Origin of the sequence: Roseimaritima sediminicola (genome assembly GCF_009618275.1) — a bacterium.
GTDB classification, from domain to species: Bacteria; Planctomycetota; Planctomycetia; order Pirellulales; family Pirellulaceae; genus Roseimaritima; species Roseimaritima sediminicola.
In genome coordinates this window covers 1-48,794 of the sequence record NZ_WIAD01000045.1, presented here as the reverse complement: position 1 = coordinate 48,794, position 48,794 = coordinate 1, and the positions used below count along the sequence as shown (strand labels likewise).

Genomic DNA, 48,794 nt, shown 5'->3' with positions numbered 1-48,794 from the left:
AAGCCAGCAAGCAGGAAAAAGGATTGGGGGTCATCCCATCAGCCGTTTGGGCGTTGGCCCCGGTTCCAGGCGGGCAACCGCGGAAAGCGCCAAAACGGCTGAACTGCCCAAAGCCTCCTGCCTAGCCGCCCGCTTGTCGCCGCTGGCGGTAATAACGGATCAGGCTGTTCGTGGAACTGTCGTGCTGCAGCGGTTGGTCGGCTTGCAATTCGGGGATGATGTTCTTGGCCAGCACCTTGCCCAGTTCCACGCCCCACTGGTCGAAGGCGTCGATCTGCCAGATGACGCTTTGAACAAATACGCTGTGTTCGTACAGCGCGACCAATTTGCCCAGCATGGCGGGCGACAGTTGTTCGCCGAACAGGGTGTTCGAGGGCCGGTTTCCCTGGAATACGCGGTGGGGCACCAGCGCTTCGGCCGTGCCTTCGGCGCGGACCTCGTCGGCCGTCTTGCCAAAGGCCAAGGCTTCGCTCTGGGCCAGCACGTTGGCGATCAGGATGTCCTGGTGGTCGCCGATCGGGTTCAGCGAACGGGCAAAAGCGATGAAGTCGCAGGGAATCAAACGCGTGCCCTGATGGATCAACTGGTAGAACGAGTGCTGGCCATTGGTGCCGGGTTCGCCCCAGTAGATCAAGCCCGTCGCGTAGTCCACTTCCTGGCCATCGACCGTCACATACTTGCCGTTGCTCTCCATCGTCAACTGCTGCAGGTACGCGGGAAAGCGTTTCAAATATTGCTCGTACGGCAGCACGGCCGTGGTTTCGACCTCGAAGAAGTTTGCGTACCAGACCGTCAACAGGGCCATCAACACGGGCAGGTTCTGATCCCAATCCGCGGTGCGGAAATGCTGGTCCATCTCGTGAAAGCCGTCCAGCATCTCACGGAACCGGTCCGGACCGATGGCCAGCATCGTCGACAGTCCGATCGCCGAATCCATCGAGTAACGGCCACCGACCCAATCCCAGAACTCGAACATGTTGGCGGTGTCGATCCCGAACTCGGACACCTTTTCGGCATTGGTCGAAAGGGCCACAAAATGTTTGGCGATCGCCGCGGTGTCTCCGTCGACCGCGCGGAGCAACCACTGACGAGCCGTACCGGCGTTGGTCATGGTTTCGATCGTGGTGAAGGTTTTGGACGCGACGATGAACAGCGTCTCGTCGGGATCGAGTCCCTCGGTGGCTTCGGCAAAATCGGTGGCATCGACGTTGCTGACAAAGCGGAAGGACAGCTCGCGCTGGCTGAAATGCCGGAGGGCTTCGTAGGCCATGACCGGGCCCAGGTCGGAGCCCCCGATGCCGATGTTGACGACGTTGCGAATCGGTTTGCCGCGATGCCCCTTCCACTGGCCGCTGCGCACCTGTTGGCAGAAGGCGGCCATTTTATCCAGCACCGCGTGCACGTCGGGGATCACGTTCTCGCCATCGACCACGACGCTGGCGCCCTGCGGGGCCCGCAGGGCGGTATGCAGCACCGCTCGGTCTTCGGTGACGTTGATCTTTTGACCGGTGAACATCGCCTCGATGCGTTCTTCCAGCCCCGCGGCACGGGCCAGATCGATCAACAAGGGCATCGTCTTGGACGTGATGCGGTTCTTGGAATAATCCAGGAACAACCCGGCGGCCGACGCGGTAAACGTTTCACCGCGCTGTGGATCCTCGGCAAACAACTCCCGCAAATGCACATTGCGGATCTCGGCAAAATGTTCCGCTAGAGCTTTCCACTGTGGGCTGGAGGTTAAATCGGCTGGCATTCGTGTACCTGCGTCTGAAAGTTCTTGGAGGGAAACGTGCATCCGCCGACAGGATAACCCTTTCACGCTCTCGTGTGTCCGGCCCGCGGCAGATATACTGGCTTGCCTTCCGAATTGTCCCACCTCTCAAGCGTTCTCTCCCGTGAGGAATCCATCCATGAATCTGTTGCTCCGTCGTTGCTTGTGCTTGGCTGCTGTCTTGACCATCCTGCCGCTGTCGGGCGTGGGAGCCGAGGAAGGCAAATGGAAGTCGCTGTTTGACGGCAAGACCTTGGACGGCTGGGAGAAGGTGGGTCGCGAGGACAGCCACTGGACCGTCGAAGACGGTGCCCTGGCCGGTTCCGGCGAAGCTTCGATGCTGGTCTGCACCGAGGGGCCTTACAAAAACTTCCGCTACCGCGCGGAAATCAAAATCAACGACGGCGGCAATTCCGGAATGTACTTCCGCTGCACCCGCAAACCCGGCTTCACCGACGGCTACGAAGCCCAGATCGATAGCACCCATCGCGACCCGATCCGTACCGGCTCGCTGTACGGTTTCTGTCACGTCTACAAGCAACTGGTCGAACCCGACACCTGGTTCACCTATGAAGTCGAAGTCCGCGAAGACGTCTGGCGCGGTCGCGACATCACGCGGATTAAGGTCACCGTCGACGGCAACGAGCTGTACGAGTACCTGGATTTCGAAAAGACTTACGATCCCGGCTACTTCGCCTTCCAACAACACGACCCCGGCAGCAAAGTGCACATCCGCAAGGTCGAGGTGATGCCCCTGGACGACTGACCGGGCGCTATCGCCTCAACGGCAAACAGTCATTCCCCCCCCTTCGCCAGTTATGGACTGTGCGACGCGAAACGGTTAACGGAACGTAGACATGAAGTTGGTTTCCTGGAACGTCAATGGCATTCGCGCTGCGATGGCCAAAGGGTTCCGCGAGTTTGTCGAAGAGGAACAGCCCGAGGTGCTGTGCATCCAAGAAACCAAAGCCCATCCCGACCAGGTTGACGTCGGCTGGGCCGAGGAATTGGGCTACCACCTACTGTGGAACGCGGCGGAAAAGAAGGGCTACAGCGGGACGGCAATTTGGAGCAAGACGCCCGCCATGGCTCATCATCTGGGGATGGGGATCAGCGACCACGACCGTGAAGGCCGCGTGATCACCGCCGAGTTCGATGCGTTCCAGCTGGTCAACGTCTACACCCCGAACTCCCAACGCGGGCTCACCCGACTGGACTATCGCCAGCGGTGGGATCGCGACTTTCTCGAGTACGTCCGCAGCTTGAACCGCAAGAAACCGGTGATCTTCTGCGGCGACGTCAACTGTGCGCATCAGGAAATCGATCTGGCGAATCCCAAAGCCAATCGCAAAAACGCCGGCTTCACGCCCGAGGAGCGGGCCGGCCTGGATGCCGTCGCGGCGGCCGGCTTCGTCGATTCCTTCCGAGCTCGCAATACTGAGGGTGGTCACTACAGTTGGTGGACCTACCGCAACCAGGCTCGCCAGCGGAACATCGGCTGGCGGCTGGATTATTTCTGGGTCGCCGATGCCCTGTGGCGCGACAACGCGGTGACCGACGCCGCGATCCGCCCCGAAATCCTGGGCTCCGATCACTGTCCGGTCGAATTGACCCTGGGCTGACAAGGAACGGTTATAATCGGGGGCATGAATTACCCGCCTTTTTTGCCCACCCGAGTCGTTCTGTTTGCCCTCTGTCCTCTGCTGTTCGCCCTGCCGGGTGATGCGCAGCAGATCGACTTCAACCATCAGGTCGTACCGATCCTGCGGCAGCACTGTCTGGAGTGCCACGGCGGCCAGGAAGCCAAAGGCGGGTTTTCGATCAATTCTCGAGCTCTGTTGATCGAATCGGGACACGTTCAACCGGGTTCGGTCGTCGATTCGTACTTGATCGAATTGGTGGAATCGGACGATCCCGATTTCCAGATGCCTCCGGCGGAACATGCGCGGCTTTCGCCCGAGCAGATCGCCACACTGAAACGCTGGATCCAACAGGACTTGCCCTGGCAAGCCGGATTCTCCTTTGCCCCGGCCGTCTACGAACCTCCCCTGCGTCCCCGGCGGCCGGAACTGCCCCAGGCCCGCGATGGGCGGACCCATCCCATCGATCGCATTCTCGATGCCGACCTGGCCGCTCGCGATCTGGCTCCCCCGGCCAGCGTTGACGACGAGACGTTCTTGCGGCGAGTGACGTTGGACCTGGTGGGCCTGCTGCCCGAACCCGACGTGCGGCGGGCGTTTCTGGAGGACACGCGGCCCGACAAACGAGCGCGTTACATCGACCGCCTATTGGAAGACCCCATCGACTATGCCGACCACTGGCTGACGTTCTTCAATGACCTGCTGAGGAACGACTACAGCGGCACCGGTTTCATTACGGGTGGCCGCAAACAGATCAGCGGATGGTTGTATCAGTCGCTGCTGGAGAACAAACCGTTCGACCAGATGACTCGCGAATTGGTCGCCCCGCCCTCCGACGCCAGCCGTGGTTACATCGACGGTATCCGCTGGCGAGGAACGGTCAGCGCGGGGCAGAGCAACGAAATTCAATTCGCCCAGAGCGTGGCTCAGTCCTTTCTGGGAATCAATTTGAAATGCGCCTCCTGCCACGATAGTTTTATCGATCGCTGGACGCTGGACGACGCCTACGCCCTGGCGGCCGTGTACGCCTCGGAGCCGCTGGAGCTGCACCGCTGTGACAAGCCCACCGGCCGGACGGCTCGGGCCGGTTGGTTGTTTCCGGAACTGGGGCAGATCGACGCCGAACTACCGCCGCAACAGCGGCTCGAGCAACTGGCCGGTCTGATGACCGATCCGGAAAACGGTCGCTTTGCACGCACCATCGTCAACCGCTTGTGGTATCGCTTGATGGGACAGGGCATCGTGCATCCTCTGGACGCCATGCAATCCCAGCCCGCCAACGAAGACCTGTTGGATTATCTGGGCACGGCATTGGTCGACCATGATTACGACCTCAAACAGGTGTTGCGTCTGATCGCCACGTCCCAGGCTTACCAATCCCAAACGCTGCCTCAGACGACGTCCGCCGAGGACCATCGGTATCGCGGTCCGGTCGCCCGGCGTTTGACCGCCGAACAGTTCTTGGATGCCGTTTGGCAGATTACCGGTGCGGCGCCGGCGAAGTTCGACGCACCGATCGAGCGGACCGCGGAACCGGCGCCGATGGTGCGAGCAGGGTTGCTGAAGAACACGGCGTTGATGCGTTCGCTGGGACGTCCGGGACGCGAACAAATCGTTTCGATGCGGCCCGACCAATTAAGTACGCTGGAAGCGATCAACTTGGCCAATCAGCAGTTGTTGGCCGACGCTTTTGCCAGCGGAGCACGCCGCTTGGTCGAGCAGCCCTGGGAGGATCCCCAGGAACTGATTCGACACGTTTACCATTTCACGCTCTCGCGACAGCCCGATACCGCGGAACTGGCCACCTTGACCGAGTACCTGGGCGCGGCACCCTCGGCCGACGACGTTCAGGACATGTTGTGGGCGGTGTGCATGTTGCCCGAATTCTGGCTGGTTCGGTAACCTTCGAAGGACCCCAAAATGTCTGAACAGTTGATCCGTCGCGATTTCGTCAAGCGTCTCTCGGCCGCGGCCCTGGCGGCGATGGCCAGCGGGCGTCCCCGTGCCCTGCGAGCCAGCGGCCAAGAGGTTCCGGTCGATCAACCGCCGGCCCGTGCCGACGCCTGCATCCTGTTGTGGTTGGCCGGCGGCATGGCGGCACCGGAGACGTTCGACCCCAAACGTTATGAACCGTTCGAGAAAGGACTGGACGTCGCCAAGATGCTCAGCACGTTTCCGGCGATCCCCACCTCCGTGGACGGACTGCAAATCTGCCAGGGCATGGAAAACATTGCCCAGGTGATGGATCGCGGCACCCTGATCCGCTCGGCCGTCCAGCCCGACCTGGGCAGCATCCTGCATTCTCGCCACCAGTACCACTGGCACACCGGTTACGTTCCCCCGCAGACCGTCGCGTGCCCGCACCTGGGCGCCTGGATGGCCAAGGTGCTGGGCCCCCGCAACCCCGTCATCCCGGCCTTTATTAATATCGGCCAACGTCTGGAAGGTGTCGGCGAGAGCGAAGAACTAAAGGCGTTTACGACGGCCGGTTTCTTCGGTTCGCAGTTCGGCCCGATGAACCTGCCCTATCCCGAACAAGCGGCCGCGGCGGTGCGGCCGCCCAAGGGCATGGACGCCCAGCGGTTTGCCGACCGCAACCGCTTGTTCCGGCGTCTGGTCGATCAAAGCCCCCAGCGACAGTACCTGAGCGATTATCAGCAGGAGTCGATGCTCAGGGCGATGGACGGGGCCTATCGCCTGTTGAGCGCGCCGGAGCGAGCGGCGTTTGACATCCATGCTGAAGCCCCCGAGACGATCGAGCGGTACGACACGGGACGCTTTGGACGCGGATGTTTACTGGCGCGACGCTTGGTCGAAGCCGGAGCCCGCTTCGTCGAAGTGACCACCGAGTACGTACCGTTTCTGCATTGGGATACGCACAAGGACGGGCACACCACGGTCGCTCGCATGCATCAGGAAATCGACCGCCCGATCGCCACCTTGGTCCGCGATTTGGAAGACCGCGGATTGCTGGATCGCACGCTGGTGATCGTGGCTTCGGAGTTCAGTCGCGACGCCCTGATGGAAGGCCAACCCGGTTCCCAGGCCCGCGACCAGGCCACGGTGAAAGTCGATCAGGTTACCGAGATGACGCACTACGGCCTGCATCGCCATTTCACCGGCGGCACCAGCGTCGCGATGTTTGGCGGCGGCGTCAAACGCGGGTTTGTTTATGGAGCGACCGCGCCGGAACGGCCGTTGATGGCGATCGAAAACCCGGTCAGTGTGGAAGACCTGCACGCCACGATCATGACCGCCATGGGCATCAGTCCGCAGACCGGTTACGAGATCGAAGGGCGCCCCTTCTACGTCACCCGTGACGGCACCGGCCGAGCGGTCGAAGACATCTTCGCGTAACCCGTAGCTGAAGTCGCCAGACTTTGGACGCCACCCGTAGCTGAAGTCGCCAGACTTTGGACAGGCGGGATCTATAAACAAAAAATCGTTTTCTCCCCTCTCCCCCGACAGCTTGGCGAGCCTAAGCGAGTCAGGCTGTCGGGGGAGAGGGGCTGGGGGAGAGGGGCTGGGGGTGAGGGGGATGGCGGCGCAGGATCGCCAGCCGTCCAGCGTAGCGTTTGCCGGGACTTTGCCAACAAGGTCTCGCTGTGCTGCTTCTCTGTACTGGAGGCGATGACCTTATCTGATGCAACGATTCTATTCCGGTTTGGATTCCCGCTCGCCTCAGGCGTCACCCAGCGTCGCTCTTTGGCCGAGGTCGCCCCGGCGGCTGCCAAGGCCACGCCGGCGGCGCCTTGCCGCAGCGTCCAAGGCAACGGCCAGCGGTTTCATTGGGCGTCTTTGGTGGGAAGGCGGTCCAGGATGTTTTGCAGGATTTGCAGATCCGAATCCGGCCGCTCCGGGCTGCCCGGATAGGTGCGTGAGGTTTGGATCCAGCCGCGGGCGTGCAGGAACTGGGCGGCGTTGTGTTTGTAGGCCGGCACCGGATCGCGGAAGGCCAAAAAGCCCAAGTACTGCAGCAGGTCGTTCAGCTCGTAAAACCCTGCATCGCCGGCGGCCCACAGGTGGTCGCGGTGGGCGAACGCTTCCGGTGCGAACGTGCTCAACCCCAGCAGGTAATCGCTGCCATACATCACCATGTCGATGGCCAGGTCGTTGCCGGTCAAGACGCGAAAATCCGGCCGCTGGGCATCGCGCAGCTGCAGACGTTGCCATTCCAGTTCCCGGCTCAACGACGAATGCTTCGCGCCGCGACAAGCCTCGATCTTCAGCAGTTCGGCATACAGTTCCAGGCTGTAGATCTTGCCGAACGGCGCGAACATCTGCCCGAGTTCGAAGGCCAGAAACTCGCCGGCGTGGCGGCCGATTTTGTCGTACGCCCCTGCGATGTCCTCATCGGCTTGTTCGGTCAACCCAAAGGACTGAAAGATGATCGGTGTCCCATCGACCTCTAGGATCTGGTCCAAGCCGCGACGGTGCGCATCCCAGTCAAAGGCCGCGCCGGGTTGGTCCCCTACGAACACGCCGGCGACGAATCGTCCCGCGCCCAGTTCGCGGCGCGTCTCGTCCAGCACCTGCTGCCGCTGCGAGTCGCTGATCAAGTTGGCGTAGCCGGTGTCCATGTTGACCGCCGGCACCAACCCCGCATCGGCCGTCCTTCGCACATGAGCCCGAAACCCTGGCCAGTCGATTTGGTCATCGTCCAGCAACGGTAACAGGATCGCGGACATGCCCTGGATGGTTCGGCCGGTCCGGACCGGTGGCAGCTGGGCAATCGGACGAGCGGCGGTGGCGTTCATGCTGTGTTCTCTGTTGGAGGACGGTCTACTGGACTTGAAAGCAACCAAAATCGTGCACCGCCATGGAGGCCAGCATTTTATCGGCCTGCGCGGCCAGCTGCGGATCCTGCGCTTTGGCTAGCTTGGCGTGCTTGGCGGCCAGCGCACCTTTTTGATGCTCCTGATAACATTTTGCCAACAACATATGGTGCGGTCCGGTGGGATAGCGCTGGACCAATTCCGAATAGGCCTGTTCCTCGGCCCGTTTCATTCCCAGTTGGCGGGAGGCAAAGGCGATTCCTTTTAATGCGCTGCTCAACCCCGCGACCTGCTGCGGTTGTTCGGGCTGGTCCTTCCAGTAATCGGCAGAGGCTTGATAGGCCTCGAGGCTTTCCGGGTACTGTTCCATCCGTTGATAACAAAGTCCCTGGTAATCCAAGGCAATCGGGTGAAAATGTTCGCCGTCCAGCAACGGCTGCAGCACCCGTAGCGCCTCCTCGGGCCGTTCCAACTGCAGCAGGACCGCCACCCGGCCACCGCGCTGCCCCGTCGGTGCCGCCGGACTCAACGGACGCCTCGCCTCGGCCAACAGTTGACCGGTCGCTTCCTCGAGATCGGTCTTCAGTCTGGCCAGCGGCACGCCGTGCACCTCCCAGTGCGGCTGCAACTGCATGAGCTGTTCGGCCTGGCCCAGTCCCCGCAAAATCCGCTGGTCCTGCAGCGAGCGATTCAGCTGTGTCTTCAGCCCGGTGGAAACGCTATCGACGTAGAGTGCGGGAAGACAAAACGCCATCACCAGGAAAGCGACATCCCAACCCCAACGGCGATCGCCAGATCCAGTTAGAAGCAAGGTTCGCCAGACGGCCGCCAAACCGACTGCCGCCATCGAAAACCAAGCCACCACCACGATCCAAGGCCAGGTCGCTCGCGAAGCGATCCCGGCTTCGATCTGAAACAGGACGCCTTGATAGACCACCCAAGCCACCACCGCGCAGACCAATACCAATAGCGCTCGCAGCGCAGCCGGAATCGTCGCCGCCCGCGCCACCAGCCGCAGCGCGCTGGGCAGGACCGCAAACAGCGCACACGCAACCACGTCCAGCCGCCCGAACAACCGCACGGCCGCCCCGGAACCGGAGCGCAGGCTGAGGATCGCGGCGAACACCAGCAGGACGCCCAGGACGAGCCCCAAGCCGGACAGCCAAACGCGAAGCCGGGAATACGGACCGTCCAACGTCGCCGCATTCCGTGCCGCCTCATTCCGTGCCGCCTCATTCCGTGCCGCCTCATTCCGTGCCGCCTCCTTTGGGGCCGCCTCCCGTGGTGCCGTTTTCGACGGCCGTTTTCGGTTACGGTTCATGCGGGCTCCACAGCGGCGGCGGCTTTGGGTTTTGGAGATTTCCAGATCATCCCGTCAAAACCGTAGTGCATGAATGCGACCATCAAATTGATAGTCACCCATAATTCGAACCAGCCCTTGGAAAGCAAGTAATTGCCCGCCCCAATCACCAGCACAAAGATGACCAGAAACAACAACCAGGTCCGCGCCATCGAAGCGAACAATTTGGTCGTCGACTTCGACTTCTGGACCGCCCAGGTCACGATGGACATGTATTCCAAAGAGTGAAAAACGGCCGACGCGAGGGCCAACTGAAGCACCAAAGAATTGTTCTCATAGCGGCACGCAGCCAACATCGCCACGAACAGAATCATCACACTGCTCAGGTAGGCCACCGAAGGGAAACCGGTCGAGGGCTGGCGCCACCAGCGCCCCCACTGCCTCAGGACAAAGAACAGCGGAACCAACAACACGGCTCCATCGAACCAAGTGGCGATCTGGTGACCGCCAAAGGCCCCGTCCCGCCATCCCCAGCCCGCGACGCGAGCGATGGTGTAAAGCATGAACAAGCGAAAGAAAATCTTCTCGATTCGCAGTCCCGCCGCGGCGCTAGAACAATTCGCCTTCCGCTCGTAGATGCGAAAAATACCGTGGTGCTGGGAGGAGAAATGCCACGCGTTCCAGATGTAATCGACCACTCCCAAACAGAGCAGCGAACCGGTCCCAAACTGCACGCACAAACAGATCCCGATCACGGCGATGGCGAACCCCACAAAGGTTCGACGCCGCCCCACATACTTGTCGTGCTCGGCGGCCACCAACAGCAGAGTGATCCAGCGATGCGGTGCGGTGATGAAATAGATCTGCCAGAACAACAGATTTTCGTGGGCGGTGATCCCCCCGGCAAAATCGACCAACAGCAGCAGCGGCCAAAACAGGTTGGCGATGAACAACAAATCGACCGCCGGCGAAAACAAGTACCCGTGCCGGTTCGCCGCGGTCAGCGATCGTGCGCTCGCCGCGGTTTGCGGTTGGGGACTCGCCGCGGACGGCGGCGGTGCGAGTTGAGCAGGACTATTCAGGGGACCGAATCCAATGATCGTGGAACTCGATTCCCGCCGTCCACGGCACGGCAGGCATGTGACACTCGATGCAATCGCCGGCGGGCGATTGGGGGCAGTCGCCGGGGCTGTTCGGTTGATGACATTGTTGGCAGCGGGCGATGTACGCGCTGCGGTCGGTGGCGACCGCATCATGGGGGTCGTGGCAGGTGGAACAACTCATCCGCCCGTCCGACTCGGTAAAGCATCGGCTCCGCTTTAAACCGTAGGGCTGAAACCGAACCAGCTCCTCGGCGGTGGCGGTCGGCGAAACCGAATCGGCATCGCGGTGGCACTGCACACAAACCTCCATGGCCGCCTGCGGATCGTCCAGCGGCACCAGCGGCTTTGCCTGTTCGGCCAACCCCTGCTCGGCCAGCACAACATGTTGTTTGCGTGGACCATGACAGCGTTCACAACCGACGTTGGGGACGATCAAATCCTCACCAATCGGCAGATTCGGCGGGGGCGTCACCGTGGCATGACAGCCCAAACAAGCACGGACGTCGGCATGATCGAGCGGTCGCCCATAACATTCGACCGACCCTTCGGGATAGTCATCAAAGCGGTCGTGGTCGGGGGTCAGACCAATGCCTTCGATGGGCGCCAAGTAGGACCAGCGCATTTCCACGCCGCGCTGTGAGGCTTCATCGACCCAGATCGGGGTCTGGGCATGAGCCCCCGAGCCGAGCAGCCAAGTGACGGGCATCGCCGGCGTCGCCGGTTGGCTGATGTCGCGAACCACGAACTGCTTGTCATCCCCCTGGAACTGAAACGTTTGCTTCCGTCGCGGGTCCTTGTAAACCGCCGATTCCAACAATGCTTTCGCCCACTGCGACTGGTGCATCGGGACCAAGGTATGGGAATGTCCACTGCGCCGGTGCGCCTCGGCCTGCTCGGCATGACAGCTGGCACAGGCGGCATCACCAGCAAAATTCTTTGCGACCAATGACTTCCAGGCTGCCACCTGGGGATCCTGGGGCGGTGCCGAGGCACGTCTTCGAGCCGACGGTTCTTCTCCGGTCGAGGCCTCGCCTTCGACCCCGCTCCAGCCACCGGTTCCATCCCAACCACCGGTCAAATAAATCATCGCCGCCGCCAACAAAATGACGACGGCGATGGGAATGGCAATACGAACCGGATTAATCAAGATTAACCCAACGGTGCGTCTTTGATCTTCCAGGTATCACCGACGCGCTGCAGGGTCCAGGTCTGCTCTACGGGGCCGGTGTCCTGCCCTTCTTTGGCACGATCCCCGCCGCCGGTTTCATGGACACCGCCAAAGATCTCGACCTGCAGCGTCGCGACCTCGCCATCGATCGCCGGATCGCCGACCACCTGGAAACCTCGAGCCGCATAATCGTCCCGGTTTTCCGGTGCCGCTCCCGACACAAAGGCGTCCTCGAACATCGCCGGATCGCCGGCGGCGTCGCCCAAGCCTTCGACTTGGGCATACGCGTCCTGTTCCAGGGTGGAGACCGCGGCACTTCCGCCACCGCAGCCTAGAACCATCCCCAACAACGGGATCGAAACGACCAGCAATCCGCTAACTTTCTTCAACATCGAAACTCCCATTACTCAGATACAACCTCTCCGCCTTGGGCCGTCGCCAAGGCTTGCCAGACGTTTACTCGGTCCACCGTTTCGGAAACAAAGTGCACGGACCCGTCCGCCCTCAACGTATTGACTCCCCCGGGATGTAGACTCCGGGCCGCCGCATAAACATCGGGGGTGCTCCGTTCCTCGGTACACACCATATTCGGTCCGGCCCCGGTAGAATAGTTCTCATCGCAAGCCGCAATCACGTCATTTTCGGGCGAATTCGGACCAAGGAAAGCCGAGAAAATGGTGCCGCCCATCGCCGGCGACATCCAGACTCCGCGAATATCGCGTCGGGTACTGGTCGACAGAATCTCGCTGAGCGCCATCGTGTTGCTCATCCCGTCGATGAAATCTTGAGCGCCCATGCCGTTTTTGTTCTGAAAGCGGTCCCCGCTGCCACCCAGACTTCGCACGATCTTGTTCTGATGGGTGTAATAGGTTCCGAAGGCGCCCAGGGTCTGATTGGATTCCCAGGACAGCATGTTCCCCGATCCCCAGCAGGCCGCATAGTTGTTGCCCTTGGCCAAAGCCTCCAGACCATAACTGCCGTCGCTGAACTGGACGTCCGTGTTCGTCGCCGTCGGACAACTCACAAACTCTCCCAACTGGTCGCGACCGGTATGATGAGGACCGTGGTACTCGCAGTCGTCGCAGGGGTTCTGGGTGTGACTGTTGGTCCGCCGCTGCTCGCACTCCTTGACGCGTTCCCACATGGCGCCTTGTTCCATGTACGGAAACAACAGTGCCAACCAGTGCCAGCCCAATTCATTCTGACCGTGCTGCCAACCACCGGTTTTGTAGCGATTTCCCGATTCGTCATAGCAAACGTATCCCGGCGGAAACGAACCATGGACATCCATGTGGTTCTGCATCGCCAAACCCAACTGCTTCATATTGTTCTGGCACTTCATCCGCCGAGCCGCCTCGCGAGCCGACTGGACCGCAGGCAGCAACAACCCTACCAGCACGCCGATGATCGCGATCACGACCAACAATTCCACCAGTGTGAAAGCAGACCGGCGGCCTGCCCCCCTGCACCGTGATTCTCTCTCCCGAAACATCATGACATCACCCATAAAAACACAAGAAGTAAACGACAAGCAGTGAACACCCCAGCAATCCATGCCGGCTAATAAGCGCATCCTGCAACGTCAAAGGGGCCATACGCCCCCCAAACGGTCGCATAGTAAGAGCTCCCGCAACCGATCGCAAGCAAATTTACTGTTAATTTTGTTCACCGCCGATCCGCGATCTTTTCGTGGACGCCGGGAGATCGTTCGTGGACGCCGGGACGGACTGCAAAGAAAAAGCAAGAGTTCGGGCGGCCAGCGGTCGGAATGGATCAAGACGCGAACCGCCAACTCTGGCGAGTTCCGCCACGCAATCCAAACTCTGGCGAGTTCCGCCACGCGATCCAAACTCTGGCGAGTTCCGCTACGGGAGGAAAGGGGGGGACGGAGTGGAGTTGAGGAGATTCGAACTCCCGACCTCTGCATTGCGAACGCAGCGCTCTCCCAGCTGAGCTACAACCCCATCGGTTGGTGCTCTCCAGGATAATCGACCGACGCCGCCGAGGAAAGCGGTTTAGGACCGCAGCACGCCCCGCTGGTCCGCTTGCCAAAGGACGCCGTTGCCGACATCCAAGGCCGTCAGCCACGCGCCGCCGTAGCAGTACGTGTCGATGCAGATAAGATGGCCCAGGTCCAGAATCTCGCCGTCCTTTTGGGCCGTGTGTCCGACCACGGCAATCTTGCCTGAGGGGTGCGGCGGCGGAACCGATTCCCGCAGCGAATGCCAACGCAGAACCTCCGGCGACTGCTGCTCCAGTGGATAACCCGGGTCGTAGGCCGCATGGGCAAAGAAATGCGTGGCCGTTTCGTAGCTGTCCTCGAGATTGTCGAAAAACTCGCGATGCGCCGCCGGGATCACGTCCAGATCGCCGGCGAACCCGTAGCTGTCGAGCGTTTCGACGCCGCCGTAGCGCAGCCACCCGCTGTAGGACATCGTGTTGTCCAGCACCGACAGCATCATTTCCTCGTGGTTGCCGCACAAGGCAACCACGCGGCAGTGCTCCGCCAGCCGCAACAAGGTGTCGACCACCCCCCGCGAATCGGGGCCGCGATCGATATAATCCCCCAACGCAACAATCGTATCCTCCGCAGCCGGAGCGATGGCATCCAGCAGAGCGTTCAGGGCAAGGGAACATCCGTGGATGTCGCCGATCGCGATCGTCCGTCCGGGCATAAGGTCCTACGGGGCAGGAGAACTGACAGGAGGGGAACAGCAACCAGCCAATTCCCGTGAACAAGCGTCCATCCATCTCGCCGCTGCCTCCCTGCAATCTTGGGTACAGAGCGATGTTTGAAGCGTTCAAACACCAGCGACTGGCGCAGCGGAACCGGGAAAGATTTGAAATTTAGAGGGTGATCGGCCACACTGTCTAGTTGGGGCCGGTCGTCATGGAACCGGTGGTCCGTTCCTGGGCCAGCCCACCCGGTGCACTGGGCAACCCCGGCGGGTGCACTGGGCAAACCCGGCGGGTGCACTGGGCCAGCCCGGCGGGTCCTTGGGCGAGCCTACCGGAACCCGCGCGCCAATCCCTTTTCCCTTGCTCACAATCGCCTCCGAGTCAATTGAATGTCCACAGATAGCATTCCGAATTCCGAAGCGATTTCCTCGGCGGTGGTTCCCTCGGAGCCCACCGCAACGGCGGCTCATGGTCCCGCTGCGGCCGAGCGAGCGGTGCCGGGTTCGGAGTTCGAAGCTATTGAACAGCAGTGGGAAGAAGCGGACGATTTCGAAGTCGAGGAGGAGGACTGGTTCAACGACGAATCGGTAGCGTTCGTTGCCAGCCTGGTCGCCCACATGGCGATCCTGCTGACCCTGGCGATGATGCCGGTACTGATCGAGGACAAGCCGCCGGCGGTGGTCCTGGTCAGCCCACCACCGGAGTACGAACAGGAGACGATCGAACGGATCGAGGACATCACCTACAGCGATGTTCCGCACGAGAAGGTCGGAGCGAACAGTGAGGCCGAGAGCGAGATGGCCGAGGCTTCGGCGGAGATGTTTGCGGAAGTCGCCGAGATCCCGCAGCCGGTCGAGCTGCAGACCAGCGAGATCAGCACGGTCAACATCAATGAGATGTTTCAACAGGCTGTCGCTCCGGTCGATCGGCTGAAAGAACAGCGGGGCAAGACCGGCGTGGGGGCGTTGGGCGCCGCCGGCGCCGTGGATCGGCTGACCTGGGAAATCCTGCAATCGATGGAGGAACGGCCCACGTTGGTCGTGTGGCTGTTCGACAAGAGCGGCTCCCTGCACCGCCAACGACAGGAAATCCGCGACCGCTTTGACCGCATCTACGAAGAACTGCAGATCGTCCAAAAGAGCGGCTCCGACGCGTTCCAGCGGAGCAACCCTCACGAAGAACAATTGCTGACCAGCATCATCGGGTTCGGCGAGTCGGTCGAGTTGTTGACCGAAGAACCGATCGCCGACCTGCAGGCCATCAAGGATACGGTCGACAACATCGAGGTCGATTCGTCGGGCGTCGAACAGGTGTTTTCCGCCGTGTACCTGGCCGCCAAAGAATACAAGGGCATGCGGCGACACCGCCTGGGTTTCGGTCCGCAGCGAAACGTGATGCTGGTCGTGGTCACCGACGAACGCGGCGATGATTACCAGACGGGCCTGGAGCCCACCGTGGAAATCTGTCGCCGGTACGGGATGCCGGTGTACGTGATCGGCGTTCCGGCCCCCTTCGGCCGGGAAACCACCTACGTCAAATACGTCGACCCCGACCCCAAGTACGACCAGTCTCCGCAGTGGGCAGAGGTTGACCAGGGTCCCGAGACGGTCATGCCCGAACGGGTACGCATCGGTTTCACCGGCGACTACGGGGCCGAACCGGTCCTCGACAGCGGCTTTGGTCCCTATGCCCTGACGCGATTGTGCTACGAAACCGGCGGCATCTATTTCACCGTCCATCCCAACCGAAACGTCAACCGGCGGGTTCGGCGCGGCGAAATCGAAGCCTTTTCGGCCAATCTGGAATACTTCTTCGACCCCGTCAAAATGGCCCCGTACCGGCCCGATTACGTCTCGCCCGAGGACTACATGCGAATGGTCAAGGCCAGCCCCCTGCGGCAGGCCCTGATCAAAGCGGCACAGATGCCAGGCGTGGAGGGGCTGGACCGGCCGCGAACGCGGTTTGTCAAACGCAGCGAGGCGGCCCTCGTCGGCGAACTGAGCAATGCCCAGCGCGACGCCGCACGGCTGGAGCCCCGCTTGGCCGCGATGGCCGAAGTCCTGCTGCAAGGCGAAGCGGCCCGCGAAGAGGAAACCAGCCCTCGCTGGCAAGCCGGCTACGACTTGGCACTCGGCCGCGTGCTGGCGTTGAAGGTGCGGACCGAAACCTACAATGCCATGCTGGCCAAAGCCAAACGCGGCATCGGCTTCGAAAATGAAAAGAACAACACCTGGAAACTGGAGCCCGCCGCGGAGATCAGCGTGGGCAGCAAATGGCAACGCGAAGCCGAAAAGGCGACCGAACTGCTCCGCCGCGTCGCCGACGAGCACGAGGGCACGCCCTGGGCCCTGCTGGCCAAGGAAGAACTGGCCACGCCGATCGGCTGGAAATGGGTCGAGCAGTACACGGACCTGGACCCGCCGCGGCCGGCCGGTAACAACAATAATAACAATAACAACAACCCACCCCAGGACGATCAAAAAAGAATGCTGAAACGGGCTCCCAAACGTCCGCTTCCTAAGCTATAGTTTCAGCATCGTCAGCCGACCGGCCCCCAACGGGTCGGGCCGAAGCCCGATTCGGGTTCGGCAGCGGCGGCGTTTTTTGTGAGGCCGCACCGCCAGTGGTGGTGCCCCGCCCGTGTTTGGCGAGTTTTCCGAGTTTACGATTAATCCTCCTGATGCCTCTTGCGGGCCTGTCGAGGGTTTCTATAATCTCGGCTCACAAGCACAATTCTTAGATGATCAGAGAACGTGCCGAGGGGTTAATGCTCTTAGCAGGCAAACGCTGGACACCGCTCCGGCGCGGCCACTAAGCGGCTGTAGCTCAGTTGGTAGAGCACAACGTTGCCAACGTTGTTGTCGTGGGTTCGAATCCCATCAGCCGCTCTTTCCGCCCCTCGGCAGACGTTCTCTTCTTTCTCTCACCTCCTTCACAGGCTACCCCCAGGATGTCCACCACGGATTTACCAGAAGGCTCTCCAACCGCCGACAGCGCTGCGGCTCCCCTGAAGTTGGATGTGCAGGTGGAAAGCCCTCAGACCTGCCTGCGACACGTGGTCGTCACGATCCCGCGTGAGGAGGTGGAGCGGTACCTGCAGAAGGAATACGACGGACTGGTTCCGGAAGCTCAGGTCCCGGGTTTCCGCGCCGGCCGAGCTCCCCGCAAGCTGGTCGAAAAGCAGTTCAAGGACCGGGTCCTGGAACGCGTCAAAGGCGCCCTGCTGATGGACAGCCTCAGCCAGGTCACCGATGATGCTGGCTTTTCGGCGATCAGCGAACCGGATTTCGATTACGAATCGATCGATCTGCCCGAAGACGGCGACTTCCGCTATGAATTCTCCGTCGAAGTGCGTCCCGAATTCGAAACGCCCTCGATCGATGGATTGAAACTCGAGCGGGCCGTCGAGGACATCTCCGACGAAGCCGTTACCGAATCGCTCAACGGCCTGCTGCGTCGCTACGGACGCACCGAAGCCACCGACCAACCGGCCCAGCAGGGCGATCGCCTCCTGATCACGGCTACCTTCAAGAAAGATGACAAAGTCGTTTCGGAGATGGACGAAGAACGCGTCGAACTGCGCGAACAGCTGACCTTCTCCGACGGCAAATGCCCCGATTTCGGCTCCCTGATGGCCGGCGTCAAAGAAGGCGAAACCCGTACCGGAAAAGTTGTGCTGGCCGATGGCATCGACGACGAAGAACTGCGTGGCAGCGAAGTCGAAGCGGCTTTCCACGTCGTCGAAGTCGAACGCTACAAGAAACCCGAATTGACCGAAACCTTCCTGGAAGAACTGGGCGATTTCGAATCCGAGGAAGAGCTGCGGGATTTCGTTCGCGGCTCGCTGCAGCGACAGAGCGAATACCGGCAGAACCAATCGCTGCGTGAACAGATCGTGGCCCAGCTGACCAGCTCGGTCGACTTCGAACTGCCGCCGGAACTGGTCAAACGCCAGACCCGCCGCGAACTGGAACGCAAGATCCTCGAATTGCGCCGCAGCGGGTTCCCCGAAGAGCAGATTCGCAACTATGTGAACATGGTGCGTCAGAACGCCCAGGCGTCGACCGAAGCCGCCCTGCGTGAACACTTTGTGCTGGAAAAGATCGCCGAAGAACGCGAAGTGGACGCCGAGGAATCGGACTTCGAAGAAGAGATCGAACTGATCGCCGAGCAGAGCAACATGTCGACCCGGCGTGTGCGAGCTCGCCTGGAGAAGTCCGGTCAGATCGACGCCCTGCGGAACCAGATCATCGAACGGAAGGTGATCGAAATGATCACTGAGAAATCCGAGATCAAGGACGTCCCAGCCGAAAAGCAGGACGGCGATTCCGACGATGCCGCCGCCGTCTACCACTACGTGCTGGGAACCAAAGACGACAGCGCCATCCCGGCCGCCAAGTACGACGAGTCGGGCAGCGACGAGGAATCGTCGAAGAAAGACGACTGAGCCGGCCGTCCGTGGCTGAAGCCCACGACCAAGAACACAAGAAAGTAAGAACGCCGCGTCCGCTGACGGACGCGGCGTTTTTTATTTCGTAGCGCCGTGCGGTGCCAGCCACCGGAGCATCACCGCGATCCCCGACGCTCGCGGGCGGTTGGTTCGCCAAAACGCATGGCTCATACGTGGCGGCGGCAACATCCGCCAGCCGACGGCGCGAGCCCTATGCCGCTTCCTTTGTAGCGGAACGGCGCGAGCCGTCCGGTTTTGCGGTGCGAACCTTCACACACCGGGCGGCTTGCGCCGCTCCGCTAACGCGTCAATCGCAAGCGATGGTGAAAGTAGATGGCATTGGGCCCGAGCCGCGGGTCTCACGCCTAGAAATACCGCCCGTCGCAAACCGTCGATTCGCGCCCCGCGCCGGCAGCGAGAGTCCGGGCTGTTGGTACCACCGCGACGCCGCAGCCCGCCCCGGGACGAGACCCGACGCTAGCGCGTTCGGCTCGGGGGGGCGGTCGGCTTTGGAGCGTCGGTGGCAGGCAAAGCCCGCCAGCAGACGGCGCGAGCCCTATGCCGCTTCCTTTGTAGCGGAACGGCGCGAGCCGTCCGGTTTTGCGGTGCGAACCTTCACACACCGGGCGGCTTGCGCCGCTCCGCTAACGCGTCAATCGCAAGCGATGGTGAAAGTAGATGGCATGGGGCCCGAGCCGCGGGTCTCACGCCTAGAAATACCGCCCGCCGCAAACGGTCGATTCGCGTCCCGCGCCCGCAGCGAGAAGCTCAGGGTGTTGGCACCACGGCGACGCCGCAGCCCGCCTCGGGATGAAACCCGACGCTAGCGCGTTCGGCTCGGGGGTCGATTGGCTATGGGACGGCACCCCCGCCTCGGCGCCCCCGCCTCGGCGCCCCCGTCTCGGCACCCCCGTCTCGGCTTGCCCCGATACGGCTTAGCGCTTAGGGAGGGCTCATCTGCATGTAACCGGGATCCATGCCATCCATCGGCATCATCATGCTCGGATCCGCCTGCTTCGGCTTGTCCTCGGCAAAGGTGTAGCGGCCAAATCGGAACCGATCGTCGATCTCCTGCAGGACCTTCAATCCACCTTGCACGGGATCGTACACAAAGACCATACCGGGTCGCGTCAGATCGTCTTCCTCTTGCAACTGCAGGGGTTCGCCCCCGGTCACATCCAGGACGACGGCATGGGTGCGAACCGCGCTGTTGGGCTTGGTCTTGATCGTCAACGTCAAGGGATCGACCACCTCCGCATCCAGCGTATCATTCAGCACCGTTCCCGGACGCACGTCCATCGGTGCCGGAACGGCCAGGGCGTAGTCCCAATCCCAAACCGCGACCACCGCTTTGGCTCTCGCCGGAGACCGCTCGTACGTGACCGTCTGATTGGCCACCGGAACGTCCTTGGTCGAGGCGGGTTCGATGATCGGACCGGCGTACATCTCGATCCGTCGCGGCAACTGGACGACCGGACTCGGATCGCTCCAGGGCGTCGTGATCACAAAATCGCGTTTCTTCGTGGTTTTGGCAGCTTCGATCTTGGGCACCACTCGCTGGAAGACCTCCGCCGAGAGGCTGCGCAGCGTCGGCGTTAAAGCCGGATTCTCGGGGAAGTTCGGATCCTCCAGTTTGACCCGCAATCGGTACACATAGCTTCGCCCGGGTTTGGGCGGGTTGGGAGCCCGGGGATGATAAAAATCGTAGAACCGGACCATTTTGAACTCCGGCGGGTTCTTCTCAGGCCCCCGGGCGGTGCCCATGCCCATGCCCATCTCCATGCCCATGCCCATGCCGGGCTCCATGCCCATGCCCATCTCCATGCCCATTCCCGGATTCATACCGGCGCCGGGTCGTCGAGTGGGAACTGCGGGCGCATTGGGATCGAAAATATCCGGCAACTCGACCCCGCCCAGCGGGTCCGCTTCCTCACGCGCGATCTCCGCCATCGATTTCAGTGGGATCTTGGGGTGGGTCGCAAAGTGCGTGAAATCGTAGATCAACAGCGGCGGAATCAGCGCGGTTAATTTCGGATCTCGATAGTCCGCCGGGATGATGTCCGGGGCGTAGCCCTCCCACCAGTTCAAGGCGTAGAAGTTCATCCGCTCCCAGCCGTCGACGTCGACCCAATCTTCATCGGCCAGCTGGTCGACCGTTTTGCCGGTCACATCGGCTCGCTGGACGTCGTAGCCCAGGTAGATCGGACGGTCTCGCAGCGGCTTGTAGCCTTTGGTCTTTTCGAACGTGTTCTTATAGGATTCCACCAGCTCCTTATGCGGCAGGGCCGCCGTGCCGGCGATGAACCAGGCCGAATGCGGAATGGCTCTCAGCGGTCGCTTGGGCGTTCGGCTGTCTTCGGTGGTCGTGGTCTGAACATTGCCGGTGACTTTGGTACCGAGATTGTATTTGGGGTCCAAACGACGCGTGACTCCCATTCCGGGCATCGCCTCGCCCATGCCCATGCCCATACCCATCGGGTCCATGCTCTGCATTTCGCCAGAGCCGCCGCCCGCCATATAATCCGGCGTTGCACCTTCGCCGCCCGTACCGTAGGGGTCGGACATCATCATCATCGCTTCTTGGCCCATGCCCATGTATTCCGCCTCGCCTCCGCCACGACGCCCCCGGCGTCCGCGTTCGCGGCGGCGCGGCTTCTCCTCTTCAACCTCTTTGGGCTCGGCGTTCTCCAGTTCCGCTGCCGGATAGCTCGTTTCCCGACCTCCCTTGACGGCCATCGATGCCAGAACACCGGTCATCCGCAATTCGATCGGAGCCACCAAGGCGGGATCGATCCGCTTGATACTGGAGTCGACGCGAAGCTGTTCCAGAGCCGTGTGCGGATACTCCTCGTAGGGAATCTGTTTCTGCAGCTGAGCGATCCGCTGACGGTAGGACTTCGGCTCGGCCGGCGGCAGCAGCGCCAACACCGCTTCGTTGTGCGGTTGGTCGATGTTTCGCTTGACCTCGGTCGCCTTGGACTGCAGTTCCTCCGGCTCGAACTCCGAGTCCCTGAACATCGGATATCCCATGCCCTGCATAATCAGGAACAAGGCGAAGACGCAAATGCCCCCCAGCACCATCTTTTCGATGTGTTGAGCAAAGAAGTTTTTGATTTTGTCGCTATCCACGATTGGTTACTCGGTTGGAGTGGAAAACGGTGTGAGGGGGTAGTTGCTCTGGCGGACGTTCGCACACCGCCGCGGCCTTGACAAAACCAGGCCGCCGCTGCGCCGCGAAGTCCTGGGGTTGTTACGACCCGGCGGCTGGCGCAGCCGCGCCAGCGGCCGGTTGTCCAGCGGCCGGTTGCCCAGGTGCTGGTTGCCCCGGTGCAGGTTGTCCTGGTGCCGGTTGCCCAGCCGCAGGTTGCCCCGGTGCTGGTTGCCCCGGTGCTGGTTGCCCCGGTGCAGGTTGTCCTGGTGCCGGTTGCCCTGGTACGGGTTGTCCAGTTGCGGGGGCTGTGGAGTCGCCCGGAACGGGCTGGACCGGGGCGGTTGCAGGCGGCGTGGCGTCCGCATCGGGTCCGGGTTGGACCTGAGGGGTCGCCGGAGCGGGTTCGACGGCCGGTTGGTCGCCCATCGCCTGGCCTTCGACCACGGTCGTGCTGTCCACCTTGTCGACACCTAATTTTTCCATCGCCGGCGGATTATAGATCTGGATAATACCATAGACCTCCACCGAGACGTCCATGGGAAAGGTCTGGGTCGGCGTCATCCCGGTTTGGTAGCCGTCGCCCATTCCCATTTCCATCCCCATCGAGGATTCCATACCCATGCTCGAGCCGCCCGGTTCCATGCCCATCGAGCCGCCCATACCCATCGAGCCGCCCATGCCCATGGCACTACCACCGGCGGTGGAGGGATTGATCCGGATCTGCCGGACCTCGACCATCAAGGCGGCGTTTCCACAGGCCGCGATCAGCTGGGGAATTTCTCGCTGGTCCATCTTGACTCGCAGCAACACGGGCAGCCGCTTGGCAACCGTCAGGAACGCATCTTCGGGGCTTTCGTTATCGGGCGCCATCGCCGCTCGAACCCGGTCGGCTTCGATGGGCTGGTAATTGATATCCACGTAGCGGCCGGCCAACGGATCGAACGTCATTCCGGGTTGCCCCTCCATGCCCATGCCCATGCCCATGCCCATGCCAGAGCCTTCCATGCCCATGCCCATGCCCATGCCGGAACCTTCCATGCCCATGCCCATACCGGATCCTTCCATGCCCATGCCCGAGCCTTCCATGCCCATGCCGTCCATTCCCATCCCTTCCATGCCCATGCCCATTCCATAACCCTCCATGCCCATGGCTCCACCTTCACCGCCCGCTCCGGTACCGGCGGTCACGGGGCTGATGACGCCATTGGCCCGCTGGGCGCTGCGTCCGATGCTGATCCGTTCGATCTCATGGATCTTTGCCTGAAACGGCTGGGTGATGTTGCCGTTAACGTCGGCGACGATCTCCAGCAACTGGGTCAACACCCAAAGATTCTCTTGGCTGTACAGGACATCCAGGGTACTGGGACGGGAACCGCGCCAGGGGAAGAGGTCCGCCAGGACTTCTTCCTGACTGGTGGTGCTCCATTTGACCAAGGGGCCTCGTTTAGGAGCCATGCCGAAGTTACTGGTCCCGTAACCGCCCATTCCCATGCCCATTCCCATGGGTCCTGCCGCGCCATAGGCCGATTCGTCGGTCATACCGGGCTCCATCCCCTCGCTGCCATAGCCCATCCCCATCGATCCGCCCATCGCGGTGGCGGCATCGAAATCGGCGGTCCATTCGGCGCCCACGATAGCGGCTTTGGAGGGCATCACATCGCCGATGTAATCGCGGTAGGCTTCCAGATAGCGGGTTTCGATTTCCTTTTCCGGCGGTACGGGGAACTCGCTGAATACCGACTCGATCGGCGCCGGGATGCGTTTACCGGCCGGCGCCGGCTGGGCGGCCTCTTCGGCCGTCGTGGCCACGTTCTCGCCGCTGTCGGTCTTGGTGATGGTCAGCAGATTCTTGACGCGCCGGATGAAATCCTTGTCCAGGCTCTCTTCGGGCCAGGCCAAGATATTCTGCTGGCGTTCGTACTGGCTCTGCCAGGCATCGAGCACCGCTTCATTTTCCCTTTCAACCAGTTGCTCGACCAACTCATGAGACTGGTTGTTGGGGTGTTCATGGATCGTCGAACGGATCGTATCCATCGAGGCGTTAGCGGCCTTCAGTTCGCTGATCTGCTTTTCCGATTCCGCGGTCAGCGTACCGGTGGCCAGGTACCAGACCACCAGGGCCACGACCGTTACCAGAAAGGTGCCGATCCAGAATCCGTGTTTTTGAACCACGGCGAGTTGTTGTTTTAATTGATCCATCTTACTCTCATGCACCGTTGGTTCTGGGAATCATCGCCACTTCTTGGCTCATCATTTCCTGCTCGGCCGCTTCCTCGGCCGCCTTCTCGGCGTCCTCTTTCTGCTTCTGCAGCCGTTCACTGAGCGACATCGGCTTCCAGACGAACTGGAAGGTAAAGTCCTGCCGCACGACCTTCAGCGTTCGCGGTTCGAACGCGGGAGCATCCGGATCATCGGGATCGACCGGCGGTCGCGGCCCCCCGGGCCCCATGCCCATTTCGCTGCCGTAGCCTCCCATTTCGCCGCCGTACCCCATGGCTCCTTCAGGGCCCATGCCGGCACCGCCCATGCCCGCCGGTGGCGGCTCGTAATCGGGGTTGGGAACCGAGACTTCACGCGGCTTTTCGTCGGAAACCAGTACCGGATAAGCGATCCCCATGTCGTCCATCGTAAAGCTGTGCATCACGCCGGACTCATCGGGCAGGTTGACCGACTTGGTCAGGAAGTTGTTCAACAGGGTCCGCCGCAGGTGGTTGCTGGCTTCGAAACCGCGGCGTTCCGGAGCCGTGCTGTTGTAGTAGTGGTAGCCTTTGACTTCGACGACCCAACCCTTCTCACTCGGACCGGGATCCTCGTTCAATTCGGCCGGGACCTCGCCTCCGGTCAAGTCCTTCCAGCTGAGCAGCTCTTCGATGTAGCGTTTCTTTCGCCGTTCATTGTACCACAGCGACAGATCTTCGTAGAAACGCGTATCGAGCGAGGTGATGTAGACATCGGGTCGATCCACATAGGGGACCTCCTTGGGACTGGGCGGCACGCCGTCGGGATAATCGCCGCGTGGCAGCATCTGCACCACGGTGGACATCAGCTCCATCCACTGCAGACGTCGTTCGCTGTTGCCCGAAACCTCGTTGCCCACCGACTGCAGGTACACCAGTTTGCTCTTGTAGCCATCGAACAACTGATTCTGCGTATCGCTGTAACTCTTGGTATTGCTGACCGCCGACGTGGCGCCACCCCAGTCATCGGGATGGGTTTGCGACCAGCTGGTCTTGACGAACATAAAATGCGTCACCAGGCCCAGCAGCAGGGCGGCCACGCAGGCCAGCGCCCAGGGTTTCTTGGCCCGGATCATCCGCTGGGTGACGATTTCCCGAGGCACCAAACTGGTTTTAATTTCGCTCTGGCCCAACCCCTGCAGGGCCAGCCCGTAGCAAACGGCAAAGGTTGGAGCGTTGTCGCGGAACGTCGGGATCGAGAGCACTTCGTCGCCATCGAGCCGGCTGAAGCGATCCAGGGCGTGGACTTCGTAGCCCAGATTCTTGCCCAAGTACTGCGCCAGGCCCGGCATCTTGACCGTGTTGCCGCCGATCAACAGCTCCGAAATCTCGGCCTTCTTGTTGATGCTCTTGAAGAAGCCGATCGACCGCTGGATCTCGGTGACCAGGTCGTTGAACACCGGCCGCATGGTCTGAAAGACCAGCTTCGGGTCTTCGGCTTCGCGAGCGTGCCGCTTGAGATGCTCGGCCTTGGCAAACGTCAGCTTCAGCTCTTTGGTCAACTGCCGCGTGAAGTGGTTGCCGCCCAGCGGGATGCTGCGCTGCCAGATCCGAAACCCACTGCTGATGATCAGGTCCGACGAATCGGTACCGATCGACAACAGGACCATCGACGGGGGCGGATTGTCCGGATCGAAGGTGTCGTTCTCCAATCGCTCGTGCAGGCGATCGTAGGCCAGCATGTTGTACAGCGACAACGGCGTCAGCTGGATCAGATCGACCTCCAAGCCGACGTCGTCAAACGGCTCGAGCGCCCGGTAGGCCTGCTCGCGCTTCATCGCAAACAGCCCCACTTCGCTGTCCAGGGCGTAGCCGTCCTCGATCAGGCTGCCGGGCATCATCTGGTAATCCCAGACCACGTCATCCAGATCGAAGGGAATCTGCTGCTTGGCCTCGTACCGCACGATGTCGGCGATCTTTTTGGCTTCGACCGGTGGCGGTTTGAAGAACTTCGCCAACCCGCTCGAACCCGGCACACTCATCACGATGCGTGTGCCCTTGGAATAATCGTTGCGCTCGAGAAACTTTTCCAGCGCCTCGCGGATCAGTTCCTCCGGGTCGGCTTCCGGCTGGCTGAGAATCTTGGGATACTCGATATAATCAAACGCGTCGGCGACTACACTGTCGCCTTCGAGATGACACCGCAGGGCTTTCAGCGCCGACTGGCCGATTTCAATGCCCCAGACGCTTGATGATTTCGCCATATCTGCTTTCGAATGCTGCGAGGTGCTCGAGGGATGATCCCTGCTGGTATAACTAGCGGCGGAGAACGTTTCCACCACATCCTAGCAATCCACGGGCGAGGAAAAGTGCGAGGCAGGGCGGTCTGAAGAGAAGTCTAGATGAGCGTCTTTCGCCCGTCGCCACGCACCCTCAGTGTATCGCTGGCCCTTGCCTCCCGTCAAATTTTAATCAGACATGCCGTATATCGAAGAGTGTTGTGTCCTTATTCCTTGCCATACCTTGGAGGATTTTCCGTCCAGCCTTTCCGGTTGTAACGCCCAGGGCCTGCTGGCGGCCTGGACCACGCCCTGGCATCCGGCCCTGATCGCTAGGAGCGGAAAAATCCCTACCTGGTGCCGGGCAGACGTCCCCCCGGCCGCTCGCGACGGCATGTTGCTGTGGGTTCCGGAAATCAGTGAAGCTCGGTTGCCCCACGATTTTGCTCAGACCCACCAGTCGCACCAGGGCGTGCAGATCCTCCGCGGCGGCTCGCGCGAAGCCTTCCTGAACCAGTTGCCGCTGGACGAGATCGATTTCCCCGCCTCCCCGCTCGAAGGAGGCCACCGGCCGGTCGCCCCCGAGGATTTCTTCGCCCTGGCCTACGTTTTTCTGCAGGTCCAGCTGATGACGCGCCAGTTGCGCTACACCAGCAATCTGGACGAAGTGCACTTCAGCGACGTCCTGGTCGCCGCCGCCAAAGCCTTTGTGGCCGGCGACGGTGCGGCCGCCGCCGACTCGCTGCACCAGGCCTTCGACCTGCTGAGCGAAGAACGCGACCACTACTTCTCCTCCGACCCCCATCTGGTGGACCTGACCCTGCTGGCCGCGACCACGCTGGGCCGCGGGCTGGAGAAAACCCTGGCCGACCCGCACCCCAGCAACCTCCTGCTGGATGCGGCGATCGTCGAACGGCTGGCCGAAGAACATCCGCAGCGGCTGCAGACGATTCGAGAACGTTTCCAGGCGGGAACCCTGGGGTTGGCCGGCGGCGCCCCCGACTCCGGCGGATGCCTGGACCACCTGAGCGTGGCACAGATCGGCCGCACCTTGGCCGACGCGAAGCAGCGCTTCACCGATCTGTTTGGCCGCATGCCCGACGCCTTCGCCAGCTACAGCGGGGGCATCCCGGCGGACCTCGCCCCCTGGCTGGCCAGTTTGGGCTACACCGGCACCATCCCCATCAATTTTGCTGCCGGTTCGGGCTACCGGGACGAGCACAAACTGTTGTGGCAGGCCGGTTCGACCGAGATGGAAGCCTTGGTGGCCAAGCCGATCGATGCGGCCGACGATGCCGAATTCCTGAAACTCGGCGCGACCCTCGGCGGGGCGGTCGATGCCGGCGACGTGGCCACGGCCCTGTTGGTGCATTGGCCGGGCCGATCCTGCCGCTCCTTTGACGACCTCCGCCGAGCCGCCGGGTGGGGCCTGGCCCTGGGCAAATTCTGGACCCTCGGCGGCTACTTCACCGAAGGCGAAAAACCCTACCACAGCTTTCAGAGCGACGCCCTGGCCGCCGATGGCAGCTGGCTGGAATCCCAGGTTCGCGACGGCGTCGTCGATCCGCTGAGCCGCGTGGCGGACGATTTCCGCGAGCAACTGCGCCGCGAACGCGATGGCGTCTTCGGCGCGCTGGCCGAGTTGGTTTCGGGCGACGCGACACCGCCCCCCCCAGCCGGTGAAAGGTCGGCCGCAAGGGACGCGGCTACGGAAACCGGCGCGGCGGGTTCGCCGGCGGCCCAGCGTTTGGCCGATGCCCTCTACGCGGCGGCGTCTTCCCAGTCGGCCGCCTCTTCGCAACCGGACGCCGCGGCGCCGACGGTCCTCAACCCCCACCCGGTCCCCTTGCGTGTGGCGGCCCAGGTCGCGGGACATCCGCCGCCGGCCAAACAGGCCCAGCACGTTTTTGCCGGCTACCAGACGGCCGACGGGCAGAGCGTGGCGTTTCTGGACGTGCCAGCCTTTGGCTTTGCAACCTGCCAGCCCGGCAGCGCGCCGGCCCGGCAGGGTTGGTTTCGCAAACCGCCTCGACGTGCCGAGGGACAGTCCCTGGCCAACGAGTTCCTCGATGTGGTGGTCGCCGATGACGGATCGATCGGCTCGGTGCACAGCGGTCCGGTTCGAGGCAACCGCTTCTCGTGGCAACTGTGCCATTTCGAGGCGGGCCGGCAGCCACGCTACAGCGTGATGCAAGCCGACAAGATTGCCATTACCCACAGCGACGCGACGCGCGGCGAGATCAGCTGCGAAGGCCGGCTGTTGCGGGGCGACGCGGCGGTCGGCAGCTACCGGATCCGCTACCGGATCGAGGCCGGTTCGCGGTGGCTGGAGATCGACGGCGAAGTGGATTTGGCCCGCGGCACGACGCTGGGTCCGGAACCGTGGCAGAACTATATCGCCGGACGCTCGGCGGTGGCTTCCGAGGCGGCCCGCACCAAGGTTCTGCTGCGGGACAAGGTGCATCGCGTCGCCGGCCGGCGGCTGAACGCACCGCTGGGTGTGCTGATCGACGAAGCGGACCGGCAGACACTGGTCGTCGCCGACGGCCGCCCCGCGCACCGCGTTTGCGGCAGCCGGATGCTGGACACGATTGTGGCCGTCGCGGGCCAGCAGGACCGGACGTTTCGGCTGCGCTACGGCTTTGACGTCAAATCGCCGGTCGCCGTCGCGCGGAGCCTGCTTGCCCCGCCCGAGGTCGTCGCGGCGGCCGGATCCCCCCTGCCGGTTCCCGCCGGCTGGCTGCTGCAGCTGGATGCCCGCAACGTCATCATCACGGAGGCCCGCTGTGAGCGGGTCGACGGAGCCCTGGAGATGGTGTTGTTGGTGATCGAGACCCGGGGCAAACCGACCAAGACGCGGCTGCACTGCTACCGCAACCCCCAGGCGGCCTGGCGGGAGGGCGAGGAGCACCGGTTCGAATGTGAGGAAGATGCCGTAAAAATCGTGCTCGGCGGCTTCGAATCGCTGCAACTGCGGGTCCGCTTCTAGCTAGGCCCGTTGACCAGGGCCTACGTTGCCTTTACACCAATGAACCTGTCGTCGCGGCCGCTGGTTGGTCGCGGCAATACACTCTCCGCAGGCCCCGTCCGCAGCATCCCCAAGGCCCGCGGCGACTTCCTGTCACCTGAACCGGATGAACACCGTGTCCGACGCCGTTCCAATTCGAAATGCCCTGATCAGCGTTAGCGACAAGATGGGTTTGGCCGACTTGGCTGGCGGCCTGCACCGCGCGGGCGTCCGCATCTTCAGCACCGGCGGAACCCGCCAGCACCTGCTGGAGTGCGACATCCCGGTCGACGACGTCGCTGAATACACCGGTTTCCCGGAAATGCTCGACGGCCGCGTCAAAACGCTGCACCCCAAAATTTTCGGCGGGATCCTGGCCCGGCGGGACCGCGACGAACACCTCGAGGCGATCGACCAACACGACATCGAACCGATCGATCTGGTGGTCGTTAACCTGTATCCGTTTATGGAAACGGTGGCTCGTCCGGGTGTCTCGCGCGAAGAAGCGATCGAACAGATCGATATCGGGGGTCCGTCGCTGGTCCGCGCGGCGGCCAAAAACCAACAACACGTCGCCGTGGCCACCTCGCCGGAGCAGTACCACGAGATCCTGGACCAACTGCAGACCCAGGGCGGCACCTCGCCGGAGCTGCGCCGACGCTTGGCCGGGGAAGCGTTCCGCCACACGGCCGACTACGACCGGGCGATCGCCGATTACCACGATGGCGAAACCGTGGCTGGCGAGTTCCCTTCGACCATGACCGTCAACTTCCGCCGCAAGACGATGCTGCGGTACGGCGAAAACCCGCATCAGAAGGCGGCCGTGTACGCCGAACCCAACGTCCGCACGGCCAACCTGATCGCCGCCCGCCAGTTGAACGGCAAAGAGCTGTCCTACAACAACCTGCTGGATCTGGACTCGGCCCTGGGCATCGTGCGTTCGTTCTCCCAGCCGGCCGCGGCGGTCATCAAACACAATAATCCCTGCGGAGCGGCCACCGCCGACCGGCTTTCACGCGCCTGCCGCAAGGCCATGGAAGGCGACCCGTTGAGCGCCTTTGGCAGCGTGCTGGGGTTCAACCGCACGGTCGACGTCGAAACGGCCGAAGCCCTGTGCGCCCCCGGCCTGTTCATCGAAGCGATCGTGGCCCCAGACTTCGAAGCCGCCGCCGTAGGCCTGCTGACGACCAAGCCCAAATGGCGTGAGAACGTGCGACTGATGCAAGTCGGTCGGCTGGACGATCTGGACAACCCGCTGGAACGACGATTTATCTCCGGCGGCCTGCTGGTCCAAGACGCCGACCGCCTGCCCTCGGCTTCGCTGCAGTGGAAGACCGTGACCGAAACCCAGGTCGACGACGAACTGTGGGACGACATCTCGTTTGCTTGGGAAATGGTGCGGCACGTCAAGAGCAACGCGATTGTGCTGGGCAAGGACACGGCCCTGATCGGCGTGGGTGCCGGGCAGATGAGCCGCGTCGACAGCGTCGACATTTCGATCGAAAAAGCTGGTGACCGCGTCGAAGGCAGCGTGCTGGCCTCCGACGCGTTCTTTCCCTTCCCCGATTCGATCGAAGCGGCCGCCGATGCCGGGATCGTCGCCATCATCCAACCGGGCGGTTCGCGCCGCGATGCCGAAGTGATCGAGACCTGCGACAAGCACGGCATCCCGATGGTGATGACCGGTCGCCGTCACTTCCGCCACTAGTGCTGCGTCGACGCTCGCCGTCCGGAGGATCGCTCGCCCATGTCTGACATCCTGGAAAAAATCGTCGCGCAAACCCGGCAAACCGTCCAACGTGCTCGGGCTGCGGTGTCCCTGGAGGACGTCCAGCGTCAGGCCGCCCGGGCGGCCGATCCCCGCGACTTCCACGCCGCCCTGGCCGCCGGTGACCACGTCCAGCTGATCGCCGAAGTCAAAAAGGCCAGCCCCTCGGCCGGACTGATCCGCCAGGACTTCGATCCCCGCCAGATCGCCCGCGCCTACGCCGAAGCCGGAGCGGCTTGCCTGAGCGTGTTGACGGACAAACCGTTCTTTCAAGGGCATCTTCAGTACCTGCGGGACGCCCGCGAGGAAGTCGCGTTGCCGGTCCTGCGCAAAGACTTCATCATCGACCCGTACCAAGTGTACGAAGCGCGGGCGGCCGGCGCCGACGCGGTGCTGCTGATCGCCGAGTGCCTGGAGGAAGAACCGCTCGGCGAACTGCACGCCCTGGCCCGGCGGCTGGGTATGTCGACCCTGATCGAACTGTACGACGACCAAAATCTGCCGGCGGTGCTCTCGACCGGCTGCCGCATCGTGGGCGTCAACAATCGCAACCTGCGGACTTTCGAGACGGACCTCGAGCACACGGTGCGGCTGCGAAAACGGATTCCCAAGGATCGCCTATTGGTCGGAGAAAGCGGGATCCGCAACCGGGATGATGTCCAACTGCTGGGCGCGGCCGGTGTCAAAGCCATCCTGGTCGGCGAATCGCTGATGCGCCAGAGAGACATCGCCGCCGCCACCGAAAAACTGGTCGGCGTGCCCGTGGCCTAGTGCTGTCAAAGCAGCACGACCGTCTCGGCCGTGACCAACGCGTCCTCGGCAGGGACAGCCGAGCTACTTTCTCACACCGGCCTGACGACGACTCGGGTGCCGGATCGCTTGACCACCCGGATCGGTTGGTCGGGATCGACGAAGTCGCCCTCGGTGACGACGTCCACCGGATCTTCGCCGAACTGAGCCTTGCCCGAAGGCCGCAGCGCCGAGAGCGTCCGGCCCAGGTCGCCCTCCTGGATCTTGGCCCAGCCCGGTTCTTGCGGGACCGCCGCCGCCGGCGCAAAGCTCAGCTCCTCGGCCGTCGGCGGCTCCAGCGCAATCCGGCCCAGCGGCCCGGGCAGGTTCTGCGAAAAGCTCATGAAGGCCAGCAGCAGAACCGCACACACGGCCATCGCCGCCAGCACCGTCACGACGCTGACGCCCAACTGCTCCAGGTCGCGGGCGCTCTCCGGAACCAACACGTGCCGCGAAGCCATCACCAGCGACACGACCAACATCCCGATCCCGCTGATCCCGGCGATCCCAAAGCCGGGGATCACGAAGATCTCCATCGCGATGAACGCCAATCCCAACAGAAACAGCAGCACCTCCAACCACCCGGCCGTGCCACCCAAGAACCGGCTCCAGAAGAATGCGCCAAAGCACAGGGTCGACAGGATGCCGCCGATGCTGATCCCCGGGGCGCTCAACTCAAACAGCAACGCTCCCAAGCCCACGATCAGCAACAACCCGGTCACCAGCGGGTTGTTCAGGATCACGACCGTGGTATCCAGGACGCCCGTTTCCATTTTTTCCACCGGGTACTGCACGCCGATCGCCTCGGCCAACTCACGGGGGCTGGCCGCATTGCCATTGGCCAGCCCGAGTTCTGCGGCGCGGCGTCCGCTGAGCGTCAAAAAGCGGTTTTTCTTGCTTTCAAAAACCGGTTTGCCACGGTTCCACTGATCGGCATCCTTCCGCGACACCCATTCATCTTCGGTAAAAAACGCCCGGCGGCCGTCCTCTTTGTGAGTGGCTTCGAAGACCACCGAATCCTTGTCGACCATCGCCTCGGCCAGGGCTGGCGGGCGGCCCGCGGTCTCGGCGATCGTTCGCACTTGGGCGACCAAGATGCTGCGGGCCTTGGCGTCGGCATAGCGAAACGCCGAGTCATCGCCTTCGACGATCAAGCCCGCATCCCCGAAACGGGCGTCGGCAGCCAAAAAAATCTCGTCCGCGGCCAAGGCCGTCAGGGCAGCCCCGCTGATCGCTTCCTGATCGATATAGGCGACCGTCCGCACCTCGTCGGCTCGCTGCAGCATATCGACCAACTCCAGCGTGGTGCTCAGGTAGCCGCCGGGGCTGTCGATGCGAAGGATGATCGTATCGACGTTTTGCTGCTGGGCCTGTTCGAATTTGCGTTGCCAAATCGCCCCGCTGAGCGGCGTGATCACGCCCTCCAGCTCGATCATCACGGCTCGCCCCCCTGGCCGGTCCGCGTCGTCCGCTGGGTCTTGGGGATCGACCTGCTGGGCGAACCCCGATGAAAGCATGACCGTTGCTAGCAAGCAAGCGTTCAGAATCCGACGAGGGACCACAGCCCAACGAGGAACAGCGAGCAGAGGAGCACTTGTCATGGGCAATGAAAACGGCAAGGGAAGACAAAGACAGCCTTGGCGTGACCAGTGGCGGGAGCAAACCGACAAAGGACGGGACCGCTCGGCGGCAAGGGGGCAAACCGCATACCGGTTCCCTCCGCATTCTACCCCGAAAGCCCACCGCTGGGGCGATGGTATTCCCCGCAGCGGGACTTGCCATCCGACTCGTACCTCAGCGCAGCGGTACTCGTACTCAGCGCAGCGGTACTCGTACTCGAACGACGGTGGACTGGAAGGCACGCGGTGGTAGCGGCGGATTTCCGAGCACGAGCACGAGCACGAGCACGAGCACGAGCACGAGTACGAGCACGAGTACGAGTACGAGTACGAGTACGAGCAGGAGCAGGAGCAGGAGCAGGAGCAGGAGCAGGAGCAGGAGCAGGAGGTACGAGTTGGACGAGCGGCGATTCTTCACAGGCTGGCAAGCCGATTCCGCTGCTTATCTTTTCAAAAAAATTTAAAAGGTGCCCAAACCCGCCTTCCATCCTTCGGGTAACTCACTACAATCTGCCGCTTATTAAAATCCTTTCGTGTGCGGGAGGTGAAGCCGGTGGTTGGTCGAGTGACCCCGCCGAGCGGCATCGTTATCGACCGCAGCGAAGATGAATGAGTTTATTCGATGGCAAAACAAGTAACCGGACAAGCAAAGTTCCAGGTCCCCGGCGGGCAGGCGACTCCGGCGCCCCCGGTCGGCACCTCGCTGGGTAAATTCGGCGTCAACCTGGGCCAATTCGTCCAACAATTCAACGACGCAACCAAAGAATACAACGGGACTCCGATCCCCGTGATCGTGACGGTCTACAACGACCGCTCGTTCGAATTCGTCACCAAGAGCCCTCCTGCTGCGTCTTTGCTGAAGCAGGCCGCCGGAATTGCCAAGGGCTCCGGAGTTCCCAACAAGGACAAGGTCGCTCAGGTATCTCGCGCCCAGTGCGTCGAGATCGCCGAGAAGAAGATCAAGGACCTGAACGCTCGCGATGTCGACCATGCCGTCCGCATGATCGAAGGCACGGCGCGGAGCATGGGAATCGACGTCGAAGGTTAGGCGTTCGTTTTAAAGCGTTCAATCATTCGGTCCGATACGTTTTCGGGCCGCGAGTTGTGGGAGAAGGCCGAAGCCCCCAGCGGCTGCGCCTTCGCTGTCACCACCTAATGCAGGAAATAAGCAAGCTATGGGAAAGCCGTCCAAGCGACAGCGGGCCGCGATGGCCAAGCAGCCGAGTGAACCGCAGCCACTGAGCGATGCGGTCCAGTCGCTGCAGTCCTTCGACAAACCGAAGTTCGACCAGACCGTCGAAGTCCACATGCGACTCGGCGTCGACCCGAACCAAGCCGACCAGATCATCCGCGGCAGCGTTGTCCTGCCGCACGGCATCGGCAAGCAGCAGCGAGTCGTCGTGTTCGCCCGTGGCGACGCGGCCACCGCGGCCGAAGAAGCCGGCGCCGACGAGGTCGGCCAGGAAGACTTGGCCAAGAAAATCAAAGACGGCTGGACGGACTTTGATGTCTGCATCGCCGCTCCGGACATGATGGGCTTGGTTGGTCCGCTGGGACGCGTCCTGGGTCCCCGCGGCCTGATGCCCAGCCCTCGAGCCGGCACCGTAACGCCGGACGTCGGCAAAGTGGTGTCGGAGTACAAGGCTGGTAAAGTCGAGTTCCGCAACGACAAAGGCGGCAACGTGCACGCCATGGTCGGCAAGATGAGCTTCGACCCCAAGCAGCTGGAAGAAAACATTCAGGCCTTTGTCGATTTCGTCCTGGGGCTCAAGCCCCAGACGGTCAAGGGCGCTTACGTTCGCGGCGTCGCGATCTGTGGCACGATGAGCCCCAGCGTGCGGGTAGCAATCTAAGCAGCGGCTCGCGAACGATTCCGTGGCGGCGTGTGTGCGTGGGTAAATCCCTGGCCAGAAGAGAAATACGATGAGCAAATACGTTAAAAACCTTGTGACTCGCGACATCAGCAAACGCCTCGAAGGCGTCGAGGATGCGGTCGTGGTCAGTACCGTCGGAATGGACGCCAACACGACCGTGGAACTGCGGCACGAGCTGGCGGAAAAAGATGTCCAGATGATGGTGGTAAAGAATTCACTGGCTCGACGAGCGTCAGAGGGGACCAAACTGGCCCCGGCGTTCGAGGGCGTCAGTGGTCCGGTCGCGGTGTGCTGGGGAGGCACCGATTTCGTCTCCCTGGTCAAAACGATTGTGGCCTTGGACAAGGATTCGGAAAAGTACGACCTGTTCAAGGCGCAGGGCGGGGCCATGGATGGCGAAGCACTGGACGCCGAGGGGCTGAAGGCCGTCAGCAAATGGCCCAGCCGCGAAGAACAGATCTCGATACTCGTGGGCCAGATCCTGGCACCCGGGGCGAACCTGTCTGGGGCTCTGCTGGGTCCTGCGAAACAATTGGCCAGCCAGGTCAAGCAAATCGAAGAAAAGGCGAGCGACGCCTAGCAGCAGAACCAACGGAACCAGACGACGATGGGGTCGACCTGGTTGGATCACCGAAACGTTGCCGCGATCCGTGGCTTTAACCTGTATTTAATAGAGGGACACGAAGATGTCTGAAGAAGCAACCGCAGTGGCGGAATTTAGCGCCGAAACCAAAGAGCTGGGCGACAAGATCGCCGAGATGACGCTGAAGCAGGCCAAAGAACTGAGCGACTACCTCAAGGAAGAGCACGGCATCGAGCCGGCTTCCGGTGGTGGCGTGGTCATGCAAGCGGCCGGCGGAGACGGTGGCGGCGAAGCGGCTGCCGAACAGACCGAATTCGACGTCGTTCTGACCGGCTTCGGCGACAAGAAACTCAACGTCGTCAAGGTCGTCAAGAACCTGACCGGCGCTTCGCTGATGGAAGCCAAGAAAATGGTCGAATCGGCTCCGGCAACGCTCAAAGAAGGCGCTTCCAAAGAAGACGCCGACAAGATCAAAGCCGAGATCGAAGAAGCTGGCGGTACGGTCGAACTCAAATAAGTTCGCCCCGGATCGAACCGCGGTAACCCCGATCCAGGTGTCCCTGGCGACAGCACTGCGACGCGCCCTGGCCGCGCCGCAGTGGTTCGCTGGCGGGGTGCCCCGACGGCCTCGATCCAGAACCCCCGTTAACCGCAGGATGCGTCTAACGGTGCCTTGAATTGCTCCAGCACGGCGGTTGGGGCGGTTTAACCGCTGCACAGCACAACTTGCGCCAAATACCCGAGGCCGGGGTTACTGGTCTCGGGGTTTTTTGATATAAATCTGTGTTGAGCTTCCGACCGTCGTCCTCTCTTGCCCCCCACTATCCTCTTGATGCACCCGGTACCTGTGCACTTGAGCGGCCCTGCGGCCAGTTTTGCAGACTGGTGGATGAGGGCATTCTGCGCGCTGGCAGTCTCCAGCGTTTCCCCACGCCGTGGGGTTTCCCGCAACAGGCCTACAAGGAGCGTTCTCGCGAATGGCTACTACGTCTCATCGTCGTCTAGAACCCACTACCGTTCGTCATTTTGGTTCCGACCAACGGGGTTTTGAGCTGCCCGATCTGACCGCTCTGCAAACGGTCAGCTATTCGCATTTCTTGCAGGAAGACGCCGCTCCCACGGCCCGGGAAGACAAGGGCATGGAAGGGGTGCTGCGGGAGATCTTCCCGATCAGCAGCTACGACGGCAATATCAACCTCGAATACCTCCGCTACGAACTGGGCAAGCCGCGCTATACGCCGCAGGAATGCCGCCAGTTGCGGCTGACCTACGGCCGCCCCCTGCGTGTCTGGCTGCGACTGGTTCGCGACGAACCGGTCGACGAAGAGGTCTACCTGGGCGATCTGCCGATCATGATGGGCGGCGGCGAGTTCATCATTAACGGGGCGGAACGCGTCGTCGTTTCCCAGCTGCACCGCAGCCCCGGCGTGGACTTTGTGCTCGAGCAGGAAGGTACCAGCGACCGCAAGCTGCCCAGTTGCCGCGTGATCCCCGAACGCGGCAGTTGGATCGAAGTCAACGTCACCAAGAAAGACTCCCTGACCGTCCGTATCGACCAGAGCGGCAAGTTCGCGGCCACCACGCTGCTGCGGGCGATGGACCCCAGCCTGTCGACCGATGCCGATCTGCTGCGAGCCTTCTACGAAACGGGCGTCCAGAAGATCAGCGATGGCCGCAGCGCCGCCAAGATCGAAGGCCACGTCGCGGTCGATGACGTGATCTATCCGTCCAGCAGCGACCGAGCGGGCGAGATCATCATCGAAGCCGGCCACAAGATCACCAAGAGCGTTGCCGAGACGATCTGCACCTCGGGCGTGACCGAAATCGAAACCATGGCCGGTCCCAAGGTCCCGTTGATCTTCAACACCCTGGCCGAAGACAACACCAGCAGCCACGAAGAAGCGCTGCTGCGGATCTACCAGCGTCTGCGTCCGGGCAACCCGCCCCAGCTGGAAAAAGCCCGCATCCTGTTCAACGAAAAGTTCTACGACGAGAACCGTTACCGGCTGGGCAAGGTCGGACGCTTTCGCCTGAACCGGAAACTCGGGGCCGACGTCAGCGAAGACGTGATGACCCTGCGGCACGAGGACATGATCTCCGCGATCAAGTACCTGCTGGATCTGTTCGATCCGGATTCGGGTGCCGAGATCGACGACATCGACCACCTGGGCAACCGCCGTCTGCGCACGATCGACGAATTGGCCAGCGAAGAGCTCCGCAAGGGCTTTCTGAAACTGCGCCGCACGGTCCAGGAACGGATGAGCCTGAAGGACGTCGACGACATGACGCCGCGGGCCCTGATCAATCCCAAAAGCGTTTCGGCGGCGATCGATTATTTCTTCGGTCGCGGCGAACTGTCCCAGGTCGTCGACCAGACGAACCCGCTGTCGCAGTTGACCCACGAGCGACGTCTTTCGGCCCTGGGCCCGGGCGGTTTGAACCGAAAACGTGCCGGGTTCGAAGTCCGCGACGTGCACATTTCGCACTACGGACGTATCTGCCCGATTGAAACGCCGGAAGGTACGAACATCGGTCTGATCAGTTCGCTGGCGATCTACGCCGGCGTCGACGATTACGGCTTCCTGGTCACGCCCTACCGCAAGATCAACGAGGGCAAGGTCACCGAAGAGGTCGTGTGGCTGCGTGCCGACGAGGAAAACGAATCCTACGTGGCTCCGGCCGACGCCGAGGTTAAAGACGGAGCCTTGGTCCCGGGACCGAACATGATCGCTCGGTTCCGCAGCGACTTTGTGATCGTCCAGCCCGAACAGGTCGGTTACATGGACGTCGCTCCGGCCCAGATGGTCGGGGTTTCGGCCGGGTTGATCCCGTTCCTCGAGCACGACGACGCCAACCGCGCTTTGATGGGTTCGAACATGCAGCGGCAAGCCGTGCCGCTGTTGGTTGCCGAGCCGCCGATCGTGGGCACCGGAATGGAACGCCAGGTCGCCAAGAACAGCGCGATGGTCGTGCGAGCCCGCCGCGCCGGCAAGGTTACCTACGCCGATGCCAAACGCATCGAAATCGGCAGCGATCACTACGACCTGAAAAAGTACCAAGGCCTGAACGAGCGAACCTGCTTGAACCAAAAGCCCATCGTCAACGTCGGTGACAAGGTCGAAAAGGGCCAGATCATCGCCGACGGTGCAGCGACCCGCAACGGCGAACTGGCCCTGGGACGCAACGTCCTGGTCGGATTTATGTCGTTCGACGGATACAACTACGAAGACGCGATCATCCTGTCCGAGGAATTGGTCAAGAACGATACCTACACGTCGATCCACATCGAAGACTTCGACGTGGAGATTCGTGAAACCAAACTGGGCCGCGAGGAATTCACCCGCGACATCCCCAATGTCTCCGAAAAGGCGCTGCGGAACCTGGACGATTCGGGCATCGTCCAAGTCGGTACCTACGTGCGTCCCGGGGACGTGCTGGTCGGCAAGGTCAGCCCCAAGAGCAAGACCGAACTGACACCGGAAGAGAAGCTGTTGCACGCGATCTTCGGTCGCGCCGGTGAGGACGTGAAGAACGACTCGCTGGAGGTGCCCTCGGGCATCGAAGGGATCGTGATCGATACCCAGAAGTTCTCGCGGCGAATGAGCCTGACCGAAGACGAGCGGAAGGCCTTTGAGAAAGAACTCAAGGACGTCGAGAGCGAAGGCAACGCAGAAATCGCCAGCACCTTCACCAGCTTGATCAACGATCTTGAAGCCGCCGGCAGCACCAAGCTGAAGGACGTCGAAGGCAACCCGCTGTCCGATGGCCAGGATCCCAAGTTCATCGCCGAACAGGCGGTCAACTTCCAGATCGACCGCATCCTCGATCAGGTCAAAAAGGAAGACGCTCGCAAGGAAGTCGAGAAGGTCTACAAGCAGCAGTGGCCCAACGTCGAAACCGCCATCGACGATCGGGACCGCAAACTGAACAGCATGAAGCGTGGCGACGAGCTTCGCAGCGGCGTCCTGCAGATGGTCAAGGTGTACATCGCCAACCGCCGCGTGATCAGCGTCGGCGACAAGATGGCCGGCCGTCACGGGAACAAGGGTGTGATCGGCAAGATCTTGCCGGCCGAAGACATGCCCTTCCTGCCCGATGGCACACCGCTGCAGATCATGCTGAATCCGCTGGGCGTTCCCAGCCGTATGAATGTGGGGCAGATTCTGGAAACCCACCTCGGCTGGGCCGGGGCCAAACTGGGTTTCCAAGCGATCACCCCCGTGTTCGACGGAGCCAGTGAAGAAGACATCAACCAGTGTTTGGAAGAGGCTGGTTTGCCCCGACACGGCAAAGTCCGGTTGCTCGATGGACGCACCGGCGAACCGATGGAGCAGGAGACGACGGTCGGCTACATCTACATGCTGAAGCTGCACCACTTGGTCGACGACAAAGTCCACGCTCGCAGCACCGGACCCTACTCGTTGATCACCCAACAACCGCTCGGCGGCAAGGCCCGCTTCGGCGGCCAACGCTTCGGCGAGATGGAAGTGTGGGCGCTCGAAGCCTACGGTGCCGCTTACATCCTGCAGGAATTGCTGACGGTCAAGAGCGACGATGTCGAAGGCCGCACCAAGATCTACGAATCGATGGTCAAGGGCGAGAACACGCTGGAAGCCGGCACGCCCGCCAGCTTCGACGTGTTGACCAACGAAATCCGTGGTTTGGCCTTGAATATGCAACTGGAAAAGCGACCGATCTAGGTTCGACAGCGTTTCCTCCGAAACCCCTGACACGGCTCCGCGGCGGAGCCGGTCAGGTTTGCCACCCCACAACACTCCATCGCGAATCCACCACCACGCCTGCGGGCGTACCCCAAAGGAGTCTCCTGAATGTCCAACGGCGAATCCGGCACCTACGAACGTATCAATGACTATGCTTCGGTCCGCATCAGCTTGGCCCGTCCTCAGGACATCAAGAGCTGGTCGTTCGGCGAGGTGAAGAAGCCCGAGACGATTAATTACCGGACCTACCGTCCCGAAAAGGACGGCCTGTTCTGCGAGCGAATTTTCGGACCTGAAAAGGACTGGGAATGCGCCTGCGGCAAGTACCGGGGCATGAAGTACAAGGGCATGATCTGCGACCGCTGTGGCGTCAAAGTCACCCACAGCCGCGTGCGTCGCAAACGCATGGGCCACATCGATCTGGCCGCGCCGGTCGTGCACATCTGGTTCTTCAAAGCCATGCCCAGCCGCTTGGGCAACCTGTTGGCCATGAAAACCAGCTCGCTGGAAAAAGTGATCTACTTCCAGGACTACGTGGTCATCGATCCCGGTACCACCGACCTGGAACCCCAGCAACTGCTGACCGAAGAAGAGTACCGCGCGGCCCGCCAGCAGTACGGCGACGGCGCCTTCGAAGCCGACATGGGCGCCGAGGCGGTGCGGAAATTGCTGAACAAACTGGATCTGGTCCAGTTGTCCGAACAGCTCCGCGTCGACCTGACCGAAACCGGCAGCAAGCAGAAGAAAAAGGACTACATCAATCGCCTGAAGATCGTCGAATCGATCCGCGACAGCGATAACCGTCCCGAATGGATGGTCCTGGATGTGATCCCCGTGATCCCGCCGGACCTGCGTCCGTTGGTCCTGCTGGACAGCGGCAACTTTGCGACCAGCGATTTGAACGACCTGTATCGCCGGATCATCAACCGCAACAACCGGTTGCGCAAGCTGGTCGACCTGAACGCGCCGGAGGTCATCATCCGCAACGAGAAGCGGATGTTGCAGCAGTCGGTCGACGCCCTGTTCGACAACAACCGCTGCAAACGCCCGGTGTTGGGCAGCAGCAACCGGCCGCTGAAGTCCTTGACCGACATGATCAAGGGCAAGCAGGGCCGGTTCCGCGAAAACCTGCTCGGCAAACGCGTCGACTACTCGGCTCGAAGCGTGATCGTCGTGGGTCCCCGGCTGAAACTGCACCAGTGCGGCCTGCCCAAGAAGATCGCCCTGGAACTGTACCAGCCCTTCATCATCCGGCGGCTGAAAGAACTCGGCCACGCCGACACGATCAAGTCCGCCAAGAAGATGCTCGAGCGGAAGGACGAAGAGGTTTGGGACATCCTGGAACAGGTCATCACCAACCATCCGGTCCTGCTGAACCGTGCTCCCACGCTGCACCGCATGGGGATTCAGGCCTTTGAACCGATCCTGGTCGAAGGCAACGCGATCCACCTGCATCCGCTGGTCTGCAAAGGCTTCAACGCCGACTTCGACGGCGACCAGATGGCCGTCCACCTGCCGCTGTCGATCGAAGCCCAGGTCGAAGCCCACACGTTGATGCTCAGCACCAACAACGTGTTCGCGCCGTCCAACGGTAAACCGATCATGAGTCCGTCGCAGGACGTGGTGATGGGTTGTTACTACACGACCGTCGCGATGCCCGACCGCAAGGGCGAAGGCATGACCTTCTCCACGCCCGACGAAGCCGACCTGGCTTATGCCCAGGGGGTGATCGGGCTGCACGCCAAGATCAAGGTCCGCCTGCCGCGGCACCAGAAACTGAAGAACAACGAAGGCCGCAACGATTACGGCATCACGGTCGAAACCACCGCCGGACGCATCCGCTTTAACCAGATGCTGCCCGAAGGGATGGACTTCTACAATTACCCGATGCGTTCGGGTGACTTGGCCAAGGTGATCAGTGACTGCTACCAGCGACTGGGCCGCCGTGCCACGATCGACCTGCTCGACGACATGATGCAGTTGGGCTTCCGCGAATCGACCCGCAGTGGTCTGTCGTTCGCGACCGACGACCTGGTCACCCCAGATACCAAAGCCAAGTTCATCGGCGAAGCCGAGAAGACGGTGATGAAGTACAAGAAGTTGTACGACCGCGGTGTGATCACCGGCCCCGAACGTTACAACCAGGTCCTCGACACCTGGACCCACGCTCGTGAAGCGATCACGACCGACATGATGGCGGCCATGGAACACGACGTCCGCGAGGGCGGCTGGTACATGAACCCGGTGTACCTGATGGCCCACTCCGGTGCTCGTGGTGGTATCGAACAAATCCGCCAGCTGGGCGGGATGCGTGGCCTGATGGCCAAACCGTCGGGCGAGATCATCGAAACGCCGATCAAGGCGAACTTCCGTGAAGGCCTGTCGGTGCTGGAGTATTTCTCCAGTACCCACGGTGCTCGAAAAGGTCTGGCCGATACGGCGTTGAAGACCGCCGACTCGGGTTACCTGACCCGTAAACTGGCCGACGTCGCCCAAAACGTGGTGATCACGATGGATGACTGCGGCACCACGCAGGGCATCAACAAGGGCGTGATCTATCGCGGTGAAAAGGTCGAAGTCCGCTTGGCCGAATCGATCAACGGTCGCATCAGCCGGCAGAACATCGTCAACCCGATCACCGACGAATTGATCGTCGAAGACAGCGGCCTGATCACCCCCGAAGTCGCCCGCAAGATCGAAGAAATGGGTCTGGAGAAAACCCAGGTCCGCAGCCCGATGACCTGCGACGCCCCGCTGGGTGTGTGCCGTCGCTGCTACGGCATGGACCTGTCGACCGGCGACCTGGTCGAAGAAGGCATGGCGGTGGGAATCATCGCCGCCCAGTCGATCGGTGAACCCGGCACCCAGCTGACGATGCGGACCTTCCACATCGGCGGTAGTGTGAGCAAGCAGGTCGAAGAGTCGGACATCAAATGTAAGACCAGTGGCGAAGTCCGCCTGATCCGCATGCGAGCGATCCGCAACGACGAAGGCAAGAACATCGTGCTGACGCGGAACGGGGCCATCGCCCTGGTCGACGATCGCGGTCGCGAAATCGAAACCTACGACGTGCCCACCGGATCGACGTTAATGGTCGAAGAGGGCGACAAGGTCAAAGAGGGTGCGGTCCTGTGCGAATGGAACCCCTACTCGATCCCGATCATGACCGAGCTGGAAGGTAAGGTCCGCTTCGAAGACGTCGTCGAAGGCGAAACGATGCGGATGGAACGCGAATCCAGCGGTAAAACGCGTATCTTGATCACCGACCACAAGGGTGAATTGCACCCGCAAATCGTGATCGAAGACGCCGAAGGCAAACCTCTGGACGTCCAGTACTTGCCCGAACGTGCGTTGATCAGCGTCGAAGAGGGCGCGATGATCAAGGCCGGTACGGTCCTGGCCGAAATGCCGCGTGAATCCGGCGGCGTCAGCGACATCACCGGTGGTCTGCCGCGAATTACCGAGATCTTCGAAGCTCGTAAGCCCAAGGACCCGGCGGTGATCGCCGAAGTCGACGGGACGGTCGAGATCCTGGGCGAAAAGAAACGTGGCAAACGCTCGATCATCGTCCGCAGCGAATCCGGAATCGAACGCGAACACCTGGTGCCCCACGGTAAACGCTTCCTGGTGCACAGCGGCGACATCGTCAAAGCCGGCCAGGCCCTGGTCGATGGACCGCTGGTCCCGCATGACATTCTCCGGGTCTCCGGCGAGGAAGCCGTCCAGCAGTACCTGCTGCACGAAATCCAGCAGGTGTATCGCTCGCAGCGTGTGGACATCAACGACAAGCACTGCGAAGTGATCATCGCCCGGATGTTGCGGAAAGTAAAAATCGAATCCTCCGGCGACACCAACCTGTTGGAAGGCTTGGTGATGGACAAGTTCGAATTCCGTCGCGCCAACCAGGCCCTGTCGGACTGCTTGAAAATCGCCAGCCCCGGCGACAGCGAATACGTCGAAGGTCAGATCGTTCCCAAAGAAGCGATCGAACAGACCAACGCCGAAATCGAAGCCGCCGGTGGCACGCCCTGCAAAGGCAAGAAACCGCGTCCGGCGACCGCCAGTACCCAGTTGCTGGGCATCACCAAGGCCGCCGTCCAGTCGAACAGCTTCATCAGTGCGGCGTCGTTCCAGGAAACGACCAAGGTGCTGACCGAAGCCGCGTTGGCGGGCAAAGTCGACCGCTTGGTGGGCCTGAAGGAAAACGTCATCCTGGGACACCTGATCCCGGCTGGGACGGGTTTCCGGATCTTCCAGGACGCCGAGGTCAACTACCGACGCGAAGCCCTGGAAGAGCTGGCCGACGAATCGGCGCAGAGCCTGGAGGAATCGTTCCCCTTGCTGGCCGAAGCCGACAACGTTCCGAGCGAGCCCGAAAGCGAACCCGCTGCGGAAATCCAGCCGCCGCCAGCCAGCAGCGAACCGGCCCCGAGCAACGAAGCTCTGGACAGCATGTTCGGCGGTGGCTCCAGCGGCTCGACCGGATCGGACAGTTCCGGTAGCCAGGAGTAACCCGGGTAACCAGCAACGGTTTTTTTAAGCGGCCAGACTTAAGGTTCTGGCTGCTCTAAGCATGTCGCAGCGGTTACTTGGGTATCACCCTCCCTCTGGGAGGGTCGCGAGGAACGAGCGGGGAGGGCTGTTATGGTGACTTCCCCCACGTTGTGGTATCACGCTGAACCTGGGTTCCCTTCCTGGGCCTAAGAGCGCGGCCCTCCCGCCGCGCGAGAGGGTGTTTTGTAGCAGGGTTTTGCCGAAAAACGCCTGCCGACGTGCTTAGAGGTAAAGCGACGTTGACCTTCCGGCGAGCATTGTTGACAATCAATGCGTTGCATTTTGTCTAACTTTCCTCGCTTCAGGAGCCCTAGATGGCTACGGCCGACGTTACCAACCTTGCTGAACACTGCCGCCACATCGCCGATGCCGCTCGTCGCGCGTCTCGGCAATTGGGCATGCTCGACGCTCAGGTCAAAAACGCTTGGCTGTTAGCATCCGCCGAGGCCCTGTTGGCGGCTACGCCAGAGATCTTGGCAGCCAATGCCAAGGATGTGGCGGCCGCCCCCGAGTACGGGCTGTCCGACGCCCAGGTCGATCGACTGGTCCTCGATGAAGCCCGGATCGGCGGGATCGCCCAAGGCCTGCGCGAGGTTGCCGCTCTGCCGGATCCCGGCGGCGAAGTCATCGAAGGCCAGACGCGTCCGGGCGGCTTGAAGCTGCAAAAGGTTCGCGTGCCCCTTGGCGTCGTGTTCTTTATCTACGAGAGCCGGCCCAATGTGACCGCCGACGCCGCGGCGATCTGCGTCAAAAGCGGTAACGCGGTGATCCTGCGCGGCGGCAAAGAAGCCGCCCACAGCAGCGCCGCAATCGTCGAAGTCCTGCAACGCGTGGCCGAGGAAAAAGGCGTTCCCGCCGCCGCGGTCCAGTTGGTCGATACGCCCGACCGCGAAGCCGTCGGACACTTCTTGAAGATGGACGACGCCATCGATGTGACGATTCCCCGCGGTGGCGAAGGCCTGATCCGCCGGGTGGCCGCCGAAGCCACCATGCCGGTCATCAAACACTTCGACGGCAATTGCCACGTCTACGTCGATGCCACGGCCGACGTCGAAATGGCCGTTAAAATCGCCGAGAACGCCAAGTGCCAACGGATGGGTGTCTGCAACGCCTGTGAATCCCTGCTGGTCCACGAAAAGGCCGCCGAAACCTTCCTGCCGAAGATGGCCGAAGTCTTCCAGCAGCGAGGCGTCGAAATGCGCGGTTGTCCGCGCAGTCGCCAGATCGTGGGCATGGCGGAAGCTACCGAGCAGGATCTGTCGACCGAATACCTCGGTCCGGTAATCAGCGTCGTCGTGGTCGACGACCTGGCCACCGCCGCCGACCACATCAACCGCTACGGTTCACATCACACCGACGCGATTGTCACCAGCGACGTGCGGGCGGCCCAGCAGTTCACCGCGATGGTCGACAGCGCCGCGGTGATGGTCAACGCCAGCACGCGGTTCAACGACGGCAGCCAGTTCGGGCTGGGCGCCGAGATCGGGATCTCGACCGACAAATTTCACGCTCGTGGACCTTGTGGCCTGCGTGAATTGACCACCTACAAATACATTGTCCACGGGGACGGCCATATTCGCACTTAATGGACAACGGAATGTCTGGCGAAGAATCACTGAGCGAAAGTCAGGTCGACAACCTGCTGAAACAGATGGAAAACAGCAGCGGGACGCCCCCGCGCCCCGATGCTCCGCCGTCCGGTGCCGATCCCGGCGCGGCCGACGGGCCTGACGGGGCAAGCGTCGGCGGTTCCCCACCGTCCTCCGGCCCCGCCTCGGTTGCCGACAACGGACTGCGGGCGGTCAATTACGACTTCAAGCGTCCCGAACGCGTCGGCAAAGAACAGATGCGAGCCATGCGCTCGTTGCACGAGGGTCTTGCACGCAGCTTCGGGGCGGTCGTCTCCGGGATGCTGCGGACGATGCTGGAAGTCAAACTGATCAGCGTTGATCAATTGACGTACAGCGAGTTCGTGTTCAGCCTGGACAATCCCAGCTGCTTCAATGTGCTCAAGCCTGAACCGCTCGAGGGGCACTGGATCCTGGACATCTCGCCCTCGTTGTCCTACGCCATCGTCGACCGCATGCTCGGTGGCGACCCGCACCCGGTCGACAATCTTCGTCGTCCGCTGACCGAGATCGAAAACCGGTTGATCGGCCGTTTGGTCACGGCGTTCAATTCCGAAATCAAGGATATCTGGCGCAACATCGTCGAGCTGGACATTACGGTTCCGCGGGTGGAGAGCAATCCGCAATTGGTCCAGATTGTGCCACCGAACGAAGTGATCATCCTGATCGGTTTGGAAGTGACGCTGGGCCGCAACCGCGGGATGATGAACCTGTGCATCCCGTTTAATACCATCGAACGATTCAATTCCCAGCTTTCCAATAACGGCTGGGTCGGCTACACCCAGCACCGTCCCGACCCCGAGTCGCGTCAGCGGGTTTCGCAGTTCATCGACGAAGCCTCGGTGGACGTCGTCGTGACGCTGGCCGAATCACGCATTCGCACCGGAGATCTATTGGACCTATCGGTGGGCGACGTGATCACCACCGAAAAGGACGCGCATTCGCCGCTGGAGCTGGCCGTGCAGTCGGTGCCTAAGTTTACGGTCCGCCCCGGAGCCCATCGAGGCAAGAAGGCGGTAAGGATCGAATCACACATCGAACCCGAAGCCCCGCCGCCGGTGGCCGAACCCGCAAATTAGCGCCGCTGTCCATAGCAGTGGCATAGGCTTCCAGCCTGTGAACAACAGTGGCATAGGCTTCCAGCCTGTGAACAACAGTGGCATAGGCTTCCAGCCTGTGAACAGCAGTGGCATAGGCTTCCAGCCTGTGAACAACAGTGTCTCAGCCCCCAGGGCGGCACAGCCCCTGCCGGCGGTGTCAACCGCCAGGCCGCGCAAGGCGAACAAACAAAAGCCCCGGAGGGGCGGCACCGCAACTGTGCATTCTGTGTCACCCCTCCGAGGCTTGAGATTCTTTGGGGGGTCCGGCAACCGGGGACTCACGTCCCCGGCAGGGGCTGTGTCGCCCTTCGGGCTAGCGGCGGCGGTAACCCAATTAGCCGTAGGCGCGAGCCTCTGGTCTCATCCCGATCGATCCGGCCGCAGCCCAGCCGGTTCCAACACCCAGCGAGGCTCCTTAACACCACAGGCTGGAAGCCTATGCCACTGGCTCAGCCCGCAGGGCGGCACAGCCCCTGCCGGCGGTGCCAACCGCCAGACCGCGCAAGGCGAACAAACAAAAGCCCCGGAGGGGCGGCACCGCAACTGTGCATTCCGTGTCGCCCTTCGGGCTAGCGGCGGCGGTAACCCAATCAGCCGTAGGCGCGAGCCTCGGGTCTCCTCCCGATCGATCCGGCCGCAGCCCACAAGGTTCCAACAG

At 61.9% G+C, this 48,794-nt stretch carries 29 protein-coding genes and 2 tRNA genes; 18 read left to right on the top strand and 13 right to left on the bottom strand.

Annotated features, from left to right (window positions below):
• Positions 1 to 121 precede the first annotated feature (121 nt).
• Positions 122 to 1,753 carry a glucose-6-phosphate isomerase gene (gene pgi / locus GE027_RS17890; RefSeq protein WP_153558586.1) on the bottom strand — a complete coding sequence of 544 codons (1,632 nt, stop codon included), beginning with the start codon at positions 1,751 to 1,753 and terminating at the stop codon, positions 122 to 124.
• Positions 1,754 to 1,910: 157 nt separating this feature from the next.
• Between pgi and GE027_RS17885 the strand changes: the two genes are divergently transcribed.
• The 4 genes from GE027_RS17885 (at position 1,911) to GE027_RS17870 (ending at position 6,768) form a co-directional block, all read left to right on the top strand.
• The gene (locus GE027_RS17885; protein WP_153558585.1) at positions 1,911 to 2,537 is read left to right on the top strand and encodes a 3-keto-disaccharide hydrolase; all 627 of its coding nucleotides are present in this window, start codon (positions 1,911 to 1,913) and stop codon (positions 2,535 to 2,537) included.
• Between the two features lie 91 nt (positions 2,538 to 2,628).
• On the top strand, positions 2,629 to 3,393 hold the full coding sequence (locus GE027_RS17880) for an exodeoxyribonuclease III (RefSeq protein ID WP_153558584.1): 765 nt from the start codon (positions 2,629 to 2,631) through the stop codon (positions 3,391 to 3,393).
• 24 nt (positions 3,394 to 3,417) lie between these two features.
• Entirely contained in the window at positions 3,418 to 5,313 is a 1,896-nt protein-coding gene (locus GE027_RS17875; RefSeq protein ID WP_153558583.1) for a PSD1 and planctomycete cytochrome C domain-containing protein, read from the top strand.
• Between the two features lie 18 nt (positions 5,314 to 5,331).
• On the top strand, positions 5,332 to 6,768 hold the full coding sequence (locus GE027_RS17870) for a DUF1501 domain-containing protein (RefSeq protein WP_153558582.1): 1,437 nt from the start codon (positions 5,332 to 5,334) through the stop codon (positions 6,766 to 6,768).
• A 428-nt stretch (positions 6,769 to 7,196) separates the two neighbouring features.
• Here GE027_RS17870 and GE027_RS17865 read toward each other — a convergent pair whose 3' ends face one another.
• The 8 genes from GE027_RS17865 to GE027_RS17830 form a co-directional block, all read right to left on the bottom strand.
• Positions 7,197 to 8,168: a dihydrodipicolinate synthase family protein gene (locus GE027_RS17865; protein ID WP_153558581.1), complete on the bottom strand. Its 972-nt coding sequence runs from the start codon at positions 8,166 to 8,168 to the stop codon at positions 7,197 to 7,199.
• 25 nt (positions 8,169 to 8,193) lie between these two features.
• Entirely contained in the window at positions 8,194 to 9,381 is a 1,188-nt protein-coding gene (locus GE027_RS17860) for a tetratricopeptide repeat protein (RefSeq protein WP_153558580.1), read from the bottom strand.
• 122 nt (positions 9,382 to 9,503) lie between these two features.
• The gene (locus GE027_RS17855; protein ID WP_237607630.1) at positions 9,504 to 10,463 is read right to left on the bottom strand and encodes a hypothetical protein; all 960 of its coding nucleotides are present in this window, start codon (positions 10,461 to 10,463) and stop codon (positions 9,504 to 9,506) included.
• Between the two features lie 97 nt (positions 10,464 to 10,560).
• Positions 10,561 to 11,736 carry a cytochrome c family protein gene (locus GE027_RS17850; RefSeq protein WP_237607628.1) on the bottom strand — a complete coding sequence of 392 codons (1,176 nt, stop codon included), beginning with the start codon at positions 11,734 to 11,736 and terminating at the stop codon, positions 10,561 to 10,563.
• 2 nt (positions 11,737 to 11,738) lie between these two features.
• A complete protein-coding gene (locus GE027_RS17845) occupies positions 11,739 to 12,149 on the bottom strand; it encodes a hypothetical protein (protein ID WP_153558579.1) in 411 nt (136 codons plus the stop codon).
• 11 nt (positions 12,150 to 12,160) lie between these two features.
• Positions 12,161 to 13,252 (bottom strand): DUF1559 domain-containing protein, encoded by a 1,092-nt coding sequence (locus GE027_RS17840; RefSeq protein ID WP_153558587.1) that lies wholly within the window; start codon positions 13,250 to 13,252, stop codon positions 12,161 to 12,163.
• Between the two features lie 396 nt (positions 13,253 to 13,648).
• Positions 13,649 to 13,721: transfer RNA gene (locus GE027_RS17835), tRNA-Ala, on the bottom strand.
• Between the two features lie 51 nt (positions 13,722 to 13,772).
• Positions 13,773 to 14,432: a metallophosphoesterase family protein gene (locus GE027_RS17830; protein ID WP_153558578.1), complete on the bottom strand. Its 660-nt coding sequence runs from the start codon at positions 14,430 to 14,432 to the stop codon at positions 13,773 to 13,775.
• A gap of 393 nt (positions 14,433 to 14,825) precedes the next feature.
• Here GE027_RS17830 and GE027_RS17825 point away from each other — a divergent pair, with 393 nt between their 5' ends.
• The 3 genes from GE027_RS17825 (at position 14,826) to tig (ending at position 18,883) form a co-directional block, all read left to right on the top strand.
• On the top strand, positions 14,826 to 16,964 hold the full coding sequence (locus GE027_RS17825) for a vWA domain-containing protein (protein WP_153558577.1): 2,139 nt from the start codon (positions 14,826 to 14,828) through the stop codon (positions 16,962 to 16,964).
• Between the two features lie 287 nt (positions 16,965 to 17,251).
• Positions 17,252 to 17,324: transfer RNA gene (locus tag GE027_RS17820), tRNA-Gly, on the top strand.
• A 62-nt stretch (positions 17,325 to 17,386) separates the two neighbouring features.
• On the top strand, positions 17,387 to 18,883 hold the full coding sequence (tig, locus tag GE027_RS17815) for a trigger factor (protein ID WP_153558576.1): 1,497 nt from the start codon (positions 17,387 to 17,389) through the stop codon (positions 18,881 to 18,883).
• A gap of 945 nt (positions 18,884 to 19,828) precedes the next feature.
• On the opposite strand, the gene GE027_RS17810 is transcribed toward tig, so the two are convergent.
• The 3 genes from GE027_RS17810 to pilM form a co-directional block, all read right to left on the bottom strand.
• The gene (locus GE027_RS17810) at positions 19,829 to 22,015 is read right to left on the bottom strand and encodes a hypothetical protein (RefSeq protein ID WP_153558575.1); all 2,187 of its coding nucleotides are present in this window, start codon (positions 22,013 to 22,015) and stop codon (positions 19,829 to 19,831) included.
• Positions 22,016 to 22,136: 121 nt separating this feature from the next.
• Positions 22,137 to 24,251 (bottom strand): hypothetical protein, encoded by a 2,115-nt coding sequence (locus tag GE027_RS23135; RefSeq protein ID WP_202617456.1) that lies wholly within the window; start codon positions 24,249 to 24,251, stop codon positions 22,137 to 22,139.
• A complete protein-coding gene (gene pilM / locus GE027_RS17800; protein ID WP_153558574.1) occupies positions 24,244 to 26,478 on the bottom strand; it encodes a type IV pilus assembly protein PilM in 2,235 nt (744 codons plus the stop codon). Before pilM ends, GE027_RS23135 begins: the two co-directional genes overlap by 8 nt.
• A gap of 259 nt (positions 26,479 to 26,737) precedes the next feature.
• On the opposite strand from pilM, the gene GE027_RS17795 reads away from it, so the two are divergent.
• The 3 genes from GE027_RS17795 to trpC all read left to right on the top strand — a co-directional run bounded on the left by GE027_RS17795 (position 26,738) and on the right by trpC (position 32,039).
• A complete protein-coding gene (locus GE027_RS17795; protein ID WP_162006788.1) occupies positions 26,738 to 29,482 on the top strand; it encodes a hypothetical protein in 2,745 nt (914 codons plus the stop codon).
• 154 nt (positions 29,483 to 29,636) lie between these two features.
• The gene (purH, locus tag GE027_RS17790; protein ID WP_261344064.1) at positions 29,637 to 31,208 is read left to right on the top strand and encodes a bifunctional phosphoribosylaminoimidazolecarboxamide formyltransferase/IMP cyclohydrolase; all 1,572 of its coding nucleotides are present in this window, start codon (positions 29,637 to 29,639) and stop codon (positions 31,206 to 31,208) included.
• Positions 31,209 to 31,247: 39 nt separating this feature from the next.
• Positions 31,248 to 32,039 (top strand): indole-3-glycerol phosphate synthase TrpC, encoded by a 792-nt coding sequence (trpC, locus tag GE027_RS17785; RefSeq protein ID WP_153558571.1) that lies wholly within the window; start codon positions 31,248 to 31,250, stop codon positions 32,037 to 32,039.
• A 71-nt stretch (positions 32,040 to 32,110) separates the two neighbouring features.
• On the opposite strand, the gene GE027_RS17780 is transcribed toward trpC, so the two are convergent.
• The gene (locus tag GE027_RS17780) at positions 32,111 to 33,574 is read right to left on the bottom strand and encodes an NfeD family protein (RefSeq protein ID WP_153558570.1); all 1,464 of its coding nucleotides are present in this window, start codon (positions 33,572 to 33,574) and stop codon (positions 32,111 to 32,113) included.
• A 724-nt stretch (positions 33,575 to 34,298) separates the two neighbouring features.
• On the opposite strand from GE027_RS17780, the gene rplK reads away from it, so the two are divergent.
• The 8 genes from rplK to fliM all read left to right on the top strand — a co-directional run bounded on the left by rplK (position 34,299) and on the right by fliM (position 48,115).
• A complete protein-coding gene (gene rplK, locus GE027_RS17775; RefSeq protein WP_153558569.1) occupies positions 34,299 to 34,724 on the top strand; it encodes a 50S ribosomal protein L11 in 426 nt (141 codons plus the stop codon).
• Positions 34,725 to 34,851: 127 nt separating this feature from the next.
• Positions 34,852 to 35,529, top strand: coding sequence for a 50S ribosomal protein L1 (rplA, locus tag GE027_RS17770; RefSeq protein WP_153558568.1), 678 nt, complete (start codon positions 34,852 to 34,854; stop codon positions 35,527 to 35,529).
• A 70-nt stretch (positions 35,530 to 35,599) separates the two neighbouring features.
• Positions 35,600 to 36,130, top strand: coding sequence for a 50S ribosomal protein L10 (gene rplJ / locus GE027_RS17765; protein WP_153558567.1), 531 nt, complete (start codon positions 35,600 to 35,602; stop codon positions 36,128 to 36,130).
• A gap of 106 nt (positions 36,131 to 36,236) precedes the next feature.
• Positions 36,237 to 36,650: a 50S ribosomal protein L7/L12 gene (gene rplL, locus GE027_RS17760; protein WP_153558566.1), complete on the top strand. Its 414-nt coding sequence runs from the start codon at positions 36,237 to 36,239 to the stop codon at positions 36,648 to 36,650.
• A gap of 460 nt (positions 36,651 to 37,110) precedes the next feature.
• Positions 37,111 to 40,833 carry a DNA-directed RNA polymerase subunit beta gene (rpoB, locus tag GE027_RS17755; protein WP_153558565.1) on the top strand — a complete coding sequence of 1,241 codons (3,723 nt, stop codon included), beginning with the start codon at positions 37,111 to 37,113 and terminating at the stop codon, positions 40,831 to 40,833.
• A gap of 129 nt (positions 40,834 to 40,962) precedes the next feature.
• On the top strand, positions 40,963 to 45,366 hold the full coding sequence (gene rpoC, locus GE027_RS17750) for a DNA-directed RNA polymerase subunit beta' (protein ID WP_153558564.1): 4,404 nt from the start codon (positions 40,963 to 40,965) through the stop codon (positions 45,364 to 45,366).
• A 356-nt stretch (positions 45,367 to 45,722) separates the two neighbouring features.
• A complete protein-coding gene (locus GE027_RS17745; RefSeq protein ID WP_153558563.1) occupies positions 45,723 to 46,994 on the top strand; it encodes a glutamate-5-semialdehyde dehydrogenase in 1,272 nt (423 codons plus the stop codon).
• Positions 46,995 to 47,005: 11 nt separating this feature from the next.
• Positions 47,006 to 48,115 carry a flagellar motor switch protein FliM gene (gene fliM, locus GE027_RS17740; protein WP_153558562.1) on the top strand — a complete coding sequence of 370 codons (1,110 nt, stop codon included), beginning with the start codon at positions 47,006 to 47,008 and terminating at the stop codon, positions 48,113 to 48,115.
• Positions 48,116 to 48,794 lie beyond the last annotated feature (679 nt).

What these genes read in the sequence shown, in the direction of transcription:
- rplK (WP_153558569.1), top strand. Translation starts at nt 34,299, where the DNA reads ATGGCAAAACAAGTAACCGGACAAGCAAAGTTCCAGGTCCCCGGCGGG.
- GE027_RS17830 (WP_153558578.1), bottom strand. Translation starts at nt 14,432, where the DNA reads ATGCCCGGACGGACGATCGCGATCGGCGACATCCACGGATGTTCCCTT.
- GE027_RS17870 (WP_153558582.1), top strand. Translation starts at nt 5,332, where the DNA reads ATGTCTGAACAGTTGATCCGTCGCGATTTCGTCAAGCGTCTCTCGGCC.
- rplJ (WP_153558567.1), top strand. Translation starts at nt 35,600, where the DNA reads ATGAGCAAATACGTTAAAAACCTTGTGACTCGCGACATCAGCAAACGC.
- GE027_RS17885 (WP_153558585.1), top strand. Translation starts at nt 1,911, where the DNA reads ATGAATCTGTTGCTCCGTCGTTGCTTGTGCTTGGCTGCTGTCTTGACC.
- GE027_RS17880 (WP_153558584.1), top strand. Translation starts at nt 2,629, where the DNA reads ATGAAGTTGGTTTCCTGGAACGTCAATGGCATTCGCGCTGCGATGGCC.
- GE027_RS17825 (WP_153558577.1), top strand. Translation starts at nt 14,826, where the DNA reads ATGTCCACAGATAGCATTCCGAATTCCGAAGCGATTTCCTCGGCGGTG.
- GE027_RS17840 (WP_153558587.1), bottom strand. Translation starts at nt 13,252, where the DNA reads ATGATGTTTCGGGAGAGAGAATCACGGTGCAGGGGGGCAGGCCGCCGG.
- rplL (WP_153558566.1), top strand. Translation starts at nt 36,237, where the DNA reads ATGTCTGAAGAAGCAACCGCAGTGGCGGAATTTAGCGCCGAAACCAAA.
- rpoC (WP_153558564.1), top strand. Translation starts at nt 40,963, where the DNA reads ATGTCCAACGGCGAATCCGGCACCTACGAACGTATCAATGACTATGCT.
- GE027_RS17845 (WP_153558579.1), bottom strand. Translation starts at nt 12,149, where the DNA reads ATGTTGAAGAAAGTTAGCGGATTGCTGGTCGTTTCGATCCCGTTGTTG.
- GE027_RS17865 (WP_153558581.1), bottom strand. Translation starts at nt 8,168, where the DNA reads ATGAACGCCACCGCCGCTCGTCCGATTGCCCAGCTGCCACCGGTCCGG.
- GE027_RS17745 (WP_153558563.1), top strand. Translation starts at nt 45,723, where the DNA reads ATGGCTACGGCCGACGTTACCAACCTTGCTGAACACTGCCGCCACATC.
- pgi (WP_153558586.1), bottom strand. Translation starts at nt 1,753, where the DNA reads ATGCCAGCCGATTTAACCTCCAGCCCACAGTGGAAAGCTCTAGCGGAA.
- fliM (WP_153558562.1), top strand. Translation starts at nt 47,006, where the DNA reads ATGTCTGGCGAAGAATCACTGAGCGAAAGTCAGGTCGACAACCTGCTG.
- GE027_RS17875 (WP_153558583.1), top strand. Translation starts at nt 3,418, where the DNA reads ATGAATTACCCGCCTTTTTTGCCCACCCGAGTCGTTCTGTTTGCCCTC.
- rplA (WP_153558568.1), top strand. Translation starts at nt 34,852, where the DNA reads ATGGGAAAGCCGTCCAAGCGACAGCGGGCCGCGATGGCCAAGCAGCCG.
- rpoB (WP_153558565.1), top strand. Translation starts at nt 37,111, where the DNA reads ATGGCTACTACGTCTCATCGTCGTCTAGAACCCACTACCGTTCGTCAT.
- tig (WP_153558576.1), top strand. Translation starts at nt 17,387, where the DNA reads ATGTCCACCACGGATTTACCAGAAGGCTCTCCAACCGCCGACAGCGCT.
- pilM (WP_153558574.1), bottom strand. Translation starts at nt 26,478, where the DNA reads ATGGCGAAATCATCAAGCGTCTGGGGCATTGAAATCGGCCAGTCGGCG.
- GE027_RS17780 (WP_153558570.1), bottom strand. Translation starts at nt 33,574, where the DNA reads ATGCTTTCATCGGGGTTCGCCCAGCAGGTCGATCCCCAAGACCCAGCG.
- trpC (WP_153558571.1), top strand. Translation starts at nt 31,248, where the DNA reads ATGTCTGACATCCTGGAAAAAATCGTCGCGCAAACCCGGCAAACCGTC.